Here is a 57,671-nt window from a genome sequence, read left to right on the forward strand (position 1 = left end):
CTCCATATTCTTTGGCTTTTAATATACCTTCCCATTCTGGCTTAATCCGAATCCTTTCGGTTTTATCAAAAAGAACCTTTAACATAGGAAATAAAGATACCATGGATAATGTCCCGAAAAGTGCATAAAAAATATTAGAGATAATATTTAGTATTGCATATAGTTTATAAGGTTTCGCAAAGCGAAGAATTTGTTTAAAATAGTTCATTAAAAATATGGATTAACAGTCATTGCTGTTATTTAAGTTAGTTTTAAATCTTTTTTTATAGCTCCAATTCTGTCTTCTAGTTGTTGATGTACCATTGAAAAGTTAGAAACTGTATCAAGATGTTCCTGAACGCTAATATAAAACTTGATCTTAGGTTCTGTTCCGCTTGGTCTTGCTGCAATTTTACTTCCTGCTTCGGTATAAAATATCAAAACGTTTGATTTTGGAATATCAATCGTATGTTCTGTAGCATCCTGAATGTTTTTTACGTTGCTGGTTTGATAATCTTCGATTAGGACCACTTTTTCTTCATTGATCAACTTCGGAGGATTATTTCTTAGGTCTATCATGATTTGTTTTATTTCTGCAGCGCCGTCCATTCCTTTTTTGACCAGAGAAACAAGATTTTCTTTATAAAAACCATGTTTAGTATATAGCTCTAATAATGTATTGTAAAAAGAACTCCCTTTAGCTTTTGTAAAAGCTACAATTTCGCAAGCAAGTAGGGTAGAGGTTACCGCATCTTTGTCTCTTACAAAATCACCAACCATAAACCCAAAACTTTCTTCACCTCCGCCTATAAATTTCTGTTCGGGGAAGTCTTTAATCAATTTTGCAATCCATTTAAATCCAGTGAGCACTTCTTTATATTCAACTCCGTAGGCTTCAGCCATATTTTTCATCATCGGAGTAGATACAATGGTCGATGCTATAAATTCATTGCCTTTAATTCCAACTTTGTTTTTATAATGTTCTAGTAAAAACCATGTCATTACAATCATGGTCTGGTTTCCATTTAATAATTGTAATTCGTTATCATGATTACGCACTGCGATTCCCAATCGATCACAATCAGGATCTGTACCTATTACAATATCAGCATGAACCTTTTCTGCAAGTTCCATCGCCATAGTCAAGGCTTCAGGTTCTTCTGGATTTGGAGATTTTACTGTAGGGAAATTACCATCAGGTTTTTCTTGTTCCTTAACAATATGAACATTTTTGTAGCCCGCTTTAGAAAGTGTTTCTGGCACTGCTGTTATTGATGTTCCGTGTAAAGAAGTAAAAACAATTGTGGTGTTATCTTTGGCTTCTTGTGTAGCGGCAAAACTTCCATGTTGTACACTTTGTTCTATAAACACAGTGTCAATTTCGGTATCGATTTTTTGTATCAGTTCGGCATTAGCTTCAAACTTAATATCAGCATATTTTAGGCCGTTTATTTCTGTTATAATTTCATTGTCCTGTGGTGGGACCAGTTGTCCACCATCTTCCCAATATACTTTATATCCATTATATTCTGGAGGATTATGACTTGCGGTTAATACAATACCACAGTGACATCCAAGTTCTTTTACCGCAAATGATAACTCGGGAGTAGGACGAAGACTAGAAAAAAGATATACTTTGATGCCGTTTGCAGAAAATACATCGGCTACAGTTTGTGCAAGTGTATCACTATTATTTCTACAATCATAAGCAATGACAGCCTTTGGTTGTACAGAAGAAAATTGCTTTAAAAGGTAATTACTAAGCCCCTGTGTGCTTTTACCTAAGGTGTATTTATTAATTCTATTCGTACCCGGGCCCATAATACCGCGCATACCTCCGGTACCAAATTCTAAATCCTTATAAAAACTTTCTTTAAGTTCTTCTGGATTATTCTTTAGTAAATTTTGAATTTCTTCTTGAGTGGTGGTGTCAAAGGTTGGTGTCAACCACTCCTCAGCTCTTGTTTTTATACTTGATTCTGTGATTTGCATGCTTATGGTTTTAATAACAAAAGTACTATAATTTGAATATTGTTGGGGGTAATTGATGTGTATTATTTGTGAATTTTAAGTTTTGTATTCATACTACTATTATGAAGATAAAGTCCTTAAATGATTAGGGTTACATTATAAGTGTAAACGTTCTGCAATGCTGTATCTTTCTTTATCTCGTTTGCTTGTTAAAATGATTTCACCAAGAAACCCTGCTAAAAAGAACTGGGTTCCTAAAATCATAGAGGTAAGTGCTACATAAAACTCTGGCCGTTGTGCGATCAGTCTTCCTTTGGTTTCTATAAAAAGCTTGTCAATTCCCAGATATAGGGAAAAGCAAAATCCTACAATAAATAAAAGGGTCCCAATCAGTCCAAAAAAGTGCATAGGTCTTTTACCAAATCTGGACATAAACCATATGGTAACCAAATCCAGGAATCCATTAATGAAGCGACTCATTCCGAATTTTGTTTTACCATATTTTCGGGCTTGGTGTAGTACTACTTTTTCACCGATTTTGGTAAAACCAGCATTTTTGGCAAGTACAGGGATATATCGATGCATTTCTCCATGTACATCAATGTTTTTTACTACACTATTTTTATAGGCTTTTAGTCCGCAATTAAAATCGTGTAATTTGACACCTGATGTTTTTCTTGCAGCGGCATTAAATAATTTTGAAGGTAAATTTTTTGCGATAACAGAATCATATCGTTTCTTTTTCCATCCCGAAATAAGATCATAGCCTTCTTTGGCAACCATATCATACATCTCAGGAATTTCTTCTGGGTTGTCTTGTAAATCGGCATCCATGGTAATGACCACATCTCCATGAGCAGCGCCAAATCCAGCATGTAATGCTTGGGATTTTCCGAAATTTTTAAGAAAACGAATACCTTTTACATTGGTGTCTTGTTTTGATAATTGAGTAATAGTATCCCAGGACCCATCGGTACTGCCATCATCGATAAAAATAATTTCATAAGAAAAAGAATTGGATTGCATAACTTTTGCAATCCAATGGTATAATTCGTTAAGTGATTCCTGCTCATTAAGCAGTGGTATGACCACAGATATATTCATAGATACATTTAAGATAGGCTTCTTTTTTTTATAACACTACGATCTTGGATATCATCATAAATATTAGACAAAAAAATAACCAATATTCAAATATAGTAAAATGTTATAAGTTGGGCACTTTAATAACTTAGCTATATACTTAGATTAAAATATTTTGGCTTTTAAAAACTATAAATTTTGTTTTTTACGCATTATTAATCCTCCAGTTAAGGATATAATAAAGCCAAATAGTAAATTTGAAAATAAACGAATTGCTGTATTACCGTAAGAGGTTAGAAGTTTTTCGTTTACAATTAGGTTTTGTTTAATTTGTTCTTTTGAAACATCAGATTTTAACATTTCTTCATACCTCTTATTGAGCATTTGATTTATCATGTCAGGTTCTATAAAATTCATTAAAAGAACGTTCCAGATAAGAGGTATAGCCCCACCTAATAAAGCTATAGCAATTCCTATTTTTAAAGCCTCTTTTAATTTTAAAAACCCCTTATTAGAGAATTTGTATTTGTATAAACCATAAGTGATAATACAAATCAATGTCAATCCATCTATCATTCCTAATAATTCCCCATTTCCATTAGTATAATTACCGGTAATATAAACAATGATACTACGTGTTATTGTCATAATTCCTAGGATTATTCCATATTTGATAATGATATTTTTACTAAGAGAGTTATTGCTTTTCATTTATTGGTTGTTGTACTACAGGTTTTGTTTTTTACTCATTACGAGTCCTCCAACTAAAGAAATAATAAACCCTACGAATAAATAATTAATTAATGAAAGCATTGATAATATATAAAGAGCATTATGTTTTTTTATAGTTGTAATTTTTTTATGCACTTTCTCCATGGATATATCTGGGTTATTTTGAATCATACTATCTTGCTGAATTTGAAGTATATGATTTGTCATGTCAGGTTCGATCACATTTCTTAGTAAAATTTCCCAAATGATAGATATTATCTCTGCTACGAACGTGATACCAATACCCATCTTTAAAGCTTCTCTCAATTTCAAAAAACTATTGTTTTTGTGTTTGTAAGAATATATCGCATAAATAATTATACCAATAAATATTGATAGACTTGTTAATGCTTTAAGCCAGCTTCTTCCAAAAATATTACCTGTTAAATAAAGAGTAACACTAAATAAAACTGATGAAACTCCTAGAATTAATCCATAGATTAAGATGTGTTTTTTATAGAAATGTTATTGCTTTTCATTATTGATTGTTGTATTATGATTTTTTTTACTCATAATGGCTCCTCCAATTAAAGATATAATGAAACCAAATAATAAATTTGAAACTAATGACATCATCGATTTTATATAGAAAGAATTAATTGTTTTGATTAAAATTATTTTTTTTTCAATTTCTTCTTGAGAAATATTAGGGTTACGATGTATCATTTTTTTGTATTGTACATCAACTATTTGATTTATAATTTCAGGTTCTATTACCTTCATCAATAAAAAAAACCAAATAATTAGTATTAATGCGCCTATTATGGCAATGGTGACACCTATTTTTAGAGCCTTTCTTAATTCTAAAAAACCCTTGTTTGCTATTTTATAGCCATATATTCCATAAGTAATTACACAGATGAGTAGAGCTAAATCCACTATTCCTTGTATTGGACTTGCGTTTATCATATTACCAGTTATATATAAAACGATGCCATATATAATAGATATAATTCCAAGAACTACTCCATATTTGATGATGATACTTTTACTAGGAGAGTTATTGCTTTTCATTATTGATCGTTGTGTTATATTTTTTTTTACTCATAATCGCCCCTCCGATTAAGGATATAAGAAATCCAAATAATAAATTTGAAACTAATGCCATTATCGATTTTATATAGAAAGAATTAATTGTTTTGATCGAAACTATGTTTTTTTCAATTTCTGCTTGAGATATATTAGGATTACTAATTATCATTCTTTTGTATTGCGTATCAACTATTTGATTTTTCATTTCTGGTGCTATTACCTTCATCAATAAAATAATGTAAATAATAAGTGTTAAAGCACCGATTATGGCAATAGTGACCCCTATCTTAATCGCTTTCCCTAATTCTAAAAAACCATTATTTGTTACTTTGTACGTATATATCCCATAAGTAATTATACAGGTGAGTATTGCTAAATCTCCTAATCCTTCTATTAAAGTTATGTTGTTGATAAAGTTAGTATTTATATGTAGAATTAAATTATATATGATAGATATGATTCCAAGAACTATTCCGTATTTGATAATAATATTTTTACTAGAAGTATTGTTGTTTTTCATTATTGATTTACTATTATGAAAAAATGATTGGCTAAATATAGTAAAATGCTATAAGTGAGGAGTTGAATAAATATATTAAGAGATACCTCATTAATTTATGTATTGATTTATAATAGTGGCGTAAAAAGGTGTAAAGAATTATGAGTTTAATTTTGTGCTTGGTAAATATTTTGTCATATTTTTAAATTCAATATTGTTTATCAAATAAATTGATTCAATACATAAAAGAATGAAAAGAATATTGCTTTTAATTTTTCTTATAAGCTATACATTATTTGCACAAGAGAATACAGTTCATTTTAAAATTCCAGATTCTATTCAATCCAAGACGTATTTTGAATTGTATGAGCTTTTTTTTGAAAATTATAGAGAGAATCCTAAGAATGCCCATATTTATGCTAATGCTTATTTAGAAAAAGGGAAAAGTGAAAGTAAAAATGTATTAACTGCACATGGTTATTTTTTGATTTCTCATTTGTATATGCGAGATGAGAGGTGTCTTGGATATGCAGACAGTATTATTAGACTAACTAAAGCCTCTAGAAATAATGGACTCTTAACCAGAGGATATTTGTTAAAGGGAGATTATTTCTTGAAAAAAGGATTATTTCAAAAAGCCTGTAGTAATTATAAAATGGCAAGTCAGGTCGTTGTAGAAAGTTCTAATTCAAGAACAAAATATTTTTACAATCGCTCTATAGCATTGTTAAAAAGTAGCATAGGTCAACATAGGGAGGCTCTCAATATTTTCCGAGAATGTTATCAATATGCCTTTCAAGAAGATATAGAGGGGAAATTTGAAGATATGTTTTTTTTGGCAAAAGGATTTAATAAATTAAAAATGTTGGATTCTGCATCCTACTATAATAGAGAAGGAATTCGAGAATCGTTAAATGCTAAAAACAAGAAAGAACTATATAATTTGTTTGCCCTCAATTCTGGAGTTACTCATTTTCATAAAACAGAATATAAAAAAGCAATTGATAGTATCACAAAAGTCTTATCTGATCTGAAAGAAAATACTAAAAATCAAGAATTAATAACCTCCTATCTTTATTTAGGAAAAGTTTATTTTAAAATTGATTTGAAAGAAAAGGGTGTTCATTATTTAAAAAAGATGGATTCTGTTACCCAACTACAAGAAGTTGTTTTTTCTGAGATGTCAGAAGGTTACGAACTATTGATTAATCATTTTGAGAAGCAAAAAAATACTGAGAAAAAGTTATTGTACACTCAAAAATTATCTAAGATAAAAATGATATTAAATAGGAATAAAACGGATTCATTACAACAGGTCATTAAGGAGTATAATGTTCCTTTGATAGTTTCTAAAAAAGATAAGAAGATTTCGTATCAAGATTCTGATATTACAACCTGGAAGGGATTTGTCATTATTTCGGTTTTGTTGATTGTTATTTCCATTGGGATTATGATCTACCTGTATAATGACCGAAATCGTTATCAAAAGAGTTTCCGGGCAGTGGTCTCATACACAAATAAAGTATCGGGTAATCATGAGTATCTTAAAAAAACAGAAAAAGAGCAGCTTGATGATCTAAAGATTTCACCAGAGAGTGTTCAGAAAATTTTGAATGGGATTAAAGATTTTGAAGATAAAAAACGTTATCTAAATAAAAAATACACGCTTAATGTATTGGCAAAAGAATTAAAAACGAATTCTACCTATCTGTCAAAAATTATCAATATTTATAAAGAAAAGAATTTTTCTAATTATTTACATGATCTTAGGGTTGGATATGCCATTGAGCGATTAAGAGATGATGAAAAATTTAGAAGATATTCTATAAAAGGTATTTCTGAGGAAGTTGGATTTAAGACGAGCGAATCCTTTGCTAAAGCATTTCATAAAAAAACAGGTATTTATCCTTCATCTTTTATAAAGAGACTAAAGAGCACTTAATATTGTAAGAAAAAGAATTGGATTGCATAACTTTTGCAATCCAATGGTATACTTCGTTAAGTGATTCCTGCTCATTAAACTGAGGAGTATTACTATCATAAAATAAATTATAATACTTTAATGGATTTTTATAAAAAAGTAAGAAGAAGTTTTACAGAAGAGATAGAGTTGACATATCTTTAAATTATTATGTAAATTAAGAGAATACATTAATATCAATAGAAAAGGTTAAATGAAAAGAGTATTGCTTCTAATTTTTTTAGTGAGTTGTAGATTCTTTGCACAAGAAAAATCAGTAGATATTCTGATTCCAGATTCTATCCAATCAAAGACATATTTTCAGCTGTACGAATTATTCTCTGAGAATTATCAAGAACATCCTGATCAAGCTTACTTATATGCAAACGCTTATTTAGCAAAAGGGAAAGTTGAAAATAGACATAAATTCATTGCTTATGGTTATTTTTTGATGTCTCGTTTTCATAAAAATGAAAAAGTATACCTTAAGTATACCGATAGTATCATTCAATTGGCAAAAGATAGAAGAGCCAGTACGTATAAAATAAGAGGGTATTTGCTAAAAGGTGATTTTTTTTTAAGAAAAGGAAGGTATCTAAAGGCTTGGGAAAATTATGAGATTGCAAGTCAGGCTATTACAGGGGAATCTAAATTAAGAACATTGTATTTGTACAATCGTTCTATAGGACTATTAAAAAGCAGGATAGGAAAGCATAAAGAAGCTATAAGAATTTTTCGAGAGTGTTATGAATATGCTTCAAAAGAAGAATTGGATGATCGATTTGAAGATATGTTGTTTCTAGCACGTGAGTTTAATCAACTAAAAAAACTGGATTCTGCATTGAGGTATAATAATCAAGGAATTAAGGCTACTATAGATACTAAAAATAAGTATTTATATAATTTGTTTGTTCTCAATTCTGGTGTCACTTATTATCATAAGAAGGCATATCAAAAAGCAATAGACAGTATTTCTAAAATATTGCCTGATCTAAATAAAAGTAATGAAAAACAAGAGTTAATAACATCTTATCTTTATTTAGGAAAGTCTTATGCTAAAATCAATTTGAAAGATAAAAGTATTCATTATTTAGAAAAAATGGACTCTATTGTCCAAATTCAAAAGGATATTAATCTAAATATTATACAGGGATATGAGATCCTGATAAATTATTTTAAAGAGCTAAATGATGTTAAGAAAGAATCTACATATCTTCAAAAACAATTTAAAATTGATAGTATACTTCATATCAATACTACGAATATTTTACAAAAAACGATAAGAGGGTATAATACTCTTTTAATGATCTCTGAAAAGGATACTAAACTTGTTGAGAAAAGAAAATCTACTGTTAATGATAGAATAGCAATAGTTATGATTACTTTATTATTTATTGTGTCTATTGGAATTATGATTTATCTATATAAAGATCTTATTCACTACCGAAAAAGTTTTCGAGCGGTGGTCTCATACACAAATAAAGTATCAGAGGGTCGGTTAAGTCTTAAAAAACCGGAAAAAGGGCAGCTTGATGATTTAAAGATTTCGCCGGAGAGTGTTCAAAAAATCTTGAAGGGGATTAAAGATTTTGAAGGTGAAAACCGCTATCTAAATAAAAAATACACACTTAACGTATTGGCAAAAGAATTAAAAACAAATTCTACTTATCTATCAAAAATTATCAATATTTACAAAGAAAAGAATTTTTCTAATTATTTGCACGACCTTAGGGTTGGATATGCCATTGAAAGGTTAAGGGATGATGAGAAATTTAGAAGATATTCTATAAAAGGTATTTCTGAGGAAGTTGGATTTAAGACGAGCGAATCCTTTGCTAAAGCATTTCATAAAAAAACAGGAATTTATCCTTCATCTTTTATAAAGAAATTGAAACATACTTAGTACTATAAAAAAGAATTGGATTGCAAAAGTTATGCAATCCAATGGTATAATTTGTTAAGTGATTCCTACTCATTAAGTAGTGGTATGACCACAGACATATTCATACATTAATATAAGTCTTGTTTTTGACGCATCACCAGGCCTGCAATAAGAGAAATAATAAACCCAATAAATAAACTCCATATTAAAGCAAATGCTGATATGATATATGGAGAAGTGAATTTTTTGGCCATTTCTAGGCTTTGATTCATTTGTTCTTCTGACATATCAGGAAAACGTTCAATCATTTGTTCACGCTGAGCTTCATTGATTTGATTCACAATGTCTGGTTCTATTACATTCATTAAAAGAATGGTCCAGATTACACTTATGATACCACCAATAAGCGCAATACCAAGTCCAATTTTTAGTGCTTCACTAAGTTGAAGAAATCCTCCATTGGTAGTTTTATACGCCTTGATCCCGTATACAATCACACCCAACATAATAGCTAGACCGATAACAGTATGTATCCAGTTTTGTTCTGTATATCCATCTGTAATATATATTACTACTCCCATTAATACTGAGAGGACCCCAAGGATTACTCCATAGTTTATAATAATTTTCTTAGTAGACGCTTTGTCATTTTCCATAATGTGAAATAGTTTTGGTTATCTATAAACCATAAGTACACAAAGATAGTAAATTGTTACAGCTATAGAATAATAATATATGGTATTGATGTATTTGAAAGTACGGGTTAACTAATTGAATACAGAGAGAAGTTATGTTGGTATTTGTATAATAATGTTAATTCTGATAAGTAATAGTTAGTTTTTTTTATAAACATCTTGTTTTTTCTGCATAATCGCTCCTGCAATTAAAGAGATAAGAAGCCCTAAAACTGGATGAAAAATTAAATTAGCTAACGATATGTCAAAAATAAAACTATTCTCTATAGACATAATATTATCTTGTTCCATTGGTTTGGTTATCGATGATTTTTCGAACGAGCTAATCATTTGATACATTGTTTCTGGTGATATAATTTTTAATAAAAATATGTCCCACATATTGTATATAATTGCAGTAATTAAAGCAACTCCAGATCCAATTTTTAGTGCTTGACTTAATTTTAAAAATCCACTATTGGCATGTTTATACTTATAAATACCATACGCTATAATAGTTACATAAATAAATAATTCAATAATCACTATTTCCCATCCTATACTAGTTCTATTGTCTGTTATATAACGAATAAAACCATATATTACCCATGTAAGCCCTAGAATTAATCCATATTTTATAATAATTTTCTTAGTAGACGTTTGATCATTTTCCATAAGCGAAATTGTTTCGACTTTCTGTAAATTATATTTCTATAAATATAGTAAATTGTTGCAGGTATAGAATAATAATATATGTTATTGATGTATTTGAAACTTTGGATTTATTAATACGAAGATATGTTGGTATTTGTGTAATAGTGTTAATTCTGATAAGTAATAGTTAGTTTTTTTTATAAACATCTTGTTTTTTCTGCATAATCGCTCCTGCAATTAAAGAGATAAGGAGTCCTAAAAATGGATAAAAAAATAAATAAGCTAAGGATATATTAAGAATGAAATTATTCTCCCTACTTATTGCACTATCTTGCTCTATTGGTTTGGTTATTGCAGATTTTTCATATGGACTAATTAATTCATAGATGGTTTCTGGTGATATTACTTTAAAGTAAAAAGCATCACAAAGTACTCGAATACTTGTACCAATTAAAACGATACAAAAACCAATTTTTAATGCATGTCTTAATTTTAGAAAATGATTATTATCAAGTTTGAAAGAATGTATACCATAACTGATAATACCAATATTTATAAATAAGTCAAGAGGCGCAAAAATCCATAAATAATACATCCCTGCTGTCCCTGTTGCATAACGAATAATGTCATGGATAGTAAATATGATACCATAAATTATTCCATATTTTATGATAATTTTCTTTATAGATGTTTTGTCATTTTCCATTTGTGAAATAGTTTTGATTCTTTATATACCCAAAGGGTATAAAGATAGACAATTGCTATGGCTCTAGAATAATACGGTTACTTTGGAATGCGAATAAACGAAGGTTCAGCGTTGATTTCTTTTTAAAACTTAAATGTATTCTCTATATGAGGTTTATTTATGATTAGTTGCTCGTTTCTTTTTCATCATGATCGATCCTGCGATTAAAGAGATTAAGAATCCTAAAGTTGAATTTCCAACTAAAGTAATCAAAGTTCTTAATAAAAGAAGATTATTTTCTCTACTCATGATACTATCTCGTTCTATTGGTTCACTAATTGCTGTCCGGTCATTAAACTGGTCATTTAGATTAATTAGTTGATACATGGTTTCAGGTGACATTACTTTTAGAAAAAAAATATCCCAAAGTATTTGAATACCTGCGCCAATCAAAGCAATACTAAAGCCAACTTTTAATGCTTGCCCTAGTTTTAGAAAATGATTATTAGAAAGTTTGAAAGAATGTATACCATAACTGACCATGCCAATATGTATAGATAATTCAATAGGTATTAAAAATAAATTACCAGATACTGATACTGTATAACCAGTCAGATAACGAATGATACTATAAGTAACCTGTATGATTCCAAAAAGCACCCCATATTTTATAATGATTTTCTTGGTAGGTGCTTTGTTATTTTCCATTTGTGAAATAGTTTTGATTATCTATATAAACCCAAAGAGCAAAAATATAGGAAATTGAAGTTGCTATATTAAGAAGAAAAATGTGTCTATTATACTATTTTCTTTAAATACCTAACTACGTATTAGGAATATTTGAAATTTATAATATATCCCGTTTTTTTATCATGATTACTCCTGCTATTAAAGAGATAAGGAATCCTAAGATTGAATTTCCAATAAAAGCAACCAAAGATATGGTAAAAAGGAAACTATTTTCCCTACTTATTGTACTATTTTGTTCTATTGGTTTGGTTATTGTTGATTTTTCGAGTGAGCTAATCATTTGATACATTGTTTCCGACGATATTACTTTTAGTAAAAAAATATCCCAAAGGACTTGAATACCAACACCAATTAGAACAATACTAAAACCAACTTTTAATGCTTGTCCTAGTTTTAGAAAATGATTATTTGCAAGCTTAAAAGTGTATATACTATAAGAAATTACTCCAATATGTATAGATAATTCTATAACTGATAAAAACCAATTTCTAGTTGTTGTATAACCGGTTATATAACGAATGATGCTGTAGGTAATCCATGTGATTCCATAAATTATTCCATATTTTATAATAATTTTCTTAGTAGACGCTTTGTCATTTTCCATAAGCGAAATTGTTTCGACTTTCTGTAAATTATATTCCTATAAATATAGTAAATTGTTACAGGTATAGAATAATAATATATGGTATTGATGTATTTGAAATCTTAGGTTAGTAAATAAGATAAAATAAAATTATGATGTTATTTATGTAGTAATGTTAATTCTGAATAAATAATAGCTAGCTGTTTTTTAATAAACATCTCGATTTTTCTGCAAGATGGCCCCTGCGAATAAAGCGATAATGAAACCAAATATTATATTCGAGATGAAAACTAATATTGAACTTATCAAAGGAGAACTGAGTTTTTTTACTAAAGCAATATTTTGTTGAATATCTTCCTCAGATAGATCTAATTTTTTTTGGATTATCTCCTCTTTTCTTGCATCAACAATTTGGTTGATTAAATCAGGCTCTATTAGATATGCTAGTATCACTTTCCAAAAAATAGCTAATATTACTCCTATAAATGCTATTCCTACACCAACCTTTAGCGCTTTTTTTAATTCTAAAAAGCCATTATTAGCTAATTTGTAAGCATGAATTCCATAAATTATGACACTTAAATGAATTAATAACTCTACAATTAAAAAAGTCCAATTTGAATTAATAGCATTACCAGTAATATAACGAACGAAGCCGTATATTATCCATGCAATTCCTAGAATTAATCCATAATTTAGGATATAATTTTTGGTAGAAATAGTAGTTTCTTCCATAGTGTAAAAAATATTTTTAGCCGTTATAAAAACATAAGTAAGCAAATATAATAAAATGTTACAGTTTGAATAAAGATAGCTTTTTATCGTCTTAATTCATGTTTTTGTCGTATATTTATGCTAATATTACGGTTTTTCCGTAATTAAAATATGGTCTCAATAGGCATAAAATATGGGGATTCGCACGAAATGAGCTTTGAATTCTAAATGTTTGAAATATAGTGTTTTATGTATGATTTACGTCAAATAAAGTTAGGGTATAGCTTTTTTTGAGACTAAATACCCCAATTTAAGAGTGTATAAAAATATATTAACGAAATCAGGATTTATGAGAAAACTACTACTTTTTATATGTGTAATTTCTTTCCTTACTGTTGGTTCCTGTTCCAAAGAAGAGGAATCTTCTGAGGTATCATTGACAGAGAAAGAATACTTGGTAAAGCAGACCATTATAGAGTTTAAAAAAAGCGCTATTAAAACGGGGAAGCTGAATGTGTTTATTCGTTCGATATCTATAAATCAAAAATCAGTTGAAGAACCACTTAGTGAAACTGAATTAGAAACAATGGTTCAGAGTTTTCTTGGGGATCAAACACAAGCATTCTTGGATTTATATTATCAGCTAATAGAGTTAAATATTACTGGTGATGAGTTCCGAAGTATTTCTTATCAATTCGAATATTTAAGAGGAATCCAGACATCGAGTAAGTCTAGTTGCTGTGGAGCTAGTACAGGTAATGAAATAGTTGATGTACTAGCTAGTTTTTTCTGTGGTTGTGAGAAAGAATAGTATTTTTGAAATTCTAATGATACATTAGATACAATAAAATGTTTTAATTTAATTTCTTTATTTCAAAAATTATTTTGCATTTAAAAAAATAGTTGTAAATTTGCACCTCGAAATTAGAAAAGATTATAACGATGAGAAAAGATATTCACCCAGATAATTATAGATTAGTAGCTTTTAAAGACATGTCTAATGATGAAGTTTTTTTAACAAAGTCTACGGCAAATACCAAAGAAACTTTAGAAGTAGATGGTGTCGAGTATCCATTAGTAAAGTTAGAAATTTCCAGAACTTCTCATCCATTTTATACTGGTAAGTCAAAACTTATCGATACTGCTGGACGTATTGACAAATTCAAAAACAAATACGCTAAATTCAAAAAGTAATTTAACGTTATATCATATTCAAAAGCCTTTCCATTAGGAAAGGCTTTTTTTATTACTTATAATTATTATAGTTTTTTTATTTTACAAATAAATTAGCTAAACAGCATGATTTTTATCATGAACGTCTTTATTTTTGCACCAGTTCAACGTATTAATTTTTTTGAGATCAAATCATGAATTATATTCTTTTTGATGGTGCTTCACGTAACGCATTACTACCATTTACCTATACACGTCCTGTAGCCGAGATTCGAATTGGAATACTTACCATTCGAGAGAAATGGGAGAAGTATTTAGGGTATACTACTTCTACAGTTACAGAAGAGTATCTAAACGAAAAATACCCTATGGTAGAGTTAGAAGAAAATATAATGATTAATGCTTCTTATCTTCCATCAGAAAACCTGATAACGGCTATACAAAATCTACAACCTAAACAGGCTATTTTCTATGATGAAGAACCTATTGCTTTTTATGTTAAAGAAGATCAAGAGGTTGATTTTGATAGTTATGAGATTACTCATTATGATGAAGAGGTGTTTACGGTACAGTACACCTGGGATATTTTTTCTAAGAACGAACAAGCGATCAAAGAAGATTTTAAATTATTAACGAAAGACAGAGATAGTCAGCCTATCCCCGAAAGCAATAATGTTATTGCACCAGAATACATTTTTATCGAAGAAGGAGCAGTTGTAGAATTTGCAAGCCTTAACGCGAGTAAAGGTCCGATTTATATCGGAAAAGATGCAGAAATCATGGAGGGTAGTTTGATAAGAGGTCCTTTTGCACTTTGTGATCAAGCGGTAATTAAGATGGGAGCAAAGATTTATGGTGGTACAACCGTTGGTCCTTATTCTAAGGTTGGCGGAGAAGTAAATAATTCTGTGATCTTTGGTTGTTCTAATAAAGGGCATGATGGTTTTTTAGGAAACTCAGTGTTAGGGGAGTGGTGTAATCTAGGAGCAGATACTAATACATCTAATCTGAAGAATAATTATGCACCAGTAAGACTTTGGAGTTATGAGACAGAGAGTTTTGCAAAAACAGGATTACAGTTTTGTGGATTAATGATGGGGGATCATTCTAAATGCGGAATTAATACGATGTTTAATACAGGTACTGTGGTTGGAGTGAATGCTAATATTTTTGGAACTGGATTTCCTCGTAATTTTGTGCCGAGTTATAGCTGGGGAGGAAGTGGAGGCTTTACAACTTATCTCACTAAAAAAGCTTTTGAGGTGGCTAAAGTGGTAATGTCAAGACGTACTATAGAATTTACTGAGCAGGATGAGAAAATTCTAGAGCATATTTTTGAAGAAACAAAGACATGGCGAAAGAGTTATGAATAGATAGAGCTCCTTTAGAGTACTACAAAAAAATAGAAGAAAGCATTATATCTTTTGATGAAAAACAAAAACGCCCTCTAAATCAGAGAGCGTTTTTATGTTACTTTATTTTAAATTACTTCGAGAAATAATACTCTAAATTAATGGTATTATCTGCTTCGGTTTCTACAATTTTTACAATTAAAGAAGAACCATCTACAACTGCATCACCATCAAAATCAACATATCCATTTTCTTCTACTCCTTCAAATACTTGATCTCCAGAAGCTTCAACATACTCAAACTCAATTAAGGTCATTCTTTTTTCTTCTTCATCATACGCCCAATTACCTTTAGAAATATAATAACTAGTTCCTTCTGGTTGGAAAACTGCGGTACAAGTTTCTGTACTGGAGTTAAAATCTAAGTCATTATCTGTTTCATCACTTCTATATTCATACGTTCCATCATTGTTGATTGTTAACTTAAAAGAATCTAATATATAGCAAAAAGCATTTTCTATAACTAGTTCTTGCTCATTGGCACAATTTATAGTTGTAGAACCACAATCGCTTTCTTCACCAGGGAGAATAGTTACTCCGTCTTCGATTAACTTAGTGTAGTTCCAAGTGCCTACAAGAGCAGGATTTCCACCCCATGCTTCTATTTCAACACAAACTTCTACAGGATCGCTAATATTGCCTGCGTCATCATAAATACAAAGGATATAGCAAAATTTTCCAGGAGGTATTGCATCTCCAAAATTTACATCGATTTCTACATTATTATTGTCCATTTTACTGGATCTTGAAAAAACTCCTGTATTTTTTCTTACTGATTTAGATTTATTAGCAGAAACATCAAAGTAATTAGTGGCTTTTGTACCGTCGGTAGAGGCTAGCTGTATATATGCACCAGCATAGTTAGCAGGAGCGTTAAAACTAATGTCAAATCCGTTTTTTAAGAAAGCAGATTGATTATTGTTGTCCATTGTAAAAGCAATTTGGCCTGTAGGAGAAGGAGGAGTACCATTATTTACAGTGGCATTTTCAATAGTAATACCAGAGGTAACATCTGCTGGATTTAGTACAGTTTCTTCTTCTGGATTAGATGCAACGTCATTTCCTCCAGTTGGAGAATCGTCATCACTACTACATCCTATTGCTACAAGCAGTAAGGAAGCAAGTAAAAAAAATGATAATTTTTTCATAAGATTCGGGTTAATTGATTATGTTAAAAATGTTAACGAAATGCGAATATATAAAAAAATAATCGATTAAATGCAGATAAGTAAGACAAGGAGACTTTATGGTAGGTTGTTATCTAGTTTCTTTAATTCTTTTTCTCTTTCCAAACTCGTTTTAAGACCAGAAAATTTTGTGGATTTGTAGTCATACCTTTTACATTTTTCTGTACAAAATGTGTGACTTGGTCATAATATAAAGGAACAATAGGAGCGTGGGCGATTATTATAGAGTCCATTTTTGCATAATGTTGCTCTCGTACTTTGGTATCGGTGATCAAGAAACTTTCTTCATATAGTCTATCAAAGGTCTCATTTTTAAAGTGAGTATAGTTTGGACCATTTGGAGTATGGTTTTTGCTGTAATAAGGAGAAAGGAAATTTTCTGCATCAGGATAGTCTGCAATCCAACTTGCTCTAAATGTATCTAGTTTTCCTGCCCATTTCTTTTGACGTATTGTGGAAGAAGGCATAACATCTACTATAATGGTAAGCCCTATTTTTTGAAGCTCTCGTTGTATAAATTCACAAATACTTTGATAATTTGAGTCGGTCGCAATCCTGATAACGGGATCTGTATCTCCTGTTTGTTTGATGTAAGTCTCGACAAGTTTACGAGCTTTCTCTGGATTATATTCAAATCCTTTACTATTACTAAACCCGGGAATTCCTTTAGGAATAAAACCATTAATTGCGGGAGTTCCGATACCATTTTTCAAATACGTTATCATTTTTTTTCTATCAAAACCATAATTAATGGCTTTCCTGATCAATACAGATTGTACTTCCTGACTATCTCCATCTAGATAAAATCCTAGATATTCAGAATTTAGATAAGGGCCTTTAGAAATATGAATACGATCTTTGTAACGTTCTCTTAGCTTTCCTGTAGGGGTAAGTAGTTCGTCTTTGTAAGATGCATCAAGGCTGTTAAGAAAGTCAATATTCCCTTTTGCAAATTGAAGAAATTCACTTTGTTTTTCAGGTAAAAAAGTAATAGCTACAGCTTCGAGGTACGGGAGTTGTTCTCCTTTCTCATCCTTTTCAAAATATAATTCGTTTTTACGAAGTACTAATTTTACATTCTCTTCCCATAATTTAAACTTAAATGGACCTGTACCTATTGGATTGGATCTAAATTGGTTGCCATAAAATTCTACAATTTCTTTTGGAACAACAGAACAATATCGCATGCTCATTAGTCCTAAAAAAGCAGGAAAAGGTTTCTTCAATTTAATTTCAAAAATAGTGTCATTGATAGCAGTGTATTTCTCCACATTTTTTAAAACCCAGTTTCCTGGAGATGCTACTTTGGGATCAATTAACCTGTTAAAACTATACACAAAATCCTTCGCGGTTACCACTCTGGTACTGTCTTTGGTTTTAAATTGCTCGTGCTTATGAAATTTTACATCACTTCTAAGGATAAAAGTGTAATTCAACATATTTTCTGAAATCTCCCATCTTCTAGCAATGTCAGGTTTGATATGAAGAGAGTCATCAAGCTGTACCAGACTATTAAATAATTGATTTGTGGACCAGATATTGGCAATGTCCCTGGCAAATGTAGGGTCTAATGAACTAACATTTTCATATTGATTATAGCGAAATACTAAATGATCTCTGTTTTCGTGAGAGGATTCCTTACAAGATAATAATACAAGTAAAGAGTAAAGTGTTGTTAAGTAGTGAATTATGGATTTGTTGTGTGCTATTTTCAATTTTAGTAAACGAATTATTGTTGGTATATTTGCACCCTAAAAAAATATCCTAGAACGACTCAATGTTTTTGAGTATAGTTAAGGGTAAATATAAAGAGATTTTCGCCTTTGCGGAAATGACACTTATATTTTATGAGAAAAAAAGTAGCTTTTTATACATTAGGTTGTAAACTGAATTTTTCTGAAACCTCTACGATCGCAAGAAGTTTTGTTGATGAAGGTTTTGATCGTGTGGATTTTTCTGAAAATGCAGATATTTATGTTATTAATACATGTTCTGTTACAGAAAATGCAGATAAAAGATTCAAAACTATAGTAAAACAGGCTCAAAAAGTAAATCCAGATGCTTTTGTTGCTGCAGTGGGTTGTTATGCACAATTAAAACCTGAAGAACTTGTAGAGGTTGACGGAGTGGATTTGGTTTTAGGAGCTACAGAGAAATTTAAGATTACAGATTATATCAATGATCTTTCTAAAAATGAATTTGGAGAAGTACATTCTTGTGAGATTGAAGAAGCAGATTTTTATGTGGGTAGTTATTCTATAGGAGATCGAACTCGTGCATTTTTAAAAGTACAAGATGGCTGTGATTATAAATGTACCTATTGTACAATACCTTTGGCAAGAGGGATTTCAAGAAGTGATACATTAGATAATGTATTAAAAAACGCTAAAGAAATTTCGGAAAAAGGAATCAAAGAAATTGTGCTTACCGGAGTTAATATTGGAGACTATGGTAAAGGAGAGTTTGGCAATAAAAAGCATGAGCATACATTTTATGAGTTGGTAACAGCTCTTGATCAGGTAGATGGTATAGAAAGATTGCGAATTTCATCTATAGAACCAAATTTACTTAAGAATGAAACTATTGATTTTGTTACAAAATCAAGAACTTTCGTTCCGCATTTTCATATTCCTTTACAGTCAGGTAATGATGAGATCTTAAAATTGATGCGTAGAAGATATCTTACGAATCTGTATGTGGATAGAGTGATAAAAATTAAAGAAGTGATGCCTCATGCCTGTATTGGTGTTGATGTTATTGTTGGTTTCCCGGGAGAAACCGATGATCACTTTTTGGATACTTATAATTTCTTATCTCAATTAGATATATCATATCTACATGTATTTACATATTCTGAGAGAGATAATACGGTTGCAGCAAAATTAGATGATGCTGTTCCTCAAAATGTGCGTAAGAAGAGAAGTAAAATGTTGCGAGGATTATCAGCTAAAAAAAGAAGAGCGTTTTACGAAAGCCAGTTGGGAACAGAAAGAACAGTTTTGTTTGAGTCAGAGAACAAAGAAGGATATATTCATGGGTTTACAGAGAATTATGTGAAGGTGAAAATGCCATGGAATCCATCATACGTTAACACCATGCACGATGTGCTACTGAAAGATATTGATGAAGACGGGATGGTGAGATTTGATTTTGTTTAAGAGTAACATTGTAAATATTAGAAAATAAAAAAAAATCTGCTCTCAGGCAGATTTTTTTTTATTTTTTGGATGAAATAGAGACTATATATTTATTCCTACTGGAAGTAAATCTTTGTATTTCCTTCGGTTTTTACGCATAAATTTAGCGATAATCGGACTTGTAGGTACTAATCTAATGTTGCGTTCCTGAATAACGTTAAATACAGCAACAATAAAATCTTCTCCATATCCTTTTTCAAGGTGTTCCTCACTCATTACAAGTTTAGTTAGGAAAATTTTTCTTTCCTGTTGAGCGTACTCGATCTTTGCTTTTTGATCTTCAATTGTAGTTTCGAATTGTCTTAGAAATTCATTGTCAATGATTTCTAATTCAACAGCACTCATGTTCTCCATAGTTTTTTTTAATTATGAGATGTATAATCAAGCATATACCAAGGTCTTATGCCTTGCTATTAAAATATAATCTTTGAGGAAGTAAGTATTTTAGGATCTAAATGACAATGATTGACTATCAAAAAAAAGATTCAATTTTACTTTTCCTAACTAAGATTTGTTAGTTCAAAATTTACTTTTATAAAAATTTAACATAGTGTTTCCTTTTTTCTAACATGGGAAAACTATAATTTTGAGATACAAAGATAAGAAAATTAGAGTTTTAAACTTAACCCTCACTGTTAAAATACCTATGTCGCAGGAAGTTAGCTATGTTTATTTCGTTCCGGGGTTGGCCGCGGATGTCTCTATTTTTGAATATATCAAGTTACCAGAAGATAAATTTGTAACTAAAATGCTTCCCTGGAAAATTCCTTTCAAGGAAGAATCGATCGAAGATTATGCAAAAAGAATGTGTGATGATGTAGAGCATAAAAAATGTGTTTTAATTGGAGTTTCTTTTGGAGGTATTATTGTTCAGGAAATGAGTAAATATTTAGAGGTAGAAAAACTAATTATTGTTTCTAGTGTAAAGAATAAGTTTGAGTTGCCAAAGCGAATGAAGCTTGCAAGAAAAACAAAAGTGTATAAGTTATTACCCACAAGCTTGGTTTCAAAAATTGATGATTGGGAAAAATTGGCTTTTGGTGATTTTGCAAAAAAAAGAGCGGCAATGTATCAAAAATATTTATCAGTAAGTGATAAAGAGTATTTGGATTGGGCTATTGAAAAAATGGTGTGTTGGGACCAGAAAGAAACTATAGAAGGATTAATTCATATTCATGGGGATAAGGATATTGTTTTTCCTATTACAAATATAGAAAACTGCATAACTGTAGATAAAGGAACTCATGTAATGATTGTGAATAGGGCAAGATGGTTTAATAAACATCTACCCGAAATTATCAATGATAACTTGCATTAGTCTAAGTTTTTATGTTATATTGTATAAATTAAAATTTTATTCCCCAATAAAATCTACTGAAGTAATGAAAACGATTAAGAAATTTTTAGTCCTTCTAGGTGTATTATTTACATTTGGAATTTTAGTTAACGCTACGCAAGAAGCACCCGAAAAGCCGGTTGCGCAGGAAGTCCTCGAAGAAAAGCTGGTAAATGATTACAATGTTTATGCTATCCCAATGCCAGATAATCTCAATTTCTCAGGTGAACTTGTGCCGATAGAGAATCCGGATATAAGAGAAAGAATGGATAGAGAGCTATTGGTTAATACCTACTGGCAATCTAATGGCTTGCTCCTTTTTAAAAGAGCAAATAAGTATTTTCCTATTATAGAACCTATACTTAAAGAACAAGGTGTTCCAGATGATTTTAAATATCTGGCAGTTATAGAAAGTAGTCTTACTCAAGCGGTATCTCCCGCTAAAGCGACTGGCTTTTGGCAAATATTGAAAGGAACAGCAAAAGAACATGGTCTAGAGGTAAATCAAAATATAGATGAACGCTATCATATAGAGAAATCTACACTTGTGGCTTGTAAATACTTGAAAAAAGCTAAAGAACGTTTTGGATCTTGGACACTAGCCGCAGCTGCTTACAATGCAGGTAGAGCTGGTATAAATAAACAATTGGTAAAGCAAAATGCTTCTTCATATTATGATTTGTTATTAGGCCAAGAAACTGGAAGATATGTTTTTAGAATTGTTGCAGTTAAAGAGATTTTAAGTAATCCAAAGCGATACGGCTTTAATTTTAGTAACGATGATTTGTATACACATATTCCTACATTTAATGTATTAGTAGACGAGCCAATTGCAGATTTTAATGAATTTGCTAAGCAGTATGATATAAATTATAAAATTTTAAAGCTTCATAATCCATGGCTTAGAGAAGCACATTTAAATAATACAACAGGTAAAGAATATTTAATTAAAATTCCAAGAGAAGGGTATTATAAAACTGGAGTAGGACAATAAAACTATTCACGGATTTAATATTTTTGCCTAAGTTAGCTGCTTATTTAAAAAGGCAGTATGAATACTTCAGTACTTATTTCGCTAATCTTGATAGGATTACTTGCAGGTTTTTTTAGTGGCACTTTGGGTATAGGAGGGAGTGTAATTATGATTCCTCTTCTTATTTTATGGGTTAATTTTTCTCAGCATCAAGCTCAGGGTACCAGTTTAGCTGTGTTGGCAGTTCCTGTAACTTTACTTGCCGCATATAACTATTATCAAGAAGGATTTGTAAATTGGAAATATGCCGTAATTATTGCAGTTACATTTATCATAGGAGGATATTTGGGGAGTAAGCTTGCAATTTCTATAAATCAAGCATTGCTCAAAAAGATTTTTGGCGGAGTGTTATTGCTTGTTGCTATAAAAATGATATTTGGTAAATAAGTATATATCTAATATGCTAAAATAGGTATGAGCTTACCATTTTTCTTCATATATAGTATTTTCCATTCCCATATATAACTATCTTCAGTCCTTTTAAAACTTGTGTAATGAGGCTTGTTTTTATGAGTTATGGTTGCTAGTTTTTTAGAATTAGAAATATGAAACATTACCTCGTCTTTTGGGATGTTTATTGGGATGTATTCTTTTCCTTTTTGAATGGCGTTAAAAGAATCTTTAAGATCATTTTCTATGCTTTTAAAAGAAAACGATAAATGGCCCATAGCATTCATTGTTTTTGCATATTCTTGTATTTCAATTTTGTGAAGGTCAATATACTTTTTTGTTAATCCTTTTTTGATAATTCGATCTCTTTCTACTACAAGAGCTGTAAGTTTTTTGTAATCAGAAGCTTTAAAATCTTCGCCATCATCCCATATGTGAGAGGGAATGTCATTTGTTTCAAAAGTAAAGAAACCGGGTTCATTTTCTTTGAGTTCAATCTTTATGTCTTCATCAGAGAGTTGTCCATGTTCAAGAATTTCATTTTGGTAAACTCCTATTTCATATTTGTTTTTTTGAAAATTTCCAATAAGCTTTATTGTATTGGTACCATTTACTAAAAGTTCATTAATAGGACGTGATTTGGATTTGGAACCTGATAAAGTGTCTGCTGCAGATCTATGAATAATGGGTATTCCATTTATAAATATACTACCATGAGATTGATAATTAAAATGAATAACAAAGTTATAATTTATCGCTTTGATTTTTTCTGCTTCTGTTTTGCTGTCATTTAACTCTATATCTTTATTTTCTAAGAGGGTTTCTTCTTTTTTTGAAGAAGTAGAAAAGTTTATCAAAATCAGAAACGATAAAATCTTTAATAAATTCATAGTATTGCTATTGGAAATTCAGATATAGGTAATGATCTCTTATTGTAATTTTTGAAGTTAGTTACATTGATTTTTTGTATCTAACTTTCATAGAGAGTTCGTAATAAGGTGGATCGGATGGGTAAAGAAAAAGAATAGTGATTAACGATTATCCCTTTTTTTGCCATTTAGAGAATCCTTTTCTCTTTTGTATCGCTCATATTCTTCATCAATATCTCTTTCTTCATCAGTACGTTGATCTTCGTTTTCTTCTGCATTAGCTTCAGGAGAAATCTCTGAGTTTAAATCCAAATCCGCAATCAGAAGAGAAACACCTTTAGATAAGGAGTTAAAGTGAATATTGTAAGAGTTGCTTAAGGTTTCACTAGAATGATGTGTAACAATTTTTCTGATATCAAGAATTTTTTTATTGTTATCCATAAAATACATCATGGGAAAACCTAATGCATGTTTTAATTTGTTTATTATATATGAATCCTGATTGGTTTTTTCATCAATATGAACTAATTGTATATTCTCAGTATATTCTTTTGCTTTTTCCTTTAAGCTTTCTTTGTTGTCCCAGAATAGAACGACAAAATCAATTTGATCATGAAATTTATCTACTAAATCATTTAAAGCTGGAATTTCTCCAATTCCTGGAACGCACCAGGATGCATATGTTATTAAAAATACTGGTTTTTCATATTCTTCTAGTGATATGGGGTCGCCTTTTAGTGGATAAACACTAAAATCATCCATATATGTGCCGCTTAAATGATTTGTAACCAAGGAGTCGAATAAAAATTGAGCACGTTCCAAATCCTGATCCTGATATGCAGCGTCGATTCTTTGATTATACTTTGTAATATGAGCTGAAATAGCAACTGAGAAAGGTATTTTTCTTTCTTCTTGCGCAAAAGAACTGCTAAAATATAAAGAGAGTATTCCTAATACTAAAAATTTCTTCATCATAAATAGATTACGGTAGCTAATGTAATATAAAGCCATTAAAAAAAACATTTTTAGGTGTAAAACTTATCCCTTACTCTGATTACAATTGTCTTAATGGCAATACAAAACTATCATTAAACGTAATTTTCTATACAATTAGTATGCCTAGATTTTCTTCATCTGTTGTTTCATCATTGTAATCTGATCTTTCAGCATATTATGTTTATCTAATTTTTTAGCCTCTGTTAATAGCATTTGTGCTTCTCTTTTACGGCGTTTGGTCATTGCAATACCTGCTAGGTTTAGTTTGGCAACGGCTAAATCCTGATTCATAGATAATCCTAGCTTAATGGCCTTTTTTAAATATTTTTCTGCCTGCGTAATATTGGTTTGAGATAACATAATACCAAGAAGGTAGTTGTAGTATCCTTGCTGCTTTGTCGTAAGCGCACTTTCAGGATTTTTAATTCTATCAAGCCATTTTCTAGCTCCATCAAAATCTTGTTTACGAAGCCTCAGAAAAGCAAGAAGAATTAATTCATTTTTAAAATATAAAAAAACGAAAATTGCAGATAGTAAAATAAGCATAATTCCATTACCTATATATCCTTCAATCATTTGCCAAACTGCCACACCAATAATGATTGCTGCGATTATTAATTTTATATTTTTGTTGTACATTGAAATGTTTAATTATTAAGTCCGCGCAAAGGTAATAAAAACAATTAAAAATAATTTGATAATTAGGTTTGTCAAAGTAAAAACTCTTCGTATATTTGCCCGCAGTTTTGGGGAGAGTAAAAAAACCCGAAAAAATCAAATTTAGATATTTCAAGAAGATTTATAAAGATAGATAGCAATGAAAAGAACGTTTCAACCATCGAAGAGAAAGAGAAAAAACAAACACGGTTTCAGAGAGCGTATGGCTTCTGCAAATGGTAGAAAGGTATTGGCTCGTAGAAGAGCAAAAGGAAGAAAGAAGCTATCTGTTTCATCAGAATTAAGACACAAGCACTAATGTTGATGTGTGTTGAAAAATATTAAGGTGTTACTTTTATCGGTAACGCCTTTTTTTATATCTAATACATAAATTTTTAAGTAAAAACGTCAATACTTTTATTACATGCCTAAAAGAGAAAAACTAAAGAGTATACTAATTATAGGGTCAGGACCAATTGTGATTGGACAAGCGTGTGAATTTGACTATTCGGGAACTCAAGCATTGCGCTCGCTTAGAGAGGATGGAATTGAAACTATTTTGATCAATTCAAATCCGGCAACGATAATGACAGATCCTTCTATGGCTGATCATGTATATCTTAAACCACTAAACACAAAATCAATCATTCAAATTTTAAAGGAACATCCTCAGATCGATGCTGTATTGCCAACTATGGGAGGGCAAACTGCATTAAATTTATGTATAGAGGCTGACGAAAAAGGAATTTGGGATGATTTTGATGTAGAAATTATAGGTGTTGATATTGATGCTATTAATATCACAGAAGATAGAGAACAGTTTAGAGAGCTAATGCTGAAAATAGGAATTGGGATGGCTCCTCAAGCCACTGCAAATTCATATTTAAAAGGAAAAGAAATTGCTCAGGAATTTGGATTTCCATTAGTAATAAGAGCATCGTATACCTTGGGAGGTGCAGGAGCATCTTTTGTGTATAAAGAAGAAGATTTTGATGAATTACTAACCCGTGGACTTGAAGTTTCTCCTATTCATGAGGTGATGATTGATAAGGCACTAATTGGATGGAAAGAATATGAATTAGAGCTGTTGAGGGATAATAATGATAATGTTGTTATTATCTGTGCTATAGAGAATATGGATCCTATGGGGATTCATACAGGAGATTCTATTACTGTCGCTCCGGCTATGACGTTAAGTGATAAGACTTACCAACGTATGCGTGATATGGCAATTCATATGATGCGCAGTATTGGGGATTTTGCAGGAGGTTGCAATGTGCAATTTGCAGTGAGTCCAGATGAAAATGAAGATATTATAGCAATAGAAATTAATCCAAGGGTTTCTCGTTCTTCTGCTTTAGCGTCTAAAGCAACAGGATATCCAATTGCTAAAATAGCAGCAAAATTGGCGATAGGATATAATTTGGACGAATTAGACAACCAAATTACTAAATCTACATCTGCATTATTCGAACCTACATTAGATTATGTGATTGTTAAAATACCGAGATGGAATTTTGATAAATTCGAAGGAGCAGATCGCAGATTGGGGCTTCAGATGAAATCTGTAGGAGAGGTAATGGCTATAGGGAGATCATTTCAAGAAGCATTACACAAAGCAACTCAGTCTTTAGAAATAAAAAGGAATGGACTAGGGGCTGATGGAAAAGGATATAAAGATTATGATCAAATCATAGAGAAACTTAGTTATGCAAGTTGGGATAGAGTATTTGTAATCTATGATGCGATTCAAATGGGTATTCCTCTGAGTAGAATTTATGAAATAACCAAAATAGATATGTGGTTCCTTAAGCAATATGAGGAATTATATAATCTGGAAAAAGAAATTTCGACATATACTATCCAATCACTTACCAAAGAGCTCATATTAGAAGCTAAGCAAAAAGGTTTTGCTGATAGACAGATTGCCCATATGGTTGGGTGTTATGAGAGTGAAGTGTATAATAAGAGAGATGAGTTAGGAATTAATAGAGTATATAAGTTAGTAGATACTTGTGCTGCGGAATTTAAGGCAGAGACACCGTACTTTTATTCTACATTCGAGGCCGAAGTGGAAACTCCTCAGGGAGAGGTTTATGTATCAAATGAAAGTGAAGTTACCGATAAGAAGAAAATAGTTGTTTTGGGTTCTGGACCTAATCGAATCGGGCAGGGAATTGAATTTGATTACTGTTGTGTACATGGGGTTTTAGCTGCTGCAGAATGCGGGTATGAAACTATCATGATTAATTGTAATCCAGAAACGGTTTCAACTGATTTTGATACTGCAGATAAGCTATATTTTGAACCAGTATTCTGGGAACATATTTATGATATCATAAGGCACGAAAAACCAGAAGGAGTTATTGTGCAATTAGGAGGACAAACAGCCTTAAAACTTGCCGAAAAACTGGATCGTTATGGAATCAAAATTATAGGTACTAGTTTTCAATCTCTCGATCTTGCAGAAGATAGGGGTAGTTTTTCTAAATTATTACAAGAAAACAATATTCCATATCCAGAATTTGATACAGCAGAGACTGCTGATGAAGCACTTGAGGTTGCAGATCGTCTCGATTTCCCTATTCTGGTAAGACCATCTTATGTCTTAGGAGGTCAGGGGATGAAAATTGTAATTAATAAGCAAGAATTAGAAGAGCATGTTGTAGATCTTTTGCGTAAAATACCAAATAATAAGCTACTTCTGGATCACTATCTTGATGGTGCTATCGAAGCTGAAGCTGATGCGATTTGTGATGGAGAGAATGTCTATATTATTGGTATTATGGAACATATAGAGCCTTGTGGAATTCATTCAGGAGATTCTAATGCAACGTTACCTCCATTTAATCTTGGTGAATTTGTAATGCAACAAATCAAAGATCATACATATAAAATTGCATTAGAATTAAATACGGTGGGACTAATCAATATTCAGTTTGCCATCAAAGATGATATGGTCTATATAATAGAAGCGAATCCAAGAGCTTCTAGAACGGTTCCATTTATAGCAAAAGCTTATGGGGAGCCTTATGTAAATTATGCTACCAAAGTGATGTTAGGAGAAAAGAAGGTGACAGATTTTGATTTTAAACCGCATCTCGAAGGGTATGCGATTAAACAGCCAGTGTTTTCTTTTAATAAATTCCCTAGCGTAAATAAAAAATTAGGACCAGAAATGAAAAGTACAGGAGAAAGTATTCTTTTTATTGATGATCTTAAAGATGATCAGTTTTACGACTTGTATTCTAGGCGTAAAATGTACTTAAGTAAGTAATATAAACATATTAGTAATAACAGAAATATTGAAAAACAGAATAGTGAAAGCTATTCTGTTTTTTTCTTATAAATATTAAAAAAATGAAGCATTATTTTCATTAGAACACTAAAAAAAGCAAAAGTATTGTGTCTACGTTTGGTTGGTTTTTGACTCTTTAAAAACAGAGTATCTGAAATTAATAATACACAATCAATTATGAAAATTAGTGCAATTGTCACTATGCTGTTAAGTGTAGTTTTGTTATCGTCATGTTCTTTTAAAAAACAAGAAATTGAGACTTCTGATCCCATAGATGCGAAAGTTGCAGCACTACTGTCAAGTATGACACTGGAAGAGAAAATTGGTCAAATGACTCAGATCACAGTTACTGCATTGGAGCAAGATGGTAAACCTGGTGTGTTAGATAAAAATAAGTTAAAGAAAGCTATTCATAAATATAAAATAGGGTCAATACTTAATGTCCCAAATCCTGGAGCTCCAAGCCCAGAAAGATGGAACGAAGTGCTGAATGAAATTTTAGAAGAAACAAATCAGACAGATAAAAAGATTCCAATTATTTATGGTATAGATGCTATTCATGGAGCCAGTTATACTGCTGGTGCGGTTTTGTTTCCGCAACAGATTGGCATGGCAGCAACATGGGATTCTGAATTGGTTAAGAAATGTACGGCTATTTCGGCTTATGAAACTAGGGCATCTTCAATCCCTTGGGTTTTTTCTCCAGATTTAGATTTACCAAGAAACCCCGCATGGTCTAGACTTTGGGAATCTTTTGGTGAGGATACATATTTGTCATCTCAGATGGGGGTAGCAATGGTAGAAGGTTTTCAGGGAGATGATATAGGTGAGTCGGATAAAGTTGCTGCTTGTATTAAGCATTATATAGGATATGGTAGTACGACAACAGGAAAAGATAGAACACCAAGTATAATCCCTGAAAGAATTCTTAGACAATATGATTTGCCAATATATGAGAAAAGTATAGAAGCAGATGCCAAAAGTATAATGATTAGTTCTGGCGAAATCAATGGAGTTCCTGTTCATGCAAGTAAGAAGATAATAAATGATCTTTTGAAAGAAGAACTTGGATTTAAAGGCTTTGTAGTTACTGATTGGCAAGATATTATTTACCTGCATACACGTCATAAAATTGCATCTACTATGCGAGAAGCAGTTAAAAAATCTGTCCTGGCAGGTATCGATATGAGTATGGTACCAGATAATTATACGTTTTTTGAAGATTTATTGTCTTTAGTAAATGATGGCGAGGTTCCTATGTCTAGAATTGATGATGCGGTAAGTAGAATTTTAAGAGTAAAATACGAATTGGATTTATTTAGAACACCAGTTACTGATCCAAAAGATTATCCTGATTTTGGTTCTTCATCTTCAATAGCGATGTCTTATATAGCTGCTTCTGAATCTATTACATTGTTAAAAAATACTGATAAAACGCTCCCTATATCAAAAGAAAGTAAAGTCTTGATTACAGGTCCTACAGCAAATAGTATGAAATACCTAAATGGAGGTTGGTCATATACATGGCAAGGAGAAAAAAGTGATCAATACGCAAAAGATAAATTTACAATTTTAGAGGCTTTCCAAAGTAAGATTGGGAAGCAAAATGTAGAATATGCTCCTGGGGTTTCAATTTTTGAGGAAATAGATATTGCTAAATCTGTTTCTTTAGCTAAAAATGTTGATTATATTGTTTTATGTTTAGGAGAGCATAATTATACAGAAACTCCTGGTGATATCAATGATTTGTTAATTACAGAACCTCAGGTTAAATTAGCAAAAGCACTTATGGATCTAAATAAACCAATTATATTGGTTTTAAACGAAGGGAGACCAAGAATTATAAGTCAATTTGAAAAAGGCATGGATGCTGTGTTGCAATGTTACTTACCTGGAAATGAAGGAGCCAGGGCATTAGTAGATATCGTTTACGGAGATGTAAATCCAAGTGGTAAACTTCCATACAATTATCCAAGGTATGCTAATTCATTGCAAAAGTATAATAGAAAGTATACAGAGAGCTTAGGTGATGAAGAGCAGAATGATGATGCAGATTATCAAAAAAGTTACTCTCCACAATATGAGTTTGGACATGGATTGTCTTATACTACTTTTGGATATAAAAATTTAAATTTTGATAAAGTGTTTATCAAAAAAGGAGATGCTATTAATGTGACAGTAGAGGTCCAAAATACGGGTACACGAACGGGTAAAGAAGTAGTGCAATTATATATTAAAGATTTATATGCGAGTATTACACCAGAGGTGAAAACACTTAAGAGGTTTAAAAAAATAGAACTTCAACCGGGAGAAAATAAAAAAGTTTCTTTTACTATTGATACAGACGACTTAAAGTTTGTAAATGAGGATAATAAGTGGGTTGTTGAGTATGGTGAATTTGAGATAATAATAGGAAATCTTAACAAAAAATTTGCATTAGAAAAAGAGTTATAAGTGTTTTTGGTTATATTTATAACCAATATTAATGTTAATTTAATATAAAACACACAATTTTAGAACATCTTTTTTAAGAATTCATAAATATGCAAATTACCTCACATGCAATCTATTAGATCTATTGATTCAATATTATGGACAAAGGTCAAATTGGGAGATTTGAACGCTTTTAATGAGCTATATGACAAATATATAGATTCACTATATGCGTTTGGTATTCAATATACAAATGATACAGGTTACGTTAAGGATTGCATTCACGATCTTTTTTTGGATATTTATAAATATCGAAAGAAACTTTCTGATGTGGATAATGTTAAATATTATCTTTTTACTTCCCTTAAAAGAAAAATTAATAAAAAATTTAAATCTAAACTAAAGTTATTTTCTGCAGATGATAAAAAAGATGAAATTGTTTCTTCATCCAAATCTGCAGAAGAATCGATTATTCAGTCTGAAAACTCCCTGGAAATTAGTGCTAAACTCTCTGTAGCTATGACTTCGCTTTCTAGTAAGCAAAGAAAGGGGCTATCATTAAAATTTGATGAAAAGAAATCTTATGAAGAAATTGCTGCCATTTTAGGGATTTCGATAGAATCGGTTAGAACTTTAATCTACAGAGCAGTAAAAAAACTACGAAATGAAATAGAAATCGAATAAAATTAAAAAAAAGTGTTTTTTTTTTGTCTATGTTTTTGATTTCACTGCTTTTATATAATAGTAAGGCAATACACGTAACACTTGGTGTATAAAAACCTTACCATAAATATGGTATAATCATATGTTAAAAAGAAGAGTACAAAATATTGTAATGGATAGTAAACTCCCCAAAAAATGTTAACCAAAGAAGAAAAGGACCTTTTAAAATCCAGGATAGGTACATCTATTCTAGAATATCGCAATAAGAGGAGAAAGAGAAGACTTGGCTATATTGTCAGTACGGCAGCAGCTATTGCTATTTTAGTGATTTCGATTAATTATACTAGTGGTTTTTATAATAATTCTTCAAAAATTAAGGATTATGTGCATACTACAGATTTAGATATTCATAATAATGGAGATGTAAAATTAGTTTTAAACGAAAAAGAAGAGATAAAAATTACCGAAAGTTCATCAAGTATTACATATTCTAGTACTGGTGATGAGTTAGATATTAATAGTTCAAAAAAAGTTGCTCAGTCATCAAAGAATACATTTAATACTATTATTGTTCCTTATGGTAAAAGGACAAAAATTACACTTTCTGAGGGGACAAAAGTTTGGCTTAATTCAGGGTCAAAGTTAACATATCCAGTAACATTTAATGGAGATAAAAGAGAAGTCCATCTTATAGGAGAAGCAATTTTTGATGTAAGACACAATGCAGAACAACCATTTTATGTTGTAACTAATGATTATGATATTAAGGTTTTAGGTACCGTTTTTAATGTGAGTAGTTATGAAGATGATTCTTATACTAGTACAGCACTAGAAAGAGGTAGTGTAGAAATTAAATATCAGGGAAATTCTATTTTCGGGAAATCTAGAATTAAAATAAAACCAGGAACTCTAGCTGTGTATAACAGTAAAGTAAAAGGAATGAAAACCAGTAAAGTAGATGTTGCAAAATATATGGCATGGCGTGACGGTAAATTCATATTTAAGAAACAGAGAATGGATTTAATTATCAAGAAGCTTTCTCGATATTATAATGTAAATATTTCAATTGAAAGTGAAGAGCTTAAAAGTCAAACTTTTTCTGGACATCTTGATTTAAAAGAAAGTATAGAAAAAGTAATCGAAGTTATTAAACAATCTACAGATTTAAAATATAAGATAGAAAATGGAAAATTTGTAATTAATTAAAACAATCAACTATATGATATAAAAACATCACACAACCTTTATAATAAAAAAGTCAGAAAATGCGGCAACATTTTCTGACCTAAATCAAAATATTGCGATATCGCAATACTTAATACGTAAAAAACAAAATTATGAATAAAAAAGCTAACGGGCTTTCTTTTTTATCCAAAAAGAAGAAAATCAATTTTTTATTGACTATTATGAGAGTTTTTATTTTATTCCTGTTCTTCGGATTAACTAGCGTTTATGCTAACAACTCTTATTCACAAACTAAACTCAATATCAATCTTAAAAATGCAACTTTTGAAGAATTGTTTGATCAAATTCATTCTCAAAGTGAATTTATATTCTTTTATAAAGATGATATTATAAAAACAAACAATACAATTACCCTTAGTCTTAAGGAATCTACCATAAATGAGATTCTAAATAGAGCATTTGTAAAAACAGATCTTACTTATAAAATATTGGATAGACAAATAGTAGTATCCAAACAAAAAAAAGAAGCAATTACGAAAACGTTTTCAGACGTAGAAGTACCAGTTCAGGATGCTGTTACAGGTAAAGTTACCACAGCAGATGGAGGCCCACTTCCTGGAGCGAGCGTTATTGTAAAAGGAACCAATAGAGGAACTCAAACAGATTTTGATGGTAACTATCAGTTAGAAGTTGCTAGTGGAGAAACGATAGTATTTTCTTATGTAGGCTTTACTACAAAAGAAGTGGTATATTCTGGTCAAACCCCTATAGAAGTAGTCTTGGTTGAAGATGCGAGTGAGCTAAGTGAAGTCGTTGTTACTGGTTATACAAGACAGAATACCAGGAATATTACAGGGTCGGTTACAGTTGTGCAATCAGAAGCAATATCGGCAACGACTCCTGCTAGTTTAGAGCAAGCTTTACAAGGTCAGGCTGCTGGTGTTACTGTTGGTGTTGAAGGAGGACCTGGAGGAAATTCTGCGGTACGTATTAGAGGGTATGGAACTATTAATGGGAATGACCCATTATATGTGATTGACGGAGTACAAACTGGCCAAGGTTTGAATGATCTTAACCCTGATGACATTGCGTCTATTCAAATACTTAAAGATGCAGCTGCAGCATCTATCTATGGAATTGGAGCTGCTAATGGGGTAGTTGTAATAACTACAAAAAGTGGTAAAAAGAATAACAAAGTAACTTTTAGATATAGTGGTTTAACTGGAGTTGACTTTATACCAGAATCTGTATTTCCAGAATTTGCAACACCACAACAGATAGCAAATGCTTATTGGCAAGCTTTAGCAAATGATGGACAAGCGCTTTCTCATCCACAATATGGATCTGGGACTAGTCCTGTATTACCAGATTATATTTTGCCAGAAGGAGTTGTAGGATCAGTGGATGAAAGTACATATAGCTTCCCAGGGAATAGAATTACAAGAGCAAATAAAGGAGGAACTGATTGGTTTGGTGAATTTTTTGACCCTGCTTTTGTACAGCAACATAATATTTCTGCAACAGGTGGAGGAGAAAACTCTAAATTATATGTTGGTTTGGGAGTATTGGATCAAGAAGGAGTTGGTATTGCCACTAGTTTCGAACGTTATAATTTAAGAGTAAATTCAGAATTTGATGTTACTGATAGGTTTAGATTAGGAGAATCTGTAAATGTTTCATATTCAGAAAGAATAGGGGTTATTGACCCTGTGGGAAGTTCTAGTAATCAAGATAATGAAGGTCAAATAGCTGCACTTTATAGAAGTAATCCTCTTATCCCTGTTACCGATATTGCTGGTAATTTTGCAGGTACAGCCACAATAGGTGGTGTAGGTAATGCTTCTAACCCGATTGGTGTGGCAAGAAGAAATGCTAATAACCCAACAGAAACTATTCGAGCACTTGGGTCTGTATATGCAGAGTTTGATATCATGGATGGATTACTAATTAAATCTACGTTTACAGCAGATATGAGTAGTTCTAAATTTTCATTTTTTAGACCAGTAGATGTTGAAAATGCTGCTGCTAGACAGGTGAATCTATTAAGAGAAACATCGACGGATGTTCTCAATACGAACTGGTTTAATATTTTACAATATACGAAGACCTTAGGAGATGTTCATAGTATTGATGCTTTTGTAGGAACAGAATTTAAAAAGAATAGATTTGAGCAATTTTTTGGACAAATCACTAATTTTTTAGAAGACACTCCTGATTTTACTTTTTTAAGCGCAGGTACAGGAACTCAAACAGTAGGGAGTGGACAGTCAAAATCTTCTAGTTTTTCTGTTTTTGGGAAAGTAGATTATGCATATGATGATAAATATTTAGTAAGTGCAACACTTAGACAGGATAATTCTTCTTTATTTGAAGCTGGTAATCAAGATGCAATTTTTCCAGCCTTTAGTTTAGGATGGAGAGTATCTGGAGAAAGTTTTCTTGAAGATTCTTCAATTGTAAGTAATTTATTACTTAAGTTTAGTTGGGGTGAGTTAGGAAACAATTCGATCCCTGCGTTTAGAGGAGTAACTTCATTTTCTTCTAATTTAGATTTTTATGATTATAATGGACAAACTGGTTTTTTCTTAGCTAATATTGGAGACCCAAATTTAACATGGGAGACTACAACTACAACTAATTTTGGTATTTCTGCATCTTTCTTCGATAGTGCATTAGATATTGATTTAGATGTTTACAACGCGGTGACTAAAGATATGTTACTTGCCGTGCCAACGGATCCAACAGTTTTTGGAAATACAATAGGTTCGATATTCAGAAATTTTGGAGAGATGACAAACACTGGTTTTGATTTAGGAATTTCATATTCAAATAATTCAACAGCAGCATTTTCATACTCAATAGGAGCAAATATATCACACTATAAAAATGAAGTGGATTTCTTAGATAAGAATAATCCAGAGCAAGTGATTGCTAATCCTACTTTAGGATCTCAGACAAGATTTGAGACTACTAATACAGTGGCAGGAGAACCTATTTCTTCATTTGTTGGTTTCACTTGGGAAGGCATTGATCCTGCTACAGGAAGGGCTATTATCACAGGAGATTCTAGAGATATTATTGGAAACCCTCACCCTGATTTTACTTATGGAATTACTTTTGACGCAGAGTACAAAAATTTTGATTTGTCTTTGCTTTTTCAAGGTTCTCAAGGGAATGATATTTATAACTTAACTAAATTCTGGACAGATTTTTCTAATTTCGAAGGAGCTAGAAGTTTAGACTATATTCAGAATTCATGGACTCCTACAAATACTGGCGGGTCACTACCAGCCTATACACTAAGTGCTGATGAAGCAGTAGGGTCTTCATATTATATTGAAGATGGTTCTTATCTTAGACTTAAAAATGTTTCAGTTGGATATACTTTAGGAGAAGGAATTAGTGAAAAGTTAAGAGTAGATAAAATCAGACTTTTCATACAGGGTAAGAACTTATTAACGTTTACAGGTTATGATGGTTTAGATCCTGAGATTAATTTATCAAACTATACCAATCAACAGCAGGCAAACTTAGAAATAGGTGTTGACAGAGGAGCATATCCAGTATCAAGGTCCGTAAACCTAGGGTTGAACGTTTCATTTTAAAAAAAACTGTAATGATAAAGATATTTAAATTAGTAAAAACTAATAAAATACTGATCGGGATTGGTGTTTTATTGCAGATGGCGATAGTTTTTCAGTCTTGTAAAGACGAGTTAGAAATTCCTCTTCAAGGACAGGTGAGTTCGGATGTAATTGTATTTGATAGTGATTGGATAACGCTTCAATTGGCAGCAGCGTATGGGATGTTAGATTTAAATGTATCTACATCAGACCCATGGCGTTCTGATCCGTCTCATTGGATTTATGGAGAGGTGTCTTCAGATAATGCTTATAAAGGAAGTGATCCAGGAGATCAGCCTATTATTGATAATGCAGAGGCATACACAGCCTTAGCAACAGAAAATAGTTATTACGGATTTTTATGGAATGCTATTTTCGAAGGTGTAGCTCGAAGTAATGAGGCTATACGCGGGGTTAAAACAGGTTTAGAATCTGGTGATTTGACAGCTGCAGAAGCTGCTCAGTTTGAGGCAGAAGGAAGATTTCTGAGAGCGCATTATCATTTTGAAGCCAAAAAGATTTGGGGCAAAATACCATTTGTAGACGAAACCATTGAAGAATCAATAACTAATGAAGGTGTAGATTCCTGGGGACTTATAGAAGCTGATTTTCAATTTGCAATTGATAACCTTCCAGAGACCTCTAGATTTGTGGGTTCAGGTAATAGTTGGGCGGCAAAAGCATATATGGCAAAGGTACATATGTATCAATTAGACTACGATGCAGCTAGACCAATCTTGGATGATGTAATTAATGCAGGACCATATAGTTTGGCTGCAAAATACTCAGATAATTTTAATGCAGCTACAAAAAACTCTAGCGAATCTATATTTGCAATACAACATACTGTAAATGATGGATCTTCTAATGATGATAATGGTAACTGGGGTCAAGCTCTTAATTTTCCAAACGGAGCTCCAGTAGGAACTACTGGTGGTGCGTGTTGTGGATTTTTCCAACCTTCACAAAATCTAGTGAACGCATATAAGACAGATGCGGGAGGATTACCTTTGTTAGATACTTTTAATGATACTGATGTCACTAATGATGACGGTATAGCAGATGCTGCTGCTTTTACTCCATATGCAGGAGAATTAGATCCAAGACTGGATTGGAAAGTAGGACGTAGAGGTATAGATTTTAACGGTTGGGGAATTATGCCAGGACAGTCATGGATTCGTAACCCAGCTAATGGGGGACCATATCTACAGAAGATTTCTGTATTTAGAGCAAGCCAATTTAATAATGCAGGTATAGATGCTGCTTCTGCCTGGGCACCAGCAGTAAGCGCAATTAATACAAATATCATTAGATTTGCTGAGATACTTTTATGGAGAGCAGAGATTATGGCAGCGCAAGGAGAAGGAGATTTGGGAGTAGCACTAGTGGATCAAGTTCGTATGCGTGCTGCAAATACAGAAGATTTTGTAAAAGAGTTGGATATGGATGGAATGCCTACCGCAACTCCGGCTGCTAACTATGTAATTAGCCCATATGGAGCATTTACTGGGCAAGCTCAAGCTATTAAGGCGGTTGCTCACGAATATAGAATAGAAACCGCTTTAGAAGGACATCGTTTCTTTGATTTGGTAAGAAGAGGTGAAGCGGCAACAGTATTGACAAATTACTTAACTGAAGAGTCCACAAAGAGATCTCACCTTAATGGGGTATCCTTCTCATTAAGAAGTCAGGTATATCCTATTGCTCAAAATGTAATTAGCGTGAGTGGTGGTGTTATTAAACAGAATGATGGATACTAAAAATTGTTTATTTTGAATTAGTTTTTAAAGACAACGTGTTTTGGCACGTTGTCTTTTTACATAATAATACATCCATATGATATATAAATGTTTAGTTTTTTTTGTTGGTGTATTCTTTCTTGTTAGTTGCACAGAAAAAGAAAAGACAATAGTAAATACTAATAATAAAGTATTTGAGAATCTGGAAGCTTCTACAACTGGAATTGAATTCAATAATGTACTTACAGAAAATGATTCTTTAAATTATTTTACGTATTCCTATTTATATATGGGAGGAGGAGTAGCAACAGGAGATATTAACAATGATGGGCTAATAGATATTTACTTTACAGGAAATCAGGTTTCAAACAAATTGTATCTAAATAAAGGAAATCTAAAATTTGAGGATATTACCGAAAAAGCTGGGGTCTCGGGAGATGATAGATGGTATACAGGAGTCACAATGGTTGATATCAATGGAGATGGCTTTTTGGATATTTATTGTTCGGTAGGAGGTAAGTTTGGAACAAAAAATAATCAACTTTTTTTAAATAATGGCCCTTCGACAAGCTCAGGACAAGTAACATTTTCTGAAAAAGCATCTGAATATGGTATAGATGATATTGCAAATAGTGTTCAGGGAACATTTTTTGACTATGATAATGATGGAGACTTAGATTTATATACAGCTAATTATCCTCCGACAAGTTTTAAGGCTCCTAATTACTATTATAAATTTAAAATGAAAAATGTAAAAGATCATGAAAGTGATCATTTATATAGAAATGATGGAGATACATTTACAGATGTAACAGAAGATGCAGGAATTAAAAACTTTGGGCTTACCTTAAGCGCAACTATTGGAGACCTAAATAATGACGGATGGTCTGATATTTATGTTTCTAATGATTTTAGTACTCCTGATTATTTGTATTTAAATAATCAAGACGGAACTTTTAAGGAAGTAATAAAAAAGGCTACATCACATACCGCCTTTTTTGGTATGGGAGTAGATATATCAGATTTTAACAATGACGGTAACTTGGATATCTTTCAAGTGGATATGGATGCTCAGTCCAATCGCCGTAAAAAAGCCAATATGGCAAGCATGAATCCACAATTGTTTTGGAGCACCGTCAATTCAGGATTTCACTACCAGTATATGCATAATTGCCTACAATCAAATACAGGTATTCTTAAGGACGGAATACCACAGTTTTCTAACATTTCCAGAATAACAGGAACTTCTTCAACAGATTGGAGCTGGGGACCACTTTTTGCAGATTTTGATAACGACGGACGTAAAGACCTATTTGTTTCTAATGGTACTAGAAGAGAAATAAATAACAATGATTATTTTAAAGATTTAGATAAAGTTAAAAACATACAGGACAGCCTCCTGCAAAGAAGTTTGAAGATTCCTTCAGAAAAGATCGATAATTTTATGTTTCGTAATGTAGGAGATTATGGTTTTGAAAAAGTAAATGAGAGTTGGGGAATTCAGTATGAAGGTTTCTCTAATGGAGTTGCGTATGCTGATTTGGATAATGATGGAGATTTAGAGATTATCACAAATAATATAGATGATTATGCGTCTGTCTTTGAGAATAAAAGCTCTGAAAAGAATAATTATATAACGATACAATTTGAAGGTAGCTCCAATAATACATTTGGATTAGGAAATCGAGTATATTTAAAAAATAGTGGAGAAACTCAAATGCAGGAACTTACCTTAACACGTGGGTTTCAATCATCCGTAGCACCAGAACTACATTTTGGAGTTAATCAATCAAAAATAATTGAAGAAATAGAAATTGTATGGACAGATGGTAAGTCTCAGGTATTAAAAAATATTAACACAAATCAAAAGCTAATTATAAAGTATAGTGAAGCCTCAAATAAAGAAAAAGAAGTCGATAAAACGACTACGCTTTTTACTTCAGAAGAAAGCGGAATTTTTCCAGAGCATATCCATAAAGAGAATAGCTATGATGATTTTTCAAAACAAATCTTGCTTCCTCATAAAATGTCAAAATTTGGCCCTGGAATTGCCGTTGGAGATTTAAACAATGATGGTTTAGAAGATTATTTTGTTGGAGGAGCACACAATTATTCAGGGAGTTTATTTTTTCAAAAAAATGATGGATTCGAAAAACAAGTAATTGAAGTTCTGGAAGAAGATAAGGCAAATGAAGATGTAGGTGCTGTTATTTTTGATGTTGATCAGGATGGTGATAATGATCTATATGTGGTAAGTGGTGGATACGAGTTTTCTTCAACTTCTGAAATGTTACAGGATAGACTATACATTAATGATGGTAAAGGTAATTTTAGTAAAGCAGAGGTAGGAGTTTTACCTAAGATGATCACTAGTGGCTCAAGAGCGTATCATGCAGATTTTGATAAAGATGGTAAAGAGGATATACTTGTTTTGGGACGTCAGATTCCAGAAAATTATCCCGCTCCTGCTAGTAGTTATTTATTAAAGAACAGTAGTAAGAATGGTAATGTTAAATTCGAAAATGTAACCGACTCACAAGCCAAAGAATTTATAAACCTTGGTATGGCTACGAGCGCCGTAATTACAGATTTTGATCATGATAATTGGTTGGATATTATAATAGTAGGAGAGTGGATGCCCATTCGTGTTTTCAAAAACATAAAAACGGGGTTTAAAGAAGTATCAGAAGAATTGGGGTTAACATTAGATACAACCGGGTGGTGGTGGAGTATTAAGGAAGGAGATTTTGATAAGGATGGCGATATGGATTATCTGGTTGGTAATAATGGACTAAATTATAAATACCAAGCTACAGAAGAAGAGACTTTTGATATATATGTAAGTGATTTTGATAAAGATAACAAAGACGATATTGTACTTAGCTATTATAATGAAGGAAAACAATTTCCGGTAAGAGGAAGGCAGTGCTCGTCTGATCAAATCCCAGGAATTAAGCGTAAATTTAAAGACTATAAAAGTTTTTCTGAAGCAACATTAGTAGATGTCTACACCAAAAATTCTTTAGAATCATCATTACATTATCAGGTAAAATCTTTTGCAAGTGTTTATTTAGAAAATCAAGGCGATACCTTTGTTATTCATAAACTTCCGACAGAAGCTCAACTTTCATCAATTAATCAAATTTTGATTGAAGATTTTGATAAAGATGGGAACCTGGATGCTATTATAGGTGGAAACTTGTATGCTTCAGAGGTAGAAACACCCCGAAATGATGCCGGATATGGATTGTTTATGAAAGGTGACGGAACAGGGAAATTTGAGCCAGTTTCTGCTCCTAAAAGCGGTTTGATGTTACAAGGAGATGTTAAAGATTTATCTTCATTGAACGTAAAAGGAACTAAATTTATTATTGCCGCTAAGAACAATGATTATGTACAATTTGTAAAAATTGGTGCAGAACATTAAGCATACTTGTTTATTCTATTTGTTTTCATAAATCTTTGCCAAGAAGAGTTAAATTTATTCCTATTTGTGTTTCCATTAACAGGGTAATAGTTTTATTATTAGTAAATTATAGTAAAACTATTAACTATGAGAAATATACTATTACTTTGCATGCTTTTTATAAGTATTACTTCATCATATTCAAATGATTGGAATGACGAAAAAAATACAACAACAAATGATAATACATTTGAGTTTAATATTCAAGCTACCTCTACTCCTCAATTTTTAAATATTGTTACGAATAGACCCAAAGAGTCAATTGAAGTGAAAATCATAGATAAATCTGGTTTTATCAGGATTAGAAGTAAATTACATCTCGAAAGAGAGATTGATATTTCAGAACTAAGAGTAGGTTTATATTTGATTAAAATATATTCAGGAAATCATATGGCGATAAAAAGATTTTATAAGGGAAGAGATGTGGTAACTAATAGATGAAATATTTTCAAAAAAATTGTTCAAAATAGATTCATTTGATTATAAAGAAAAAACTCATTTATTTTTTCTGTAAATCAAAATTTAGCGAGACTAAAATATCTTTAGCAATCTTTTTACTTACAATACCAGGGATTTTGATATTAAAATCTTCCGGTTTAGTTTTAAAGGAAGAAGATATTGAAATTATATTGTTTTCTTTGTTTAATGTACCTGTTACAACCAGATCTTTTGATTTTCCATGTAGTGTTAATATCCCTTTAATTGAGTATTTACCTTTAAAGTTATTTTTATCAAAATCGATCAATTTACCTTTAAATGTAGCTTTTGGATAATCATCAGACTCAACATAATTTTCATTAAAATGCTCTTCCATTAGTGCATTTTTAAACCTGAAACCTTTCATCAATGCTAAGGCAGCAAACTCACCATTGTCTGCATTTAAAATAGCAGTAACAGTACTGTTTTTTGCTTTAACCTCTTCAAATGAAGGTACTGATGCTTCAAACTTAATAATTCCTTTCTTGGTAATGTACTTTTCTTGACTAACAACAAATGAAGTGGTCAACAATAGGATAAAAATGATTAAAATTTTCATTATCAGTTATATGTTTTATTAATTATTGTTCGAGTAAACCATCATCTCTCCATTGAATGATGATATCTATAGTAGATTGTGGTAATCTTGGTCCTCCAGAAGGCATTAAAAAGTTAATATCTTCTGAGGATACTCTACCAATTAGATTTCTATTTTCTGCAGCTTCTTTTACCTGTTCAAAGGTTAGTAATGGCATTGGAGCAAAGTTTATTGGAGGATCATTATGGCAAAGAATACAATTACTATCTATTATATTTTTTACATTGTCATCATATGTGACTAAATTTACAGGAGTAACATCGATTAGATCACTTTCGCTATCGTTTTCACAACTAATAGTAATTAATATAAAACCAATAATTACAAACTTCAGGATTGATATTCTCATGCTTCGATTAAGTAATGTTATAGATTTAGAAATTATATCAAAATTTGCAGATATCCAAAATTAAATCTAAATAAACATATGATTTTTATATTTTTAATATAGGTTAATTATTAAAAGATTACCATGAAAAAACTATTGATAGCCATATTAGTTATTGCTTTAGCAGGTTTTATAGGATATAAATATATACACCAATCTCATAGAGATATACAAAGCGAAGAGGCCAATTTTACTGTAAATGCTACAGATATAGCAATAGAATTTTCAAAAAATCAAGACATTTCCTCCGAAAAATATTTAAATAAGACTATTATTGTAGAAGGAGAACTTACAGAAATTGAAGAGAATTCTATAATGCTCAATGAAGCAGTATATAGTTCATTTGATACCATTGTAGATCAATCAAAGTATACTCTTGGGATGCCTTTAAAGATTAAGGGTAGATGTATAGGGTATGATGAGCTCTTAGAAGTCATAAAATTGGATCAAACTTCAATACTAGAATAGTTTTTGTTATACTAATTTATAAAACCTCTCTTATGAAAAAAGTTTTAATACTTTTATTAGCAATGCCTTGTATGTTATTTGCTCAAGATGATTTACTTGATGAATTAGAATCTGATGTACAAGAAGATAATTATGTTGAGGCTGCTTTTAAAGGATTAAAAATTGTAAATTTTGAAACGACCAAGTTAGTCAATAAAAGAAATCTGTTTTTTATTGTAGCGCATAGATTTGGAAGTGTAGAGAATGGTATAGATGACTTTTTTGGGTTGGATCAAGCGGTAACGCAACTAAAGTTTATTTATGGAGTTACTGACGCAATTAATATAGGTATTGCCAGAAGTTCTTTCCAAAAAACTTATGGAGGACATATTAAATACAGGTTGATAAGACAGAAGAAAAATGGATTTCCGTTTACGATAGTTGGATACAACCTTGCTACGATAAATACAGCTTTAGAAGAGGATCTATTACCAAATTTGGAGTTTAATAATAGAGTATCTTATACTTCCCAGATTTTAGTTTCTAAGAAAATAACTAAAAATCTATCATTAGAACTAGCGCCATCGTATTTACATGAAAATTATGTTAGATTTGATGATCAAGATAATTCTCAGTTTCTTGTAGGTATGGGGGGGAGATATAAATTAACCAAACGCTTCAGTCTAAATATAGATTATGGAGTACACCTAAACAGAAGTACAACATCTACATTCAAGAATCCACTATCCATAGGGTTTGATATCGAAACAGGAGGACATGTATTTCAACTTCATTTTACCAATGCACAGCCTATGTTTGAAAATGGATTCTTAGGTCAGGCTTCTGGAGACTGGGGTGATGGAGACTTTTTCTTTGGCTTTAATTTAAGTAGAGTTTTTGATTTATAAGCAATCTTAATTTTCTAAAAAACCATCGGCTTCCCAATCTAAAATAATATCAATAGTTGCTTGAGGTAGTCTTCCACTTGGTGGCATTACATTAGCGCCAGAAGATTGAACAAAAAGGACAAGATCTCTATTTACACCATCTATAGTTTCCTGAAAATTACGCATAGGAAAGGTAGCTCCTTCTGCCAATGGAATAGTATGACAACGTAGACATTGTCCATCTATTATGGCTTTTACATCGGCATCATATGTTGTTATTTTGTTTGGATTAGGATTTGTGTCTGGACCTCCATCAGGCATAGGCTCAGTATCATCACTACTACTGCAGTTAAAACAAAAGATAACAGTTAACAGTAGAAGAAACTTCTTAGAGATATTTTTCATAGCATGGGGTTTTTTGATAGGAAATATACAAAGTTTTTGATAATTAGTACATATAACGTAATGATCACCGTTTAATTATAAATTAATTTTTACATTATATTCTTTAAGTACTTCTATATGAGATTCTAGTTCAAACTCTGAAGCTTTAAAACGATTACGTCTAATAGTAGCATCTTCTTTGCGTATAATACTTCTTACAAAACGGCGTATAGCGGTCTTGTTTTCTAAAATTAGACCGGGAATTGGGACACTTTTTCCTGCATCATTTTTGGCTACCATCGTAAAATAACTAGAATTACAATGTTTCATTTTTCCAGTTTGTATGTTTTCTGATTCTACCCGAACACCAACAACCATTGAAGTGTTTCCTACATGATTTACAGATGCTTTTAAAGTAACGAGTTCACCAACTTCAATTGGTTTTAAGAAATCTACTTTGTCTACACTCGCCGTAACACAATAGGTTTCTGAATGTTTAGAGGCACAAGCAAAAGCGATTTGATCCATTAGGGATAAAATATATCCTCCATGTATTTTTCCACTAAAATTAGAATGGGAGGGAAGCATCAATTCAGAAATGACTACTCTGGATTCTATATTGGTTTTATATTTTTTCATGTTGTGTATAGCTATATGTTTTATAAATATTGTCGCTAATAATCTATAAACTTTTCAGACCTTATGTCATTGCTTTTTACTTATTTCTAAAATGGGGTGATTCTTCTTCTTCGACCTCTATGACAAAATACTTTGTGTCTCCAAGCCAAGATACTTTAGCAAAGCGCTCTTTATACTTTAGTTTTACATATCTACCTTGAAATTCTTCAAGTTTTTCTATTACTTTTTTATCTTCAACCGAAAAACTAAATATTTGAGCACCAGAGATACCTTGACTAATTTCTCCTTCCCAAGTTTTAAAAACTATTCCTTTATTACTAAACTTAATAAGTTCTCCACTTCGAGTTCCTTCACTGTATGAAGCATAATATATAAAGGCATACCATCCTGCAAAGAGAGTTATAATTATGATGATAATTACTGCAAGTGCCTTTTTCATTTTTTCATTTTTTTGTTAATTAAACTAATTAACCCTATTCCAAATATTATAAATCCAATACACAAAAATATATCTATAGCATAATACAACATATCGGCAGAAGAACCATAATCTCCTAAATATGCATACAAGTCAATAGCAAAAAGAGTTGAGCATATTAAATTTATAATACTTCCAATACTCATTAAAATTGCATCTATAGAACCAGATTTTATCAGGTAGTAAATAGAAATTATTAAGATAAACAGTTGAGGGAAAATAATAATACCTCCTCTAATTAATGTTAAGATTCCAGAAAATTCTTGATCCATTTTCACAATGCATTATAAATTTTAGTTACAAATTCATCAATTTGACTTGGCTCTAACCATCTTGTGACTATAACCAGGTTTTGTTTTTTATCAATAACGATAAAATTACCTCCAAAACCAGCGGCATAATACAAATGTTCTGGTAATCCTTCCCAATGCCTGGGACCTTTTTGATTTAGCCACCACATAAATCCATAATTCGGATTTGCTTTTGAGGGTTGAATCGCCTCATCTATCCATTGTTTTGATATTAATTCTTTGCCGTTCCATTGACCATTATTCAAAAATAAAAGCCCAAATCTAGCATGGTCCAAAGTATTTATAAATAATCCTCCACCAGAGTGACCTCCACCGCTTACAGATTGCATTTTTAGTCCGTCAATGGTTACCCATGAATTGTCATACCCATACCATCTCCAGGTAGTAGAGGCACCAATAGGATCCATAATATTTTCTTTAAGTACTTGTGGTAAAGGTGTTCGCCAAACATTAAGTAAAGAGTAAGCCAGCAAATTAACTCGAACATCATTATATTCAAAAACTGTTCCTGGGTCATTAAGTTTTCTATATTTCCACTCATCTATACCACCGTCTCTTGGAGGACGATCAGCCCAATCATATCCTCCCCATAATTGCCCAGACCAATCTGAAGACTGTGTGAGTAGATGTCTCCAGGTAATTTTCTTGTTATGGTTACCATCAAAAGTGTGATCCCAAATATGTTTATATGTAAAATCATCTAAAGAAGGAATTAGCTTATGATCTAACGCTAAACCAGCCATAGTAGATAAATAACTTTTGGTGACACTAAATGTCATATCTACTCTCTCAACATCACCCCATTTGGATATAATATATCCATCTTTAATAACTAATCCTGCGGAACCTCCTCTTTTTTTTGTTGGACCAAGAATTTTGTGATAAGGCTCACGTCGAAAACCTTTTACAATTGCTTCACGAAGGTCTTTTGAACCAGAATACTCATTATCCTTAGCATACTGCACGGCTTCCTGAAGTTTTTGATTATTAATTTTGAAATCAGAAGGACTTTTTTCTTGCCAATTTCCGCGCTCCGGGAAATACATTTGTTGCGCAGTGATACTCTGAAAATTACTCCCAAAAAGAAATAATAAGAAAAAGCTTTTTATAAGTATTGACCTCATAAAATTACTATTTGAGTTATTGTTTTGCTTTGATAAGTTTTTGGATCATCATGTATAAACCTATCAGAAATAATATAGATCCAATAAAAGAAATACCATTTACTCCTGCATTGATAATGGCATATATATCAAAGCCCCACAAATCCACGAATGTGTATAAAAATTGATGGAGAATCGCTACAATTAGTATAAGGATATTGCCTACAAGTATCAGAACTCCTTCTTTTGTAGATCCCACTTTACTATTATAATATATAGCAAGAATAATAAAAAGTATAATAGGGAAAATATAAAATATAGCTCCAGTGAACCTAAGTAAAATTTCAGAAAAATTTGATTCTATCATAATTTTAGTTTTTTGATAATAGTGATTTATTTTTAATAGTTTTTCTAATTAACAGAAAAAAGCCAATTGTAAAAAGGATGGATCCGAAAAAGGAAAGCCCATGTGATATATATACTAACGTTTCATAAGAATTTATTTGTTCAAAATGGCTTATATAAGAGCTTGCCATAAAAATTGAAACACTGCATAATAATGATATTATACTTCCTGCAGCCAATAGAATACCTTCTGTTTTTGATGTTACTTTATATAGATAATATAAACATAGTATCACTATGATTATTTGAGGTAAAGAGGTCAAAAAACTTATGAAAATGTTTGTTACAACCTTTATAATATCCGACTCCATGTATTCATTTTTTAGTTATCGTTTTCTTCAGTCGCTCTTTTAATAATTGCTTCTGGCAAAGATTTTTTGGCTTTAGCCCCCATTTTTTTAAGCTTCTCTACGCTTGTGATTAGATTTCCTCGACCGTCTACGAGTTTATTCATTGCAGCAGAGTAATCCTTCTTAGCATCATCTATTTTCTTTCCAACTCCGGTAAGGTCTTTTACCAACCCTTCGAACTTATCATATAATGCTCCTGCTTGTCGGGCGATCTCAATGGCATTACGTTGTTGTTTTTCATTGTTCCACATGGTATCGATAGTACGCAATGTAGCTAGCAATGTAGAAGGAGTAACAATCACAATATTTTTTTCAAAAGCTTGATTATATAATTTATTGTCTTCGTTAATGGCAATAGCAAAAGCAGGCTCTATAGGTACAAAAAGTAAAACAAAATCAGGAGACTCTATGTCATATAAATCTTGATAGTTTTTTTCTGAAAGCTGATCTACGTGACGCTTAAGGGCATTGATGTGTTCTTTTAGATAATTCGCTTTTAGGTCATCATTATCTTCATTTACAAAACGTTCGTAAGCCGTAAGAGTTACTTTAGAATCGATAACCATTTTTTTATTATCGGGTAAATAAATAACTACATCGGGTAAAACTCGTTCTCCATTTTCTTTGGTAAAGCTTTGTTGAACAAAATATTCTCGATCTTTCTCAAGTCCGGATTTTTCTAAAACTCGTTCTAGTACCAATTCACCCCAATTTCCTTGCATTTTATTATCTCCTTTGAGTGCTTTGGTTAAGTTGGTAGCCTCTTTACTCATTTGTTCATTAAGATCTTTAAGTCCAAGAATCTGTTGTCGTAAAGCTGCGTGGTAATCTATACTCTCCTTGTGAGTTTGTTCTACTTTCTTCTCAAATGTATTGATCTTCTCCTGTAAAGGAGTAAGGATATTTTTAATATTCTCTTTATTCTGTTCTGTAAATTTATTTGACTTTTCGTCAAGAATCTTATTAGCAAGGTTTTCAAATTCTTTAGTGAATTTCTCCTGTAATTTTTCTACTTCGTCTTTTTGTTCTTGATTTTTAAGTTGAAGATTTTCAAATTCAGCATTACGACGAGTAAGCTCTGTATTCAGGAAATCTTTTTCTCTACGAATTTCTTCTCTTTCCTTACCGATTTCTGAAAGTTGATTTTCTGACGTTTTTTTATATTCCTCTAGCTGAAATTGCAATTGGTTTGCTCTTTCGCTAACTGTACTTTTTTCACTTCTGTTTTTTAACGAAGCAACATATTTACCAATAAAAAAACCTGTGATAATTGATATGATAATTACCCCAATGGCAATAATGATCGGTGTGTATTCTGACATGTAATTTTTTGTTTACCCAAAGATAAAGATAAGGAATCAAAATAATGATGGAAGTAAAGGTAAGTTTTTCTTCTTTTTGTTATGATTCATTCAGCTTATGGCGTTCTAGAATAGATAGATTTTTGACTACCAAATCATAAGAGTCATCTATCCATTTTTTGATTAATGAGTCTGGTACGGTATGATCCATCATAATTTTATTCCAGTGTTTTTTGTTCATATATGCAGGTGGTTGTACAGCCATATACGTTTCTCTAAGGTGTTCAACATCTTCTGGGTTACATTTTACACTGATAGCTTCAAAATTAGATATGTCAGTAGCAGTAAACATTTTTCCGAGTACTTTAAAGACTAATACATCAGGTAATTTCCCAAATGGAAATGATTCGGTTACTCCTTTTTTAGAAATACAATGCCCCCTATATTCTTCGATATTCATGCTATAAAAATTGAAGTTATTAATTCCTGACCTTATATCTTCCTGATTTGGTGTCAAAAATGATTAGGTCTTCTGGAAATAGACCAGAAAATGCTCTTGCTTGAACTAGTTCTTTGGGTCTTCCAAATTCAAAACCATCTTGATTCATTACAATCATTTTATCACACAACTGTATAGCAAAGTCAATCTCATGTGTCGAGAAAAGAATTGTCTTTTTGGTTTCGAAAGCAAGGCGTTTTAATAATTTCAGAATATATGCCTTATGATAAATATCTAGATGAGTAGTGGGTTCATCTAACATGATAAAAGGAGTGTCTTGTGCTATTGCCCGAGCAATAAGTACTTTTTGTAATTGACCATCGCTTAGCTCAAAACATCTCTTTTCTATCAAATCATTGATATGTGTAACCTCTATCGCTTTACGTATTTTTTCTATATCTTCATCGGCCATTTTACCAACCCAATTGGTATAAGGTTGCCTGCCCAATGCAACTAATTCTTGTACCGTAAGGTTTTTTGAAGCAATTTGTTCCGTAAGTACAATACTTAATTGAGAAGCCAGTTCTATAGATTTATATGATGACAGATCCTTGTCAGATAACAATACTTTACCATGTAGAGGAGGCTGTACATGAGATAAAGTACGAAGTAAAGTGGATTTTCCAATCCCATTAGCGCCTACCAATCCTATAAGCTCTCCTTCATGTAACTTCAAGTTGATATCAGCTGCAACTACATTAAGTTCTTTTTTGGTTCGATATCCAATGGATAGATTTTCCGTTTTAAGTACAATATTTAAGATTTCAGGATCGATAGATTTAAGGTTTAATACTTTTCTTTATCAAATATAGACAATAGAATTTTAAACACTTTTTTGATACTTTTTCTTTCTAATAAATGCAAATAATACCCCAAATAAAGCAAGAATACCTAATGGGACTATCATATTAATCACTTGCCATTTGGTCTTGTTTTTAATTACTTTTTCGATATCCAAAAATGAAATTTTTATTTCTTTACTTCTAATTTCAACGAGACCAGAATCGTCTAATAGATAATTTACTGTATTTAAAAGAAATTCTTTATTACCATAGTTCAAATTCATAGCAGGATCAAATCCGAGAGGCAAGGGCTGCCCTTTACGCACTTGATTTTTAATAATGTCTCCATCAGCAACCACCACCATCTTTGTAGGTTTACTATCATCTACATGAGATGCTATTTTATAAGGTTTTATCCTGCTTTTATATACAGATTTAAAACTTCCTTCTAAAAGTACAGCGAGATTTTGAGGTCCTTCTGTATAACTTGTGATATCTGGTTTTTTTCTTATAATATTTTCTAATCTGATTTCTTTTGGGACACCTTCAGTTTTTGATTTATCAGAACTTGTAAGTAGTATAGTTTTCTTAATATTGTTTTTCAATGTATCTAATTGATTAGAAAAGTCAAATTTTACAGATTCAATGTTTTTTACAATAGGATGATTACTAGTGCTTTTGGTTAATGATCCATAAAACCAGGGATAGGGTGTAAATTGGGTTTCGTTTCCTTGTCCTGATGCTAGTACCAATGGAGCAGAATATAAATCATTTACCAGAACAGGATTTATTCTTACACCATATGAGAATAAGGCATCTCCTAATCGTAAATCTTGCATAATTGCTACAGATGATCCCTCTGGATTCATCAGGCTATCAATTTCCATAGTGACAGATTCTGCAAGCCATAATGACTTACCACCATTCATAATAAATTGATCTAATACATATTTTTCTTTCTCAGAAAAAGCTATAGTAGGTTTGGCATTGATAATCATATCAAATTTTTGCAAGTCTTCTAATGTTTTTTCAGGACTTCCCGCAACCGAATCCAGAGTAAATGCACCGACAAAATAATAATTCTGTAAGGTTTTAATAAAATCTGCAATTTTGATATCTGGTAACTGACCATTACCTTTTAATACCGCTATTTTATACTTTTTTGGGTGAAGTAGTTTAGTTAGCCCATCTATAAATGCATATTCTAATTGTTGTATTGAACTGTTTACTCGTTCTTCGGTGGTTGCTCCAATCGTATTTTTGATCAAAGGAATTTTTACACTTTGATCTTTAAGGCTTATAAGTGCCCAGGGAACCACAGTTTCAATTTCAGTCTTTCCGCTCTCCTGTACGCTAACTTCCATCGGAGTTAACCCAAATCTTTGCAATTCTACAATAGTTTGAGAACGTAATTCTTCTTCTTCAAGGGGGTTCGTGAAAATGTATTGTATATTGGGATTTAAAACATTAAACTCTTCTAATAATTGTTTTGTTTCTAATTGTAAACGCCTAAATTCTGAAGGAAAATCGCCCTCTAATAAGACTTCTATCAATATAGGAACATCTGCTTCTTCTATTATGTTTTTTGTAGCTTCAGAAAGAGTGAAACGCTGATCTTGAGTAAGGTCAAAACGCTTATAGAATGTATTTCCTATTACACTTAATACAACAGCAAATATCAATGTAATACTTGCAGGTTTAATTTTTTGTTTTAAAGAGCTTTTTTTTAGAACTACAATAGTAAGTGCAATGAATATAAATATACAACTTAAGAAATAGAAGACATCTCTTGTATCAAGAATACCTTCACTCATACGTTCATAATGTAATTGCATTCCAAATTGCCCTAAGGTTATATTGGGAGATCCAAATAATGTGTAATTTGCTAATCCACTAAATCCGAAATAGAAAACAAAACATAGAAATAAACCGACTAAAAAAGAAACGATTTGATTGTTGGTAATTGAAGAAGAAAATATCCCAATTGCAGTATATGACGAACCTAGCAGAAGCAAAGCGATGTATGATCCCAATGTACTACCTATGTCAAGATTACCAATGGGTTTTCCGAGTTGATATATAGTAAGAATATATAATAATGTAGGAATAATAGCAATAAGGATTAAAGAGAGGCTTCCCAAATATTTCCCAACTACCAAATGCCATTTTTGTATGGGTTTGGTAAATAATACTTCAAGAGTACCTTGTTTTTTCTCCTCGGCAAAACTTCTCATTGTCACAGCCGGAATTAAGAATAGTAGTACCCATGGAGCAATTTGAAAAAAAGGAGATAGATTTGCAAATCCACTGTCAAGGATATTGAACTGTCCTTTGAATACCCATAAGAAAAGGCCATTAAGCGTCAAAAATATAGCAATAACAAGATATCCTACTGCAGAGGAAAAAAAAGTATTAATTTCTTTACGTATTAATGCAAACATATTTTTTTAATTTCTAGTCTTTAAACAATTTAGGAGTACTATTTGCAATCTAAAAAATTATGCATCTACGACACTCCAAGCTTCAGGTCTTTGATTGAATTTGTTTTTGGTGTTTTTCCAAACTCCATTGAATAACGCAGAGTTTCTATAGTTATTGAGATGTTCTTCAGATTCCCAATGACTATACGTGAAAAATTGATTAGAATTCGTAATATCTTGTAGCAGTTTTAAGTGACTGCAACCTTCAAAATTTCGAATTTTATCCTTGTTTTGCTCAAAGACTTCTAAAAAAGCATCAATTTGATCGGGGATAAACCCCATTTTTACAATTCGTATTATCATTTTTTAAGTTTCAAAAGTAGTGACATAGAATACTAGTACTACGATTCATGTTTTTTTAGATTAGAGTCATTCAAAACTAATACTGACTGTATCTCTATAGTATAATCCAAATAGACTAGAAGCCCCACCAACGGTTTTAGGATTACTCTTATAAATTGCTAATTCTAAATATCCAGAAGAATTAAAGACAGCTAGTTTTTTACCATCTTCTTCGCGTTTGCCTTTTTCGATATCAAAATTGATAGCATCACTGTATCGTTCATATACATTTTCAAATACAGCTGTACGAGCAGTAATTTTAAACTTCCTTCCTTTACCTATTTCTTCAAATAGTTTTCGGGTAATATTGGTTACCAGATTTCCATAATTGTCAATATAAATAATACTTCCAACAATTTGAGTACCTCCAACATTTACAATAGGGGTCATTCCTTTGATGGTTTTAATTTCAGTTATTGTTTTTCCAATAACTTCAAGTGTACCTCCTCGGGCAATGTGGCAAGCTACGTTTACAAAAACATCTAATACAGGGAAATTTGAAGCAATAGCATCATGAATATTTATCTCTACCACTTTTTCAGGATTAAACTCTGATGTAATCAAACAAACGAGTCCGTTATTAGCACATATAAAATAATGATCATCTAATTTTACTGCGATATGTTTATTTTCGGGATTAAGCTCGCTATCTATTCCAACAATATGTATACTACCTTTTGGAAAGCTTTTATAAGCGTTCTGTATTATATATGCAGCTTCTGTGATATGAAATGGAGAGATTTCATGAGATATATCAACAACTCTGGCTTCCGGCAATTCTGTATAAATAGCACCTTTTACAGCAGACACAAAATGATCTTTGATTCCGAAATCTGTAGTTAAGGTGATAATTGGCATGTACAAGAATTGTTAATATCTTTTGGCTGTAAGCGTTTAAAAATATGTAAATTTGTTATGAAGTTACTCAAAGTTTTTCTTTGGACTACAAAATGATGATAAAACCATCGTATTTACTGCTTTTTGATCACTTCATTGATTGTGATACTTTAAGCATTTTGCTTCGTTTTAATTTTTTATTTTGCTTTCCCGACAAAACTTAAACAACTTTAGCAAACTTAGTCAATCCTAAAAAAAAATCATACTAAAATCCACATAGCTTTTGAACGAACTTATAATTGAACTTACAGAAATTAATCCGAGAGAGTTTTTCGGACTTCAGAATAGCAATATTCAGTTATTAAAAAAATACTTCCCTAAGTTAAAAATTGTTGCGAGAGGTAGTAAAATGAAAGTATATGGAGATGAGGATTTACTCGAAGAGTTTGATTTACGTCTTAACATGCTACTTGAACATTTTGGAAAATATAATAAATTAGATGAAAATGTAATTGAACGGATATTGACCAGTGATAGTAAAGCTGATTATGAGACATCTGCAAATAGTGGAGAAACGTTATTGCACGGAGTTGGAGGAAAGTTAATCAAAGCACAAACAGCTAATCAACGTAAACTTGTTGAGTCATCTAATAAAAATGATATGGTTTTTGCCATAGGACCTGCAGGTACTGGAAAAACATATACAGGTGTTGCGTTGGCAGTTAAAGCATTAAAAGAAAAGCAAGTAAAACGAATTATACTTACTCGCCCTGCTGTAGAAGCAGGAGAAAACCTGGGTTTTTTACCAGGAGATCTAAAAGAAAAACTAGATCCTTATATGCAACCACTATATGATGCGTTAAGGGATATGATTCCTAGTGAAAAGTTAGATAGCTTTATAGAAAAAGGAGTCATTCAGATTGCACCAATGGCATTTATGAGAGGAAGAACCTTAGATAATGCTTTTGTTATTCTTGATGAAGCACAAAATACAACACATGCTCAGATGAAAATGTTCTTAACCCGTATGGGTAAGAATGCTAAATTTATTATCACAGGAGATCCTGGGCAGATAGATCTGCCAAGAAGAGTAACTTCTGGGCTTAAAGAGGCATTATTAGTACTAAAAAATATTCAAGGGATTGGTATGATTTATCTTGATGACAAAGATGTGATTCGCCATAGACTTGTTAAAAAGGTAATTGCTGCATATAAGGATATAGAAAATAGAAATGGATAAATATTTTAGGCTTTAATTCGATTAGGATTAAAACTTAAAACATGAAATTAACTAATGAATACAATAGTAGATACAAACTATAATTTCCCAAATCAAAAGTCTGTTTATAAGGGAAAAGTGAGAGAAGTATATAGTATAAATGATGAGCTTTTGGTTATGATTGCTACTGATCGCTTATCAGCATTTGATGTGGTAATGCCCAGAGGTATTCCTTTCAAAGGTCAAATACTCAATCAGATTGCTACCAAAATGATGAAGGCTACTGAAGATTTGGTGCCGAACTGGCTAATTGCTACTCCAGACCCAAATGTTGCTGTTGGTCATCTTTGTTCACCTTTTAAAGTAGAAATGGTGATTCGAGGATATCTTTCTGGTCATGCTGCACGCGAATATAAGGCCGGAAAAAGAATGTTATGTGGAGTTGATATGCCCGAAGGAATGAAAGAGAATGATAAATTTCCAGAACCAATTATTACTCCTTCGACCAAAGCAGATAATGGAGAACATGACGAAGATATCTCTAGAGAAGAGATATTATCAAAAGGAATAGTTTCTGAAGAAGATTATGTGATTCTTGAAGAATACACACGCAAACTTTTTCAAAGAGGATCAGAAATAGCAACAGAGCGTGGATTAATTTTGGTGGATACCAAATATGAATTTGGAAAAACTAAAGAAGGAGAAATTGTTTTGATAGACGAAATACATACTCCGGATTCTTCTAGATATTTTTATGCCGAAGGATATGAAGAAAGACAGCAAAAAGGAGAGTCACAAAAGCAATTATCAAAGGAGTTTGTAAGACAATGGTTGATTAGTAATGGTTTTCAAGGTAAAGAAGGTCAGCAGATACCAGAAATGACTGATGAATATATTCATTCGGTTTCTGAACGTTATATTGAATTATATGAAAATATCACAGGTATTCTTTTTGAAAAAGGAGATGTTACCAATATAGAGCAGCGTATAGAAAAGAACGTATTGGCATATTTATAAATGTATTCTTTTTTCTGCTTTTAAAATTTAAAAGAAAGCTGATCTTTTTTATAAGAGATCAGCTTTTTATTTCTACAAAAAATAAAGAATTAATCAAGGATAAAAATACATATTAATTCTGCGCAATGAGGACCATAGTCAGAGCATAATCCAGTCCTTGGATCAATACATTGTTTTCTCCCTCCATTAATAGATATTTGTTGTTTTCTGTTTAGTTTTTCAATACCATTAAGGTTTATTATTTTTTTTAACATGATACAGGTTTTAAAAGTTAGTATTCTTTTAAAGATATATGAAAAGTTTTGTTTTCTGATACGGTATTACCTCAATTAACAGTATGATATACAATATACAACTGTTAGAATATTCGAAATGATATAATAAAACTCTCTATTTTTTAGTATGAAAAAGTGTATTTAAAAATAAAAAAGCTAATCAAATATTAATATTTTGATTTCCTGGGATAAAAAATGATTAGTTGTACAATGATTCCAATAAAAATCAAAAAAGTGATTTCTACTTTTAAGAGTACTTTATCTATACTAAGTAATTTTTGATTCATTCTTGGAAGTTGTAATTGTGCATTATCTTTGAACTTAATATGTGCCAGATCATCTATATTTTCTAGTATAAGATCAATGATAATGTTCATTTCTGAATGTATTTTTTTTAAAGTTTCATGTGTCTTACCCGCAATGGATTCTTCTAGATCCAGTAACCTGATATATTTTTTTTCTAAATTATTAAAATGTAGCGATTCCTTTGTTGTTAGTGCGGTGGCTCTAAAGTCGGTTAACAATTGTTTAATTGTTATACTTTCCCCGAAATTATTAG

The 57,671-nt window shown here is 31.5% G+C and carries 57 protein-coding genes (2 of these 57 cut by a window edge); 22 read left to right on the forward strand and 35 right to left on the reverse strand.

Annotated elements, in window-relative coordinates:
- The 7 genes from PQF96_RS11945 to PQF96_RS11975 form a co-directional block, all read right to left on the reverse strand.
- A protein-coding gene (locus PQF96_RS11945; protein WP_109436908.1) for an ABC transporter ATP-binding protein crosses the window boundary here: on the reverse strand, positions 1–208 show its 5' portion. 1,619 nt of this gene lie to the left of the window's left edge; 208 of the gene's 1,827 nt are visible here — the first part of the coding sequence; its start codon is at positions 206–208; its stop codon lies beyond the left edge, outside the window.
- A 32-nt stretch (positions 209–240) separates the two neighbouring features.
- On the reverse strand, positions 241–1,971 hold the full coding sequence (locus PQF96_RS11950) for a phospho-sugar mutase (RefSeq protein ID WP_271766381.1): 1,731 nt from the start codon (positions 1,969–1,971) through the stop codon (positions 241–243).
- A gap of 135 nt (positions 1,972–2,106) precedes the next feature.
- The gene (locus PQF96_RS11955) at positions 2,107–3,054 is read right to left on the reverse strand and encodes a glycosyltransferase family 2 protein (protein WP_271766382.1); all 948 of its coding nucleotides are present in this window, start codon (positions 3,052–3,054) and stop codon (positions 2,107–2,109) included.
- Positions 3,055–3,222: 168 nt separating this feature from the next.
- Positions 3,223–3,744, reverse strand: coding sequence for a DUF4199 domain-containing protein (locus PQF96_RS11960; RefSeq protein WP_271766384.1), 522 nt, complete (start codon positions 3,742–3,744; stop codon positions 3,223–3,225).
- 15 nt (positions 3,745–3,759) lie between these two features.
- Positions 3,760–4,251: a DUF4199 domain-containing protein gene (locus tag PQF96_RS11965; RefSeq protein ID WP_333968026.1), complete on the reverse strand. Its 492-nt coding sequence runs from the start codon at positions 4,249–4,251 to the stop codon at positions 3,760–3,762.
- 18 nt (positions 4,252–4,269) lie between these two features.
- The gene (locus tag PQF96_RS11970; RefSeq protein ID WP_271766386.1) at positions 4,270–4,818 is read right to left on the reverse strand and encodes a DUF4199 domain-containing protein; all 549 of its coding nucleotides are present in this window, start codon (positions 4,816–4,818) and stop codon (positions 4,270–4,272) included.
- Positions 4,805–5,356, reverse strand: coding sequence for a DUF4199 domain-containing protein (locus tag PQF96_RS11975; RefSeq protein ID WP_271766388.1), 552 nt, complete (start codon positions 5,354–5,356; stop codon positions 4,805–4,807). The genes PQF96_RS11970 and PQF96_RS11975 overlap by 14 nt, the downstream gene beginning before the upstream one ends.
- A gap of 229 nt (positions 5,357–5,585) precedes the next feature.
- Here PQF96_RS11975 and PQF96_RS11980 point away from each other — a divergent pair, with 229 nt between their 5' ends.
- Both PQF96_RS11980 and PQF96_RS11985 read left to right on the forward strand, forming a co-directional pair.
- Positions 5,586–7,277, forward strand: a complete 1,692-nt coding sequence (locus tag PQF96_RS11980) for a helix-turn-helix domain-containing protein (protein ID WP_271766390.1) — start codon at positions 5,586–5,588, stop codon at positions 7,275–7,277.
- Between the two features lie 232 nt (positions 7,278–7,509).
- Positions 7,510–9,198: a helix-turn-helix domain-containing protein gene (locus PQF96_RS11985; RefSeq protein ID WP_271766391.1), complete on the forward strand. Its 1,689-nt coding sequence runs from the start codon at positions 7,510–7,512 to the stop codon at positions 9,196–9,198.
- A gap of 107 nt (positions 9,199–9,305) precedes the next feature.
- Here the strand turns inward: PQF96_RS11985 and PQF96_RS11990 are convergent, their stop codons facing one another.
- The 6 genes from PQF96_RS11990 to PQF96_RS12015 form a co-directional block, all read right to left on the reverse strand.
- On the reverse strand, positions 9,306–9,833 hold the full coding sequence (locus PQF96_RS11990) for a DUF4199 domain-containing protein (protein ID WP_271766392.1): 528 nt from the start codon (positions 9,831–9,833) through the stop codon (positions 9,306–9,308).
- 177 nt (positions 9,834–10,010) lie between these two features.
- Complete coding sequence (locus tag PQF96_RS11995) at positions 10,011–10,526, reverse strand: DUF4199 domain-containing protein (protein ID WP_271766394.1); 516 nt, start codon at positions 10,524–10,526, stop codon at positions 10,011–10,013.
- Positions 10,527–10,692: 166 nt separating this feature from the next.
- Positions 10,693–11,211, reverse strand: coding sequence for a DUF4199 domain-containing protein (locus tag PQF96_RS12000; protein WP_271766396.1), 519 nt, complete (start codon positions 11,209–11,211; stop codon positions 10,693–10,695).
- Positions 11,212–11,364: 153 nt separating this feature from the next.
- Positions 11,365–11,898: a DUF4199 domain-containing protein gene (locus PQF96_RS12005; protein ID WP_271766397.1), complete on the reverse strand. Its 534-nt coding sequence runs from the start codon at positions 11,896–11,898 to the stop codon at positions 11,365–11,367.
- Positions 11,899–12,037: 139 nt separating this feature from the next.
- Positions 12,038–12,544: a DUF4199 domain-containing protein gene (locus PQF96_RS12010; protein WP_271766399.1), complete on the reverse strand. Its 507-nt coding sequence runs from the start codon at positions 12,542–12,544 to the stop codon at positions 12,038–12,040.
- A gap of 186 nt (positions 12,545–12,730) precedes the next feature.
- On the reverse strand, positions 12,731–13,258 hold the full coding sequence (locus tag PQF96_RS12015; protein ID WP_271766401.1) for a DUF4199 domain-containing protein: 528 nt from the start codon (positions 13,256–13,258) through the stop codon (positions 12,731–12,733).
- 328 nt (positions 13,259–13,586) lie between these two features.
- On the opposite strand from PQF96_RS12015, the gene PQF96_RS12020 reads away from it, so the two are divergent.
- From PQF96_RS12020 to PQF96_RS12030, 3 genes are all read left to right on the forward strand, one after another.
- Positions 13,587–14,048, forward strand: coding sequence for a hypothetical protein (locus tag PQF96_RS12020; protein ID WP_271766402.1), 462 nt, complete (start codon positions 13,587–13,589; stop codon positions 14,046–14,048).
- Between the two features lie 131 nt (positions 14,049–14,179).
- Positions 14,180–14,431 (forward strand): type B 50S ribosomal protein L31, encoded by a 252-nt coding sequence (locus PQF96_RS12025; protein WP_027392055.1) that lies wholly within the window; start codon positions 14,180–14,182, stop codon positions 14,429–14,431.
- A 173-nt stretch (positions 14,432–14,604) separates the two neighbouring features.
- Entirely contained in the window at positions 14,605–15,783 is a 1,179-nt protein-coding gene (locus tag PQF96_RS12030) for a GlmU family protein (protein ID WP_271766404.1), read from the forward strand.
- Between the two features lie 112 nt (positions 15,784–15,895).
- Here PQF96_RS12030 and PQF96_RS12035 read toward each other — a convergent pair whose 3' ends face one another.
- Both PQF96_RS12035 and PQF96_RS12040 read right to left on the reverse strand, forming a co-directional pair.
- The gene (locus PQF96_RS12035; RefSeq protein ID WP_271766406.1) at positions 15,896–16,969 is read right to left on the reverse strand and encodes a hypothetical protein; all 1,074 of its coding nucleotides are present in this window, start codon (positions 16,967–16,969) and stop codon (positions 15,896–15,898) included.
- Positions 16,970–17,091: 122 nt separating this feature from the next.
- Complete coding sequence (locus tag PQF96_RS12040) at positions 17,092–18,717, reverse strand: ABC transporter substrate-binding protein (RefSeq protein WP_271767077.1); 1,626 nt, start codon at positions 18,715–18,717, stop codon at positions 17,092–17,094.
- A gap of 138 nt (positions 18,718–18,855) precedes the next feature.
- Between PQF96_RS12040 and mtaB the strand changes: the two genes are divergently transcribed.
- Positions 18,856–20,166 (forward strand): tRNA (N(6)-L-threonylcarbamoyladenosine(37)-C(2))-methylthiotransferase MtaB, encoded by a 1,311-nt coding sequence (mtaB, locus tag PQF96_RS12045; protein ID WP_271766408.1) that lies wholly within the window; start codon positions 18,856–18,858, stop codon positions 20,164–20,166.
- An 81-nt stretch (positions 20,167–20,247) separates the two neighbouring features.
- On the opposite strand, the gene PQF96_RS12050 is transcribed toward mtaB, so the two are convergent.
- On the reverse strand, positions 20,248–20,550 hold the full coding sequence (locus PQF96_RS12050; protein ID WP_109437015.1) for a GNAT family N-acetyltransferase: 303 nt from the start codon (positions 20,548–20,550) through the stop codon (positions 20,248–20,250).
- A gap of 301 nt (positions 20,551–20,851) precedes the next feature.
- Here PQF96_RS12050 and PQF96_RS12055 point away from each other — a divergent pair, with 301 nt between their 5' ends.
- From PQF96_RS12055 to PQF96_RS12065, 3 genes are all read left to right on the forward strand, one after another.
- Positions 20,852–21,523: an alpha/beta fold hydrolase gene (locus PQF96_RS12055; RefSeq protein WP_109437014.1), complete on the forward strand. Its 672-nt coding sequence runs from the start codon at positions 20,852–20,854 to the stop codon at positions 21,521–21,523.
- Between the two features lie 64 nt (positions 21,524–21,587).
- On the forward strand, positions 21,588–22,535 hold the full coding sequence (locus PQF96_RS12060; RefSeq protein WP_271766410.1) for a lytic transglycosylase domain-containing protein: 948 nt from the start codon (positions 21,588–21,590) through the stop codon (positions 22,533–22,535).
- A gap of 57 nt (positions 22,536–22,592) precedes the next feature.
- Positions 22,593–22,961, forward strand: a complete 369-nt coding sequence (locus PQF96_RS12065; RefSeq protein WP_109436898.1) for a sulfite exporter TauE/SafE family protein — start codon at positions 22,593–22,595, stop codon at positions 22,959–22,961.
- An 8-nt stretch (positions 22,962–22,969) separates the two neighbouring features.
- Here PQF96_RS12065 and PQF96_RS12070 read toward each other — a convergent pair whose 3' ends face one another.
- From PQF96_RS12070 to PQF96_RS12080, 3 genes are all read right to left on the reverse strand, one after another.
- Complete coding sequence (locus PQF96_RS12070; RefSeq protein WP_271766412.1) at positions 22,970–23,854, reverse strand: hypothetical protein; 885 nt, start codon at positions 23,852–23,854, stop codon at positions 22,970–22,972.
- A gap of 141 nt (positions 23,855–23,995) precedes the next feature.
- Positions 23,996–24,805, reverse strand: a complete 810-nt coding sequence (locus tag PQF96_RS12075; protein WP_160114215.1) for a TlpA family protein disulfide reductase — start codon at positions 24,803–24,805, stop codon at positions 23,996–23,998.
- A gap of 147 nt (positions 24,806–24,952) precedes the next feature.
- Positions 24,953–25,468 (reverse strand): hypothetical protein, encoded by a 516-nt coding sequence (locus PQF96_RS12080; RefSeq protein WP_109436895.1) that lies wholly within the window; start codon positions 25,466–25,468, stop codon positions 24,953–24,955.
- Positions 25,469–25,646: 178 nt separating this feature from the next.
- On the opposite strand from PQF96_RS12080, the gene rpmH reads away from it, so the two are divergent.
- From rpmH to PQF96_RS12125, 9 genes are all read left to right on the forward strand, one after another.
- Entirely contained in the window at positions 25,647–25,805 is a 159-nt protein-coding gene (rpmH, locus tag PQF96_RS12085) for a 50S ribosomal protein L34 (RefSeq protein ID WP_081414554.1), read from the forward strand.
- Between the two features lie 105 nt (positions 25,806–25,910).
- Positions 25,911–28,763, forward strand: a complete 2,853-nt coding sequence (gene carB / locus PQF96_RS12090) for a carbamoyl-phosphate synthase large subunit (protein ID WP_109436894.1) — start codon at positions 25,911–25,913, stop codon at positions 28,761–28,763.
- Between the two features lie 198 nt (positions 28,764–28,961).
- Positions 28,962–31,238, forward strand: a complete 2,277-nt coding sequence (locus tag PQF96_RS12095; RefSeq protein WP_271766414.1) for a glycoside hydrolase family 3 N-terminal domain-containing protein — start codon at positions 28,962–28,964, stop codon at positions 31,236–31,238.
- Positions 31,239–31,343: 105 nt separating this feature from the next.
- Positions 31,344–31,901 carry an RNA polymerase sigma factor gene (locus tag PQF96_RS12100; RefSeq protein ID WP_109436892.1) on the forward strand — a complete coding sequence of 186 codons (558 nt, stop codon included), beginning with the start codon at positions 31,344–31,346 and terminating at the stop codon, positions 31,899–31,901.
- A 174-nt stretch (positions 31,902–32,075) separates the two neighbouring features.
- A complete protein-coding gene (locus PQF96_RS12105; protein ID WP_143918009.1) occupies positions 32,076–33,086 on the forward strand; it encodes a FecR family protein in 1,011 nt (336 codons plus the stop codon).
- A 131-nt stretch (positions 33,087–33,217) separates the two neighbouring features.
- Positions 33,218–36,670, forward strand: a complete 3,453-nt coding sequence (locus PQF96_RS12110) for a TonB-dependent receptor (RefSeq protein WP_271766416.1) — start codon at positions 33,218–33,220, stop codon at positions 36,668–36,670.
- A gap of 11 nt (positions 36,671–36,681) precedes the next feature.
- Positions 36,682–38,448 (forward strand): RagB/SusD family nutrient uptake outer membrane protein, encoded by a 1,767-nt coding sequence (locus tag PQF96_RS12115; protein WP_271766418.1) that lies wholly within the window; start codon positions 36,682–36,684, stop codon positions 38,446–38,448.
- A gap of 76 nt (positions 38,449–38,524) precedes the next feature.
- Positions 38,525–41,854 (forward strand): VCBS repeat-containing protein, encoded by a 3,330-nt coding sequence (locus PQF96_RS12120; RefSeq protein WP_271766419.1) that lies wholly within the window; start codon positions 38,525–38,527, stop codon positions 41,852–41,854.
- A gap of 126 nt (positions 41,855–41,980) precedes the next feature.
- A complete protein-coding gene (locus PQF96_RS12125; RefSeq protein ID WP_271766420.1) occupies positions 41,981–42,334 on the forward strand; it encodes a T9SS type A sorting domain-containing protein in 354 nt (117 codons plus the stop codon).
- A 58-nt stretch (positions 42,335–42,392) separates the two neighbouring features.
- Here PQF96_RS12125 and PQF96_RS12130 read toward each other — a convergent pair whose 3' ends face one another.
- Positions 42,393–42,929 carry a YceI family protein gene (locus tag PQF96_RS12130; protein ID WP_271766421.1) on the reverse strand — a complete coding sequence of 179 codons (537 nt, stop codon included), beginning with the start codon at positions 42,927–42,929 and terminating at the stop codon, positions 42,393–42,395.
- A 22-nt stretch (positions 42,930–42,951) separates the two neighbouring features.
- Positions 42,952–43,317: a hypothetical protein gene (locus PQF96_RS12135; protein WP_271766422.1), complete on the reverse strand. Its 366-nt coding sequence runs from the start codon at positions 43,315–43,317 to the stop codon at positions 42,952–42,954.
- A 123-nt stretch (positions 43,318–43,440) separates the two neighbouring features.
- Here PQF96_RS12135 and PQF96_RS12140 point away from each other — a divergent pair, with 123 nt between their 5' ends.
- Together PQF96_RS12140 and PQF96_RS12145 are read left to right on the forward strand one after the other, a co-directional pair.
- Complete coding sequence (locus PQF96_RS12140) at positions 43,441–43,824, forward strand: OB-fold protein (RefSeq protein ID WP_271766424.1); 384 nt, start codon at positions 43,441–43,443, stop codon at positions 43,822–43,824.
- Positions 43,825–43,856: 32 nt separating this feature from the next.
- A complete protein-coding gene (locus PQF96_RS12145) occupies positions 43,857–44,711 on the forward strand; it encodes a DUF5777 family beta-barrel protein (protein WP_271766426.1) in 855 nt (284 codons plus the stop codon).
- A gap of 6 nt (positions 44,712–44,717) precedes the next feature.
- Here the strand turns inward: PQF96_RS12145 and PQF96_RS12150 are convergent, their stop codons facing one another.
- The 12 genes from PQF96_RS12150 to PQF96_RS12205 all read right to left on the reverse strand — a co-directional run bounded on the left by PQF96_RS12150 (position 44,718) and on the right by PQF96_RS12205 (position 54,622).
- Positions 44,718–45,095 (reverse strand): hypothetical protein, encoded by a 378-nt coding sequence (locus PQF96_RS12150; protein ID WP_109436862.1) that lies wholly within the window; start codon positions 45,093–45,095, stop codon positions 44,718–44,720.
- A gap of 75 nt (positions 45,096–45,170) precedes the next feature.
- Positions 45,171–45,713 (reverse strand): acyl-CoA thioesterase, encoded by a 543-nt coding sequence (locus tag PQF96_RS12155; protein WP_271766428.1) that lies wholly within the window; start codon positions 45,711–45,713, stop codon positions 45,171–45,173.
- Positions 45,714–45,789: 76 nt separating this feature from the next.
- Positions 45,790–46,152 carry a 6-phosphogluconate dehydrogenase gene (locus PQF96_RS12160; protein ID WP_143915443.1) on the reverse strand — a complete coding sequence of 121 codons (363 nt, stop codon included), beginning with the start codon at positions 46,150–46,152 and terminating at the stop codon, positions 45,790–45,792.
- Positions 46,149–46,463, reverse strand: coding sequence for a hypothetical protein (locus PQF96_RS12165; protein ID WP_109436859.1), 315 nt, complete (start codon positions 46,461–46,463; stop codon positions 46,149–46,151). The genes PQF96_RS12160 and PQF96_RS12165 overlap by 4 nt, the downstream gene beginning before the upstream one ends.
- Positions 46,464–46,465: 2 nt before the next feature.
- A complete protein-coding gene (locus PQF96_RS12170) occupies positions 46,466–47,626 on the reverse strand; it encodes a serine hydrolase domain-containing protein (RefSeq protein WP_271766430.1) in 1,161 nt (386 codons plus the stop codon).
- Positions 47,627–47,642: 16 nt separating this feature from the next.
- On the reverse strand, positions 47,643–47,972 hold the full coding sequence (locus tag PQF96_RS12175) for a hypothetical protein (protein WP_109436857.1): 330 nt from the start codon (positions 47,970–47,972) through the stop codon (positions 47,643–47,645).
- A 360-nt stretch (positions 47,973–48,332) separates the two neighbouring features.
- Positions 48,333–49,682, reverse strand: a complete 1,350-nt coding sequence (gene rmuC / locus PQF96_RS12180) for a DNA recombination protein RmuC (protein ID WP_109436856.1) — start codon at positions 49,680–49,682, stop codon at positions 48,333–48,335.
- A gap of 79 nt (positions 49,683–49,761) precedes the next feature.
- Positions 49,762–50,121: an MmcQ/YjbR family DNA-binding protein gene (locus tag PQF96_RS12185; protein WP_109436855.1), complete on the reverse strand. Its 360-nt coding sequence runs from the start codon at positions 50,119–50,121 to the stop codon at positions 49,762–49,764.
- 19 nt (positions 50,122–50,140) lie between these two features.
- Entirely contained in the window at positions 50,141–50,836 is a 696-nt protein-coding gene (locus PQF96_RS12190; protein WP_333967990.1) for an ABC transporter ATP-binding protein, read from the reverse strand.
- Positions 50,837–50,983: 147 nt separating this feature from the next.
- Complete coding sequence (gldG, locus tag PQF96_RS12195) at positions 50,984–53,383, reverse strand: gliding motility-associated ABC transporter substrate-binding protein GldG (protein WP_271766432.1); 2,400 nt, start codon at positions 53,381–53,383, stop codon at positions 50,984–50,986.
- Between the two features lie 57 nt (positions 53,384–53,440).
- Positions 53,441–53,725 carry a putative quinol monooxygenase gene (locus tag PQF96_RS12200; RefSeq protein WP_109436852.1) on the reverse strand — a complete coding sequence of 95 codons (285 nt, stop codon included), beginning with the start codon at positions 53,723–53,725 and terminating at the stop codon, positions 53,441–53,443.
- Positions 53,726–53,791: 66 nt separating this feature from the next.
- On the reverse strand, positions 53,792–54,622 hold the full coding sequence (locus PQF96_RS12205; protein ID WP_109436851.1) for an SAM hydrolase/SAM-dependent halogenase family protein: 831 nt from the start codon (positions 54,620–54,622) through the stop codon (positions 53,792–53,794).
- A 262-nt stretch (positions 54,623–54,884) separates the two neighbouring features.
- Between PQF96_RS12205 and PQF96_RS12210 the strand changes: the two genes are divergently transcribed.
- Both PQF96_RS12210 and PQF96_RS12215 read left to right on the forward strand, forming a co-directional pair.
- Entirely contained in the window at positions 54,885–55,841 is a 957-nt protein-coding gene (locus tag PQF96_RS12210; protein ID WP_109436850.1) for a PhoH family protein, read from the forward strand.
- Between the two features lie 54 nt (positions 55,842–55,895).
- Positions 55,896–56,837, forward strand: coding sequence for a phosphoribosylaminoimidazolesuccinocarboxamide synthase (locus PQF96_RS12215; protein ID WP_271766434.1), 942 nt, complete (start codon positions 55,896–55,898; stop codon positions 56,835–56,837).
- An 89-nt stretch (positions 56,838–56,926) separates the two neighbouring features.
- On the opposite strand, the gene PQF96_RS12220 is transcribed toward PQF96_RS12215, so the two are convergent.
- Together PQF96_RS12220 and PQF96_RS12225 are read right to left on the reverse strand one after the other, a co-directional pair.
- Entirely contained in the window at positions 56,927–57,091 is a 165-nt protein-coding gene (locus PQF96_RS12220; RefSeq protein WP_271766436.1) for a hypothetical protein, read from the reverse strand.
- Between the two features lie 188 nt (positions 57,092–57,279).
- A protein-coding gene (locus tag PQF96_RS12225; protein ID WP_271766437.1) for a hypothetical protein crosses the window boundary here: on the reverse strand, positions 57,280–57,671 show its 3' portion. Its footprint extends 121 nt past the window's final position; only the last 392 of its 513 coding nucleotides appear in the window; the start codon falls outside the window, past its right edge; it ends in the stop codon at positions 57,280–57,282.

It is taken from the genome of Aquimarina algiphila (assembly GCF_947494415.1).
In the GTDB taxonomy this organism is placed as follows: Bacteria; Bacteroidota; Bacteroidia; order Flavobacteriales; family Flavobacteriaceae; genus Aquimarina; species Aquimarina algiphila.

Bases quoted from the DNA above. Each gene is read 5' to 3' on its own strand.
- PQF96_RS12075 (WP_160114215.1), bottom strand. From the start codon at position 24,805: ATGAAGAAATTTTTAGTATTAGGAATACTCTCTTTATATTTTAGCAGT.
- PQF96_RS11995 (WP_271766394.1), bottom strand. From the start codon at position 10,526: ATGGAAAATGATCAAACGTCTACTAAGAAAATTATTATAAAATATGGA.
- PQF96_RS11990 (WP_271766392.1), bottom strand. From the start codon at position 9,833: ATGGAAAATGACAAAGCGTCTACTAAGAAAATTATTATAAACTATGGA.
- PQF96_RS12125 (WP_271766420.1), top strand. From the start codon at position 41,981: ATGAGAAATATACTATTACTTTGCATGCTTTTTATAAGTATTACTTCA.
- PQF96_RS12160 (WP_143915443.1), bottom strand. From the start codon at position 46,152: ATGAAAAAGGCACTTGCAGTAATTATCATCATAATTATAACTCTCTTT.
- PQF96_RS11955 (WP_271766382.1), bottom strand. From the start codon at position 3,054: ATGAATATATCTGTGGTCATACCACTGCTTAATGAGCAGGAATCACTT.
- PQF96_RS11980 (WP_271766390.1), top strand. From the start codon at position 5,586: ATGAAAAGAATATTGCTTTTAATTTTTCTTATAAGCTATACATTATTT.
- rmuC (WP_109436856.1), bottom strand. From the start codon at position 49,682: ATGTCAGAATACACACCGATCATTATTGCCATTGGGGTAATTATCATA.
- PQF96_RS12205 (WP_109436851.1), bottom strand. From the start codon at position 54,622: ATGCCAATTATCACCTTAACTACAGATTTCGGAATCAAAGATCATTTT.
- PQF96_RS11960 (WP_271766384.1), bottom strand. From the start codon at position 3,744: ATGAAAAGCAATAACTCTCTTAGTAAAAATATCATTATCAAATATGGA.
- PQF96_RS12150 (WP_109436862.1), bottom strand. From the start codon at position 45,095: ATGAAAAATATCTCTAAGAAGTTTCTTCTACTGTTAACTGTTATCTTT.
- PQF96_RS12010 (WP_271766399.1), bottom strand. From the start codon at position 12,544: ATGGAAAATGACAAAGCGTCTACTAAGAAAATTATTATAAAATATGGA.
- PQF96_RS12110 (WP_271766416.1), top strand. From the start codon at position 33,218: ATGAATAAAAAAGCTAACGGGCTTTCTTTTTTATCCAAAAAGAAGAAA.
- PQF96_RS12140 (WP_271766424.1), top strand. From the start codon at position 43,441: ATGAAAAAACTATTGATAGCCATATTAGTTATTGCTTTAGCAGGTTTT.
- PQF96_RS12050 (WP_109437015.1), bottom strand. From the start codon at position 20,550: ATGAGTGCTGTTGAATTAGAAATCATTGACAATGAATTTCTAAGACAA.
- PQF96_RS12135 (WP_271766422.1), bottom strand. From the start codon at position 43,317: ATGAGAATATCAATCCTGAAGTTTGTAATTATTGGTTTTATATTAATT.
- PQF96_RS12155 (WP_271766428.1), bottom strand. From the start codon at position 45,713: ATGAAAAAATATAAAACCAATATAGAATCCAGAGTAGTCATTTCTGAA.
- PQF96_RS11985 (WP_271766391.1), top strand. From the start codon at position 7,510: ATGAAAAGAGTATTGCTTCTAATTTTTTTAGTGAGTTGTAGATTCTTT.
- carB (WP_109436894.1), top strand. From the start codon at position 25,911: ATGCCTAAAAGAGAAAAACTAAAGAGTATACTAATTATAGGGTCAGGA.
- PQF96_RS12080 (WP_109436895.1), bottom strand. From the start codon at position 25,468: ATGTACAACAAAAATATAAAATTAATAATCGCAGCAATCATTATTGGT.
- gldG (WP_271766432.1), bottom strand. From the start codon at position 53,383: ATGTTTGCATTAATACGTAAAGAAATTAATACTTTTTTTTCCTCTGCA.
- PQF96_RS12030 (WP_271766404.1), top strand. From the start codon at position 14,605: ATGAATTATATTCTTTTTGATGGTGCTTCACGTAACGCATTACTACCA.
- PQF96_RS12185 (WP_109436855.1), bottom strand. From the start codon at position 50,121: ATGAATATCGAAGAATATAGGGGGCATTGTATTTCTAAAAAAGGAGTA.
- PQF96_RS12170 (WP_271766430.1), bottom strand. From the start codon at position 47,626: ATGAGGTCAATACTTATAAAAAGCTTTTTCTTATTATTTCTTTTTGGG.
- PQF96_RS12130 (WP_271766421.1), bottom strand. From the start codon at position 42,929: ATGAAAATTTTAATCATTTTTATCCTATTGTTGACCACTTCATTTGTT.
- PQF96_RS12115 (WP_271766418.1), top strand. From the start codon at position 36,682: ATGATAAAGATATTTAAATTAGTAAAAACTAATAAAATACTGATCGGG.
- PQF96_RS12070 (WP_271766412.1), bottom strand. From the start codon at position 23,854: ATGAATTTATTAAAGATTTTATCGTTTCTGATTTTGATAAACTTTTCT.
- PQF96_RS11970 (WP_271766386.1), bottom strand. From the start codon at position 4,818: ATGAAAAGCAATAACTCTCCTAGTAAAAGTATCATCATCAAATATGGA.
- PQF96_RS12120 (WP_271766419.1), top strand. From the start codon at position 38,525: ATGATATATAAATGTTTAGTTTTTTTTGTTGGTGTATTCTTTCTTGTT.
- PQF96_RS12215 (WP_271766434.1), top strand. From the start codon at position 55,896: ATGAATACAATAGTAGATACAAACTATAATTTCCCAAATCAAAAGTCT.
- PQF96_RS12060 (WP_271766410.1), top strand. From the start codon at position 21,588: ATGAAAACGATTAAGAAATTTTTAGTCCTTCTAGGTGTATTATTTACA.
- PQF96_RS12015 (WP_271766401.1), bottom strand. From the start codon at position 13,258: ATGGAAGAAACTACTATTTCTACCAAAAATTATATCCTAAATTATGGA.
- PQF96_RS12175 (WP_109436857.1), bottom strand. From the start codon at position 47,972: ATGATAGAATCAAATTTTTCTGAAATTTTACTTAGGTTCACTGGAGCT.
- rpmH (WP_081414554.1), top strand. From the start codon at position 25,647: ATGAAAAGAACGTTTCAACCATCGAAGAGAAAGAGAAAAAACAAACAC.
- mtaB (WP_271766408.1), top strand. From the start codon at position 18,856: ATGAGAAAAAAAGTAGCTTTTTATACATTAGGTTGTAAACTGAATTTT.
- PQF96_RS12005 (WP_271766397.1), bottom strand. From the start codon at position 11,898: ATGGAAAATAACAAAGCACCTACCAAGAAAATCATTATAAAATATGGG.
- PQF96_RS12095 (WP_271766414.1), top strand. From the start codon at position 28,962: ATGAAAATTAGTGCAATTGTCACTATGCTGTTAAGTGTAGTTTTGTTA.
- PQF96_RS12065 (WP_109436898.1), top strand. From the start codon at position 22,593: ATGAATACTTCAGTACTTATTTCGCTAATCTTGATAGGATTACTTGCA.
- PQF96_RS12000 (WP_271766396.1), bottom strand. From the start codon at position 11,211: ATGGAAAATGACAAAACATCTATAAAGAAAATTATCATAAAATATGGA.
- PQF96_RS11950 (WP_271766381.1), bottom strand. From the start codon at position 1,971: ATGCAAATCACAGAATCAAGTATAAAAACAAGAGCTGAGGAGTGGTTG.
- PQF96_RS12165 (WP_109436859.1), bottom strand. From the start codon at position 46,463: ATGGATCAAGAATTTTCTGGAATCTTAACATTAATTAGAGGAGGTATT.
- PQF96_RS12105 (WP_143918009.1), top strand. From the start codon at position 32,076: ATGTTAACCAAAGAAGAAAAGGACCTTTTAAAATCCAGGATAGGTACA.
- PQF96_RS12100 (WP_109436892.1), top strand. From the start codon at position 31,344: ATGCAATCTATTAGATCTATTGATTCAATATTATGGACAAAGGTCAAA.
- PQF96_RS12200 (WP_109436852.1), bottom strand. From the start codon at position 53,725: ATGATAATACGAATTGTAAAAATGGGGTTTATCCCCGATCAAATTGAT.
- PQF96_RS12055 (WP_109437014.1), top strand. From the start codon at position 20,852: ATGTCGCAGGAAGTTAGCTATGTTTATTTCGTTCCGGGGTTGGCCGCG.
- PQF96_RS12220 (WP_271766436.1), bottom strand. From the start codon at position 57,091: ATGTTAAAAAAAATAATAAACCTTAATGGTATTGAAAAACTAAACAGA.
- PQF96_RS12035 (WP_271766406.1), bottom strand. From the start codon at position 16,969: ATGAAAAAATTATCATTTTTTTTACTTGCTTCCTTACTGCTTGTAGCA.
- PQF96_RS12020 (WP_271766402.1), top strand. From the start codon at position 13,587: ATGAGAAAACTACTACTTTTTATATGTGTAATTTCTTTCCTTACTGTT.
- PQF96_RS12025 (WP_027392055.1), top strand. From the start codon at position 14,180: ATGAGAAAAGATATTCACCCAGATAATTATAGATTAGTAGCTTTTAAA.
- PQF96_RS12145 (WP_271766426.1), top strand. From the start codon at position 43,857: ATGAAAAAAGTTTTAATACTTTTATTAGCAATGCCTTGTATGTTATTT.
- PQF96_RS11975 (WP_271766388.1), bottom strand. From the start codon at position 5,356: ATGAAAAACAACAATACTTCTAGTAAAAATATTATTATCAAATACGGA.